Origin of the sequence: Spirillospora sp. CA-108201 (assembly GCF_050936235.1) — a bacterium.
Taxonomy (GTDB): Bacteria; Actinomycetota; Actinomycetes; order Streptosporangiales; family Streptosporangiaceae; genus Spirillospora.
Window position 1 is genome coordinate 4,427,356 of sequence record NZ_JBNJNE010000001.1, and the last position, 57,671, is coordinate 4,485,026.

Annotated in this window: 45 protein-coding genes and 1 tRNA gene (1 of these 46 running past the window's edge); 23 read left to right on the top strand and 23 right to left on the bottom strand. The window is 73.3% G+C overall.

What is annotated here, in order from left to right; translation table 11 throughout:
• Window positions 1-76: 76 nt before the first annotated feature.
• Window positions 77-1,498 (top strand): M1 family metallopeptidase, encoded by a 1,422-nt coding sequence (locus ACQEU6_RS21450; protein WP_499334337.1) that lies wholly within the window; start codon window positions 77-79, stop codon window positions 1,496-1,498.
• 41 nt (window positions 1,499-1,539) lie between these two features.
• Here ACQEU6_RS21450 and ilvA read toward each other — a convergent pair whose 3' ends face one another.
• Genes ilvA through ACQEU6_RS21465 form a run of 3 tightly spaced genes read right to left on the bottom strand, consistent with a single transcriptional unit; the run spans window position 1,540 to window position 4,921 of the window.
• Window positions 1,540-2,778 (bottom strand): threonine ammonia-lyase, encoded by a 1,239-nt coding sequence (gene ilvA / locus ACQEU6_RS21455; protein WP_499334338.1) that lies wholly within the window; start codon window positions 2,776-2,778, stop codon window positions 1,540-1,542.
• Window positions 2,779-2,801: 23 nt separating this feature from the next.
• On the bottom strand, window positions 2,802-3,746 hold the full coding sequence (locus tag ACQEU6_RS21460; protein WP_499334340.1) for an ROK family protein: 945 nt from the start codon (window positions 3,744-3,746) through the stop codon (window positions 2,802-2,804).
• Entirely contained in the window at window positions 3,743-4,921 is a 1,179-nt protein-coding gene (locus ACQEU6_RS21465) for an FIST signal transduction protein (protein ID WP_499334341.1), read from the bottom strand. Before ACQEU6_RS21465 ends, ACQEU6_RS21460 begins: the two co-directional genes overlap by 4 nt.
• A gap of 155 nt (window positions 4,922-5,076) precedes the next feature.
• Between ACQEU6_RS21465 and ACQEU6_RS21470 the strand changes: the two genes are divergently transcribed.
• Both ACQEU6_RS21470 and ACQEU6_RS21475 read left to right on the top strand, forming a co-directional pair.
• On the top strand, window positions 5,077-6,528 hold the full coding sequence (locus tag ACQEU6_RS21470; protein ID WP_499334343.1) for a sigma 54-interacting transcriptional regulator: 1,452 nt from the start codon (window positions 5,077-5,079) through the stop codon (window positions 6,526-6,528).
• A 37-nt stretch (window positions 6,529-6,565) separates the two neighbouring features.
• A complete protein-coding gene (locus ACQEU6_RS21475) occupies window positions 6,566-8,626 on the top strand; it encodes a vWA domain-containing protein (RefSeq protein ID WP_499334345.1) in 2,061 nt (686 codons plus the stop codon).
• A gap of 15 nt (window positions 8,627-8,641) precedes the next feature.
• On the opposite strand, the gene ACQEU6_RS21480 is transcribed toward ACQEU6_RS21475, so the two are convergent.
• The 3 genes from ACQEU6_RS21480 to ACQEU6_RS21490 form a co-directional block, all read right to left on the bottom strand.
• Window positions 8,642-9,196, bottom strand: coding sequence for a hypothetical protein (locus ACQEU6_RS21480; RefSeq protein ID WP_499334346.1), 555 nt, complete (start codon window positions 9,194-9,196; stop codon window positions 8,642-8,644).
• 205 nt (window positions 9,197-9,401) lie between these two features.
• A complete protein-coding gene (locus ACQEU6_RS21485; RefSeq protein WP_499334348.1) occupies window positions 9,402-10,448 on the bottom strand; it encodes an alpha/beta hydrolase in 1,047 nt (348 codons plus the stop codon).
• Between the two features lie 134 nt (window positions 10,449-10,582).
• Window positions 10,583-11,731, bottom strand: coding sequence for a cystathionine gamma-synthase (locus ACQEU6_RS21490; RefSeq protein ID WP_499334350.1), 1,149 nt, complete (start codon window positions 11,729-11,731; stop codon window positions 10,583-10,585).
• A gap of 155 nt (window positions 11,732-11,886) precedes the next feature.
• On the opposite strand from ACQEU6_RS21490, the gene ACQEU6_RS21495 reads away from it, so the two are divergent.
• Window positions 11,887-14,046 (top strand): MMPL family transporter, encoded by a 2,160-nt coding sequence (locus tag ACQEU6_RS21495; RefSeq protein WP_499334352.1) that lies wholly within the window; start codon window positions 11,887-11,889, stop codon window positions 14,044-14,046.
• A gap of 151 nt (window positions 14,047-14,197) precedes the next feature.
• Here the strand turns inward: ACQEU6_RS21495 and ACQEU6_RS21500 are convergent, their stop codons facing one another.
• Window positions 14,198-15,586 (bottom strand): cystathionine beta-synthase, encoded by a 1,389-nt coding sequence (locus ACQEU6_RS21500; protein ID WP_499334354.1) that lies wholly within the window; start codon window positions 15,584-15,586, stop codon window positions 14,198-14,200.
• Window positions 15,587-15,772: 186 nt separating this feature from the next.
• On the opposite strand from ACQEU6_RS21500, the gene ACQEU6_RS21505 reads away from it, so the two are divergent.
• The 3 genes from ACQEU6_RS21505 to ACQEU6_RS21515 all read left to right on the top strand — a co-directional run bounded on the left by ACQEU6_RS21505 (window position 15,773) and on the right by ACQEU6_RS21515 (window position 18,780).
• Window positions 15,773-16,978, top strand: a complete 1,206-nt coding sequence (locus tag ACQEU6_RS21505; RefSeq protein WP_499334355.1) for an SGNH/GDSL hydrolase family protein — start codon at window positions 15,773-15,775, stop codon at window positions 16,976-16,978.
• Window positions 16,979-17,104: 126 nt separating this feature from the next.
• The gene (locus tag ACQEU6_RS21510; protein ID WP_499334357.1) at window positions 17,105-18,325 is read left to right on the top strand and encodes an acetyl-CoA C-acetyltransferase; all 1,221 of its coding nucleotides are present in this window, start codon (window positions 17,105-17,107) and stop codon (window positions 18,323-18,325) included.
• 227 nt (window positions 18,326-18,552) lie between these two features.
• Window positions 18,553-18,780 carry a DUF4287 domain-containing protein gene (locus tag ACQEU6_RS21515; protein WP_179843986.1) on the top strand — a complete coding sequence of 76 codons (228 nt, stop codon included), beginning with the start codon at window positions 18,553-18,555 and terminating at the stop codon, window positions 18,778-18,780.
• Window positions 18,781-18,948: 168 nt separating this feature from the next.
• On the opposite strand, the gene ACQEU6_RS21520 is transcribed toward ACQEU6_RS21515, so the two are convergent.
• The 3 genes from ACQEU6_RS21520 to ACQEU6_RS21530 form a co-directional block, all read right to left on the bottom strand.
• Window positions 18,949-19,740, bottom strand: coding sequence for a Bax inhibitor-1/YccA family protein (locus ACQEU6_RS21520; protein WP_499334359.1), 792 nt, complete (start codon window positions 19,738-19,740; stop codon window positions 18,949-18,951).
• A gap of 397 nt (window positions 19,741-20,137) precedes the next feature.
• A tRNA-Leu gene (locus ACQEU6_RS21525) sits at window positions 20,138-20,210 on the bottom strand.
• A 113-nt stretch (window positions 20,211-20,323) separates the two neighbouring features.
• Window positions 20,324-21,673, bottom strand: a complete 1,350-nt coding sequence (locus tag ACQEU6_RS21530; protein WP_499334361.1) for an NAD(P)/FAD-dependent oxidoreductase — start codon at window positions 21,671-21,673, stop codon at window positions 20,324-20,326.
• A 249-nt stretch (window positions 21,674-21,922) separates the two neighbouring features.
• On the opposite strand from ACQEU6_RS21530, the gene ACQEU6_RS21535 reads away from it, so the two are divergent.
• Complete coding sequence (locus ACQEU6_RS21535) at window positions 21,923-22,552, top strand: DUF4232 domain-containing protein (RefSeq protein WP_499334362.1); 630 nt, start codon at window positions 21,923-21,925, stop codon at window positions 22,550-22,552.
• Here ACQEU6_RS21535 and ACQEU6_RS21540 read toward each other — a convergent pair.
• On the bottom strand, window positions 22,549-23,370 hold the full coding sequence (locus ACQEU6_RS21540) for a uracil-DNA glycosylase (RefSeq protein WP_499334364.1): 822 nt from the start codon (window positions 23,368-23,370) through the stop codon (window positions 22,549-22,551). The two genes, ACQEU6_RS21535 and ACQEU6_RS21540, sit on opposite strands and share 4 nt — an antisense overlap.
• A gap of 140 nt (window positions 23,371-23,510) precedes the next feature.
• Between ACQEU6_RS21540 and ACQEU6_RS21545 the strand changes: the two genes are divergently transcribed.
• Entirely contained in the window at window positions 23,511-24,257 is a 747-nt protein-coding gene (locus tag ACQEU6_RS21545; protein ID WP_499334366.1) for a DUF2510 domain-containing protein, read from the top strand.
• 236 nt (window positions 24,258-24,493) lie between these two features.
• Here ACQEU6_RS21545 and ACQEU6_RS21550 read toward each other — a convergent pair whose 3' ends face one another.
• From ACQEU6_RS21550 to eno, 4 genes are all read right to left on the bottom strand, one after another.
• On the bottom strand, window positions 24,494-25,447 hold the full coding sequence (locus ACQEU6_RS21550) for a Ppx/GppA phosphatase family protein (RefSeq protein WP_499334367.1): 954 nt from the start codon (window positions 25,445-25,447) through the stop codon (window positions 24,494-24,496).
• Complete coding sequence (locus ACQEU6_RS21555; protein WP_499334368.1) at window positions 25,444-25,989, bottom strand: DUF501 domain-containing protein; 546 nt, start codon at window positions 25,987-25,989, stop codon at window positions 25,444-25,446. Before ACQEU6_RS21555 ends, ACQEU6_RS21550 begins: the two co-directional genes overlap by 4 nt.
• Before the next feature lie 51 nt (window positions 25,990-26,040).
• Window positions 26,041-26,505, bottom strand: a complete 465-nt coding sequence (locus ACQEU6_RS21560; RefSeq protein ID WP_499334369.1) for an FtsB family cell division protein — start codon at window positions 26,503-26,505, stop codon at window positions 26,041-26,043.
• A gap of 78 nt (window positions 26,506-26,583) precedes the next feature.
• Complete coding sequence (gene eno / locus ACQEU6_RS21565) at window positions 26,584-27,867, bottom strand: phosphopyruvate hydratase (RefSeq protein WP_499340291.1); 1,284 nt, start codon at window positions 27,865-27,867, stop codon at window positions 26,584-26,586.
• A 268-nt stretch (window positions 27,868-28,135) separates the two neighbouring features.
• Between eno and ACQEU6_RS21570 the strand changes: the two genes are divergently transcribed.
• The 4 genes from ACQEU6_RS21570 to ACQEU6_RS21585 all read left to right on the top strand — a co-directional run bounded on the left by ACQEU6_RS21570 (window position 28,136) and on the right by ACQEU6_RS21585 (window position 32,292).
• Window positions 28,136-29,149 carry an ABC transporter substrate-binding protein gene (locus ACQEU6_RS21570; protein WP_499334371.1) on the top strand — a complete coding sequence of 338 codons (1,014 nt, stop codon included), beginning with the start codon at window positions 28,136-28,138 and terminating at the stop codon, window positions 29,147-29,149.
• Window positions 29,146-29,922, top strand: coding sequence for an ABC transporter ATP-binding protein (locus ACQEU6_RS21575; protein WP_499334373.1), 777 nt, complete (start codon window positions 29,146-29,148; stop codon window positions 29,920-29,922). Before ACQEU6_RS21570 ends, ACQEU6_RS21575 begins: the two co-directional genes overlap by 4 nt.
• A complete protein-coding gene (locus ACQEU6_RS21580) occupies window positions 29,912-30,790 on the top strand; it encodes an ABC transporter permease (protein ID WP_499334375.1) in 879 nt (292 codons plus the stop codon). The genes ACQEU6_RS21575 and ACQEU6_RS21580 overlap by 11 nt, the downstream gene beginning before the upstream one ends.
• A 68-nt stretch (window positions 30,791-30,858) precedes the next feature.
• The gene (locus ACQEU6_RS21585; RefSeq protein WP_499334376.1) at window positions 30,859-32,292 is read left to right on the top strand and encodes a sensor histidine kinase; all 1,434 of its coding nucleotides are present in this window, start codon (window positions 30,859-30,861) and stop codon (window positions 32,290-32,292) included.
• Window positions 32,293-32,331: 39 nt separating this feature from the next.
• Here the strand turns inward: ACQEU6_RS21585 and ACQEU6_RS21590 are convergent, their stop codons facing one another.
• The 7 genes from ACQEU6_RS21590 to mfd all read right to left on the bottom strand — a co-directional run bounded on the left by ACQEU6_RS21590 (window position 32,332) and on the right by mfd (window position 41,854).
• On the bottom strand, window positions 32,332-32,688 hold the full coding sequence (locus ACQEU6_RS21590; RefSeq protein ID WP_499334378.1) for a tetratricopeptide repeat protein: 357 nt from the start codon (window positions 32,686-32,688) through the stop codon (window positions 32,332-32,334).
• Window positions 32,689-32,737: 49 nt separating this feature from the next.
• Window positions 32,738-32,956 carry a hypothetical protein gene (locus tag ACQEU6_RS21595; protein WP_499334380.1) on the bottom strand — a complete coding sequence of 73 codons (219 nt, stop codon included), beginning with the start codon at window positions 32,954-32,956 and terminating at the stop codon, window positions 32,738-32,740.
• Window positions 32,957-33,016: 60 nt separating this feature from the next.
• Window positions 33,017-33,961 carry an NADP-dependent oxidoreductase gene (locus ACQEU6_RS21600; protein ID WP_499334382.1) on the bottom strand — a complete coding sequence of 315 codons (945 nt, stop codon included), beginning with the start codon at window positions 33,959-33,961 and terminating at the stop codon, window positions 33,017-33,019.
• 104 nt (window positions 33,962-34,065) lie between these two features.
• Complete coding sequence (locus ACQEU6_RS21605; RefSeq protein WP_499334384.1) at window positions 34,066-36,531, bottom strand: penicillin-binding protein; 2,466 nt, start codon at window positions 36,529-36,531, stop codon at window positions 34,066-34,068.
• Between the two features lie 70 nt (window positions 36,532-36,601).
• Window positions 36,602-37,573 carry a nucleoside triphosphate pyrophosphohydrolase gene (gene mazG, locus ACQEU6_RS21610; protein ID WP_499334386.1) on the bottom strand — a complete coding sequence of 324 codons (972 nt, stop codon included), beginning with the start codon at window positions 37,571-37,573 and terminating at the stop codon, window positions 36,602-36,604.
• A gap of 5 nt (window positions 37,574-37,578) precedes the next feature.
• On the bottom strand, window positions 37,579-38,235 hold the full coding sequence (locus ACQEU6_RS21615) for a hypothetical protein (RefSeq protein WP_499334387.1): 657 nt from the start codon (window positions 38,233-38,235) through the stop codon (window positions 37,579-37,581).
• Between the two features lie 40 nt (window positions 38,236-38,275).
• Window positions 38,276-41,854, bottom strand: coding sequence for a transcription-repair coupling factor (gene mfd / locus ACQEU6_RS21620; protein ID WP_499334389.1), 3,579 nt, complete (start codon window positions 41,852-41,854; stop codon window positions 38,276-38,278).
• A 261-nt stretch (window positions 41,855-42,115) separates the two neighbouring features.
• Here mfd and ACQEU6_RS21625 point away from each other — a divergent pair, with 261 nt between their 5' ends.
• The 6 genes from ACQEU6_RS21625 to ACQEU6_RS21650 all read left to right on the top strand — a co-directional run bounded on the left by ACQEU6_RS21625 (window position 42,116) and on the right by ACQEU6_RS21650 (window position 49,502).
• Entirely contained in the window at window positions 42,116-43,018 is a 903-nt protein-coding gene (locus ACQEU6_RS21625; RefSeq protein WP_499334391.1) for a class I SAM-dependent methyltransferase, read from the top strand.
• 129 nt (window positions 43,019-43,147) lie between these two features.
• Window positions 43,148-44,617, top strand: a complete 1,470-nt coding sequence (gene cysC / locus ACQEU6_RS21630) for an adenylyl-sulfate kinase (RefSeq protein ID WP_499334393.1) — start codon at window positions 43,148-43,150, stop codon at window positions 44,615-44,617.
• Between the two features lie 102 nt (window positions 44,618-44,719).
• Window positions 44,720-45,685, top strand: coding sequence for a sulfite exporter TauE/SafE family protein (locus ACQEU6_RS21635; protein WP_499334394.1), 966 nt, complete (start codon window positions 44,720-44,722; stop codon window positions 45,683-45,685).
• On the top strand, window positions 45,663-46,454 hold the full coding sequence (locus ACQEU6_RS21640) for a WecB/TagA/CpsF family glycosyltransferase (RefSeq protein WP_499334396.1): 792 nt from the start codon (window positions 45,663-45,665) through the stop codon (window positions 46,452-46,454). Before ACQEU6_RS21635 ends, ACQEU6_RS21640 begins: the two co-directional genes overlap by 23 nt.
• Before the next feature lie 105 nt (window positions 46,455-46,559).
• Window positions 46,560-47,831, top strand: a complete 1,272-nt coding sequence (locus tag ACQEU6_RS21645) for a hypothetical protein (RefSeq protein WP_499334398.1) — start codon at window positions 46,560-46,562, stop codon at window positions 47,829-47,831.
• Window positions 47,832-47,849: 18 nt separating this feature from the next.
• Entirely contained in the window at window positions 47,850-49,502 is a 1,653-nt protein-coding gene (locus tag ACQEU6_RS21650) for a CBM96 family carbohydrate-binding protein (RefSeq protein ID WP_499334399.1), read from the top strand.
• 89 nt (window positions 49,503-49,591) lie between these two features.
• On the opposite strand, the gene ACQEU6_RS21655 is transcribed toward ACQEU6_RS21650, so the two are convergent.
• Entirely contained in the window at window positions 49,592-52,432 is a 2,841-nt protein-coding gene (locus ACQEU6_RS21655; protein ID WP_499334400.1) for a PKD domain-containing protein, read from the bottom strand.
• 398 nt (window positions 52,433-52,830) lie between these two features.
• Between ACQEU6_RS21655 and ACQEU6_RS21660 the strand changes: the two genes are divergently transcribed.
• The 4 genes in view from ACQEU6_RS21660 to ACQEU6_RS21675 are tightly spaced (at most 7 nt apart) and all read left to right on the top strand, a layout consistent with a single transcriptional unit that may run on beyond the window.
• Complete coding sequence (locus tag ACQEU6_RS21660) at window positions 52,831-54,231, top strand: hypothetical protein (RefSeq protein WP_499340293.1); 1,401 nt, start codon at window positions 52,831-52,833, stop codon at window positions 54,229-54,231.
• Window positions 54,228-55,454 (top strand): hypothetical protein, encoded by a 1,227-nt coding sequence (locus ACQEU6_RS21665; RefSeq protein ID WP_499334402.1) that lies wholly within the window; start codon window positions 54,228-54,230, stop codon window positions 55,452-55,454. Before ACQEU6_RS21660 ends, ACQEU6_RS21665 begins: the two co-directional genes overlap by 4 nt.
• The gene (locus ACQEU6_RS21670) at window positions 55,451-56,314 is read left to right on the top strand and encodes a sulfotransferase domain-containing protein (RefSeq protein ID WP_499334403.1); all 864 of its coding nucleotides are present in this window, start codon (window positions 55,451-55,453) and stop codon (window positions 56,312-56,314) included. The genes ACQEU6_RS21665 and ACQEU6_RS21670 overlap by 4 nt, the downstream gene beginning before the upstream one ends.
• A gap of 7 nt (window positions 56,315-56,321) precedes the next feature.
• On the top strand, window positions 56,322-57,671 hold the 5' portion of the coding sequence (locus ACQEU6_RS21675; protein WP_499334405.1) for a hypothetical protein. Its footprint extends 126 nt past the window's final position; only the first 1,350 of its 1,476 coding nucleotides appear in the window; its start codon is at window positions 56,322-56,324; the stop codon falls past the right edge of the window.

The window sequence follows — 57,671 nt, forward strand, 5'->3', positions numbered from 1 at the left end:
CTTGTGCGGGCCCGGTGCACGAGAAAGTCTTGAGCGCGGTCAGGACGGTCCACCGAGGCTACCGAGGACGAGGTCGATGAGCAGAACCCCCAGAGCGCTGGCCGCCGTGACGCTGGGCGTCGCGGCGAGCCTCGCGGTGACCGCGGCGCCCGCCGGCGCCGCCGAGCGGTTCACCCCCGGGGCGCCCGGCGCGGGCGACCCCTACTTCCCCGACATGGGCAACGGCGGCTACGACGTCGCCCACTACGACATCGGCCTGAAGTACGACCCCGCGACCAAGGGGATCCAGGCGGTGACCCGCGTGACGGCGCGGGCGACGCAGAACCTGTCCCGGTTCGACCTGGACTTCCTCGGCCCGCTGAAGATCTCCTCGCTGCAGGTCGACGGCCGCGCCGCGTCCTACACGCGGACGGGCGCGCAGGAGCTGGTCATCACCCCGCGCGAGGGGATCCGGAACCGCCGCGCCTTCACCGTGACCGTGGCGTACTCCGGGGTCCCGCAGACGGTCGACGACGACGCGCTGGGCGTGTCCGGCTGGGTGCCGACGCCCGACGGCGCGGTGATGCTCAACCAGCCCTTCGGCGCGGCCACCGTCTACCCGGTGAACGACCACCCGACGGACAAGGCGACCTACACCTACACGCTGACGGCCCCGAGCGGCCTCACCGCGCTCGCCAACGGCGACCGGCGCGGCAGCCGGACCAGCGGCGGCTGGACGACCACGCGCTGGGACGTCCGCAACCCGATGGCCAGCGAGCTCGCCATGATCGCGATCGGCCGGTACGACGTGGCCACCGGACGGACGAAGGCGGGCATCCCCAACCTGACCGCCACCGACCGGGCCATGGCCATCAAGCCGGAGGACGCGAAGAGGTTCCACGACCAGACCGCCGAGGTCACCGACTTCCAGAACCGGCTCTACGGCCGCTACCCGTTCGCCTCGACGGGCGGGATCGTCGTGAAGGCCGGCGTCGGCTACGCCCTGGAGACGCAGGGCCGCCCGGTGTACGACCTCGGGCGCCGTCCGGGGAGCATTCCGAGCACCGGCCTGCTCGCGCACGAGCTGGGGCACCAGTGGTTCGGCGACTCGGTGTCCCCGGCGAGGTGGGCCGACATCTGGCTGAACGAGGGCTTCGCGTCGTACTCCGAGTGGCTGTACGCGGCGGCGCACGGCGGCACGTCCGTCCAGAAGCAGTTCGACGAGACCTACGCGACGCCCGCGAGCGACGGCCTGTGGACGGGGAAGGTCGCCGACCCGGGCCGCGACCACATCTTCGACGGGCTCGTCTACGACCGCGGCGCGATGGCCGTCCACGTGCTGCGCACGAAGATCGGTGAGCGGGACTTCTCCCGGCTGCTGAAGGCCTGGCCGGCGGCCCACCGGTACGGGAACGCCTCCACGAAGGACTTCGTCCGCTTCGCCGAGCGCCTGTCCCGCAAGGACCTGGACGCCTGGGCGAAGGCCTGGCTCTACTCCGAGGGCAAGCCCTCCCTGTAGCGCCTGCCCGCCGCACCCTCACGCCGAGCCGCCGCGCACGACTAGCTCAGCGTGAGGGTGTAGCCCTTCTCGCGGAGACGGCCGATCACGTCCTCGGAGTGGTCGGCTCCGCGGGTCTCCAGGTGCATGAGCACCTCGGCCTCCTCGACGTGGAGGCGGGCCGCCATGCGCTCGTGCATGACGTCCAGGACGTTGACGCCCATCTCGGCCAGCTCGCTCAGCAGGGTCACCAGCGCGCCCGGGCGGTCCTTCAGGCGGCAGCGCACCACCAGGTACCGCCCCGCGCCCGCGAGGCCGTGCCGCAGCACCTTCGACAGCAGCAGCGGGTCGATGTTGCCGCCCGACAGCAGCACCACGACGGGCGGCTCGACGGCGTAGGCGTGCTCCAGCAGCGCCGCGACGCCCGCCGCCCCCGCGGGCTCGACGACCTGCTTGGCGCGTTCGAGGCAGAGCAGCAGGGCCTGGGAGATCGACTCCTCGGTCACGGTGACCACGGCGTCGACCAGCTCGGTGAACATGGCGTAGGTCAGCTCGCCGGGGCGGCCCACCGCGATGCCGTCCGCCATCGTGCGCTCGATCCCGATCTGCGTCGGCCGGCCCGCCGCGAGCGAGGGCGGGAAAGCCGCGGCCCGCTTGGCCTGCGCGCCGACGAGCTTGACGTCCCCGCCGCCGGTCTCCTTCGCCAGGCCCTTCACCGCCGCCGCGACCCCGGCCAGCAGCCCGCCGCCGCCCACCGGCGACACGATCGTCCGGGCCCGCGGGCACTGCTCCATGACCTCCAGGCCGATCGTGGCCTGCCCCGCGACGACGTCGGGGTGGTCGAACGGGTGGATGAGCACCGCGCCGCACTCGTCCGCGTACTCCTGCGCGGCGACGAGGCAGTCGTCGACGGTCGGCCCCGGGAAGACGACCTCGGCGCCGTAGCCGCGGGTCGCGGCGATCTTCGGCAGCGGGGCGCCGACCGGCATGAACACGGTGGCCTTGCAGCCGAGCATCGAGGCGGCGAGCGCGACGCCCTGCGCGTGGTTGCCCGCGCTCGCCGCGACCACGCCGCCCGCCCGCTCCCGCTCGCTCAGCCGCGCGATCCGCACGTACGCGCCCCGGATCTTGAAGGAGCCGGTGCGCTGGAGGTTCTCGCACTTCAGCAGGACGGGCCCGCCGATCTGCTCCGACAGCACCCGGGAGGGGATCAGCGGCGTCGGCACGGCCACCGCGCCCAGCAGCTCCCGGGCGGCGCGGACGTCGTCGACACCGACGGAGGCCGGACCAGCGTCACTCATTCGGCCATCCTTCCATGTCGGGCTTATCCGGCACTCCAGTAACGATCCTGGGCGTAGACCAGGGCGGCGGCGCCGACCAGGCCCGCGGTCTGCCCGAGCTCGGCCGGGACGATCCGCAGCCGCCGCGCGAACTCCATCCGCGCGTGCTCGCCGAACGCCTCCTCCAGCGGGCCGAACAGCAGCGGCCCCGCCTGCGACAGCCCGCCGCCGATCGCCGCGACCTCCAGATCGCACAGGTGCGTCGCGGACGCGATCGCGATGCCGAGGGCGCGGCCCGCCCGGCGCATCGCCGCGCCCGCCACCGGGTCCCCGCGGCGCGCGTCCTCGGTCAGCTCCACGCCCGTGGCGTCCGCGCTCCCGGGCCGCCAGCCCTGCCCCCGCGCCCATGCGACGAGGCCCGGGCCGCGCGCGACCGCCTCCAGGCAGCCGCGCCCCCCGCACCCGCAGGGCGGCCCGCCGGGCTCGACGATGACGTGCCCGATGTGCCCGGCGTTGCCGCTGGCGCCGTTCACCAGCCGCCCGCCGAGCATGAGCCCGCCGCCGACGCCCGTGGACACCACCATGCCGAGGACGTTGTCGTGCCCGCGCCCCGCGCCGAGCCAGTGCTCGCCGATCGCGACGCACACCGCGTCGTTGTGGATGCGGACGGGCAGGCCCGGGTACCGGGCCCGCAGCCGCTCGCGCAGCGGGAAGCCCCGCCACGCCGGGATGTTCAGCGGGGACACCTCGGCCGCGGGCCAGGTCATCGGCCCTCCGCAGCCGACCCCGACGCCCGCGAGGGGCGGCTCCCCGGCCTCGGCGGCGAGCTTGGCGAGCAGCGCCTCCAGCGCCCGCCACAGCTCCTCGCCGTCCACGCCCGGCGCGTTCGGGGTGGGGGCCCGATCGTGGGCGGTGACGCGGCCGTCGGGCTCGACCAGCGCGGCGGCGAGCTTCGTCCCGCCGATGTCCACCGCGAGAACGGCGCTCAAACGCCCTCCTCGCTCCGGCCGAACGCGAGGATCGAGGCGGTGAAGCCGTGCACGTGGTTGCGTCCCGCGACCGGGCCGATCTCCCCCGCCGCGAAGAAGCCGCCCACCCCGGCGGGGCCGAAGGCCCGGTCCAGCACCTTGGCGTCGTGGTCGGAGTCGGGGAACATCGCCTGCCCGCGGCCGTTGCAGGAGATCAGCAGCGCGCCCTCGACCGGCGCGAGGTCGAACCGCTCCAGCAGGGCGGAGAGGTCCTCCTCGGCGGCGCCCGCGTCCCGGACCTGGAACCGGACGGTGCGCCCCACGTCCACCACGTCGCCGATCGCGATCGCGCCGGTGTCGGTGTCGGCGCCCACGACGCCGCGGACGAGGAAGTCGCCGTGCTCGTGCTCGTCGGCGTACTCGTCCATCGCGACGCCGATCAGCAGCCCGCGCCCGGCGAGCTCCTGCTCCTCCTCCGGAAGCCCGATGACGATCTGCTCCAGCTTCTCCAGCGCCGGCACCCCCGCCAGCTCGTACAGCACGTTCTCCTCGGCCCTCGTCACGACCATGTCCGGGCCGATCGGGCGGGCGCCCTGGCTGACCACCGTGGCGGCGGCGACGGACCCGCCGATCACCACGCCGACCGCGCCGTCCCGGTACACCTCGCCGCCGACGAACAGCCGCGCCTCGCCGTGCCCCGTCTCGCCGAGCCCGCTGCCCTCGGCCAGCCCGCCGACCAGCGGCAGACCCGGCAGCGCCTCGTCCGAGCGCTCCACGAACGCGTCCACCGGGAAGCTGTACGGGTCGGCCAGCAGCACGCCGACGACGTCGTCCTCCTGGCCCTCCGGCATGCCCACCACGATGAGCCGGTCGTCGCCCTTCAGCGTCTCCAGCCGGAACGCGTCGAGCCGCGCGCCGGGCAGCACCGCCGCCCACGCGCTCACCGCGCCCCGCTCCTCCACGCCGCGCCCGGCCCCGATCACACCCGACGCGCTGCACCCCAGCAGCAGCGCGGGCCCGGCCGCCTGCTGCGCCGCCTGCGCGGCCTCCTCGATCTGGTCCGGGTCGTCGCCGGTGACGAACACGCACACCAGGTCGGGCGCCGCGCTGAGCGGCGCGAGCGCCTGCTCGACCGCCGTCGCCGCGGCGCTGGACAGATCGGGTCCGAGGGCCAGGCCATCACCGAATCGCGCCATCGGCGCCGCCTCCCTCACTCCGTTCGCCGGGTCGCTTCACACCTCCAGTCTCCCCCTCCGCGACCGTTCCACCCAAACGCCGGCGGGACCGGACGGGACGGACGAATCCCCGGCGGGGGTGCGATCGCGCGGACCGGCGACGTAATGTCGGTCGCGTGCGTTCCTCCACACCACCCGAGTCCATCTCCGGCGAATCCGCACCCCGTGAATCGACGCTGGGCGCCCTGCGCGCCGGCGGCCACGCGCGGCTTCCCGTCAAGGCCGAGATCCGGCGCAACCTGCTCGACCGGCTGAGATCCGGCGCGCCGCGCTTCCCCGGCATCCTCGGGTTCGACGAGACCGTCCTGCCCCATCTGGAGCGCGCCCTGCTGGCCGGGCACGACCTGGTGCTGCTGGGCGAGCGCGGGCAGGGCAAGACGCGGCTGATCCGCACCCTGGTCGGGCTGCTGGACGAGTGGACGCCCGTGGTGGCGGGCTGCGAGATCAACGACCACCCGTACGCGCCGGTCTGCGTGCGGTGCCGCCGCCTCGCCGGCGAGCTGGGCGACGAGCTGCCGGTCGAGTGGAGGCACCGCGACGACCGCTACGGGGAGAAGCTCGCCACGCCCGACACCAGCGTCGGCGACCTCATCGGCGACGTCGACCCGATCAAGGTGGCGGAGGGCCGCACGCTCGGCGACCCGGAGACCGTGCACTTCGGCCTCGTCCCGCGCACCAACCGCGGGATCTTCTCCATCAACGAGCTGCCCGACCTCGCCGAGCGGATCCAGGTGGCGCTGCTGAACGTGCTGGAGGAGCGCGACGTCCAGATCCGCGGCTACGCGCTGCGGCTGCCGCTGGACGTGCTGCTCGTCGCGTCCGCCAACCCCGAGGACTACACCAACCGGGGCCGGATCATCACCCCGCTGAAGGACCGCTTCGGCGCCGAGATCCGCACCCACTACCCGCTCGAACTGGACGCCGAGCTCGCGCTGATCCGCCAGGAGACCGACTTCGCCGACCTCGCGGGCCTGCCCGCCGAGGTGCCCGACCACCTGGTCGAGGTGATCGGGCGGTTCACCCGGCTCGTGCGCGAGTCGACGTCGGTGGACGCGCGGTCGGGCGTGTCGGCGCGGTTCGCGCTCGCGGGCGCCGAGACCGTCGCGGCGGGCGCGGTGCGCCGCGCGGCGCTCACCGGGGAGGGGCACGCCGTCGCGCGGGTCTGCGACCTGCCGGCCGTCGTGCCGTCCCTGATGGGCAAGGTCGAGTTCGAGGTCAGCGAGGAGGGCCGCGAGCAGGAGGTGCTGGAGCACCTGCTGCGCCGCGCGGTCGCCGAGACCTACCGCCGGACGCTGGGCGGCGCCGACCTCACCGGCCTGCTCGACAAGTTCGACTCCGGGGACAGCGTCGAGTCGGGCGAGCTGGTGCCGGCGCGCGAGCTGCTGCGCCGCACCGGCCAGGTGCCCGGCCTCGCCAAGATCATGGAAAGGCTCGGCATGAGCGGGGAGTCCCCCGGGCAGGCCGCGGCCGCGATCGAGTTCGCCCTGGAGGGGCTGTTCCTCAGCCGGCGGCTCTCCAAGGACGTCGCCGAGGGACGGTCCGACGGGACGGCGACGTACCGGACGTGACGCCACGTCCCGAAGCCTCCACGCGCGAGGGGATCCGATGAGCCGATACCGCTACGGCGCCTACGAGGACGGGCCCGACCCGCTCGCGCCGCCCTACGACGTCCGCGACGCGCTGGACGCCGTGGGCGACGCGGTGCTGGACGGCACCCGCCCGAGCGACGCGCTCCGCGAGCTGCTGCGGCGCGGTCTGCCCGGCGCCCAGGGCCGCCGGGGGCTCGACGACATGCTCCGCCAGGTCCGGGAGCGGCGCCGCGCCCTGCGCGACCGGGGCCGCCTCGACGGGACGCTGGAGCAGGCCCGCGCGCTGCTGGACACCGCGATCGGGCAGGAGCGGGCCGAGCTGTTCCCCGATCCGAGCGACGACGCGCGGCTGCGCGAGGCGGAGCTGGACACGCTGCCCGCCGACACCTCGCAGGCGATCCGGCGGCTGTCGGACTACGCGTGGCGCTCCGACGCCGCCCGCCGCACCTTCGAGCAGCTGAAGGACCTGCTGCGCCGCGAGGTCCTCGACGCGCAGTTCCAGGGGATGAAGCAGGCCCTGGAGAACCAGGACCCGGCCGCCATGCAGCGGGTCAAGGACATGATGGCCGAGCTCAACGCGATGCTGGAGCGGGACGCGCGCGGCGAGCACACCCAGGAGGACTTCGACCGGTTCATGGGCGAATACGGGGACATGTTCCCCGACGACCCGCAGAACCTCGACGAGCTGGTCGACGCGCTGGCCCGCCGCGCCGCCGCGATGGACCGGCTCCTCGCCTCGCTCAGCCCCGAGCAGCGCGCCGAGCTGGCCGGGCTCATGGACCAGGCCATGCAGGACGCGGGCCTCGCCATGGAGATGACCCGGCTCGGCGACGCGCTGCGGACCCGCCGCCCCGACCTCGGCTGGGGGCAGCCCGAGCAGATGACCGGCGACGACCCGCTCGGCATGGGCGACGCCACGACCGCCCTGGCGGAGCTCGCCGACCTCAGCGAGCTGGAGGCCGCGCTCGGGCAGGACTACCCGGGCGCGCGGCTCGACGACATCGACGAGGAGGCCGTCCGGCGCGCCCTCGGCCGGCAGGCCGTCGACGACCTCGCCGAGCTGCGCCGCATCGAGGCCGAACTGGAGCGGCAGGGCTACCTGCGGCGCCGGCGCGGCCGGCTGGAGCTGACGCCGAAGGCGGTGCGGCGGCTCGGCGAGACCGCGCTGCGCCGGGTGTTCGCCCAGCTGACGTCCGGGCGGCAGGGCGACCACGACCAGCGGGACGCGGGCCAGGCGGGCGAGCTCACCGGCTCCAGCCGCGAATGGCGGTTCGGCGACGAGCAGCCGCTCGACGTGGTCCGGACGGTGAGCAACGCGATCCGGCGCAGCGCCATGGAGCGCGGGAGCACCGAACGCGCGGGCCTCGTCCCCGCGCCCGCGGAGGCGGCGGTCACCGAGCCCGCGACCGCGTCCGGCGCCGTGACGGCCGGCGGCGACGGCGCGCGGCGCCCGGACGGCGTACGGCTCGGCGTGGACGACTTCGAGGTGCACGAGACCGAGCGCCGCACCGGCGCCGCCGTCTGCCTGCTCGTCGACCTGTCCTACTCGATGGTGCTGCGCGGGACGTGGGCGGCCGCCAAGCAGACCACGCTGGCCCTGCACACGCTCGTGACCAGCAAGTTCCCGCAGGACGCGATCCAGATCATCGGGTTCTCCAACTACGCGCGGGTGCTGCACCCGACGGAGATGGCCGGCCTCGACTGGGACATGGTGCAGGGCACCAACCTGCACCACGCCCTGATGATCGCCGGACGGCACCTGGACCGCCACCCCGACTTCGAGCCGATCGTCCTCGTCGTCACCGACGGCGAACCCACCGCGCACCTGCGGCCCGACGGCCGCTCCCTGTTCGACTACCCGCCGTCCACCGACACGCTCGTGCTCACCCTCGCCGAGGTCGACAAGATGACCCGGCGCGGCGCCTGCATGAACTTCTTCATGCTCGCCGAGGACCGCCGCCTCGTGTCGTTCGTGGAGGAGGTCGCGCGACGCAACGGCGGCCGCGTCTTCGCCCCCGACGCCGACCGACTCGGCGAGTACGTCGTCAGCGACTACCTCCGAGTGAGGCGTGCTTAAGGCATTCTGGCCGGCTCAGCCGTTCCAGACCATCAGGGCGAGGATCACCAGCCAGATCAGCGCGACGACGCCGGACATGGCGGCCAGCCGCCCCCGCTCCACCTGGGCGACCTCGCCGGTGCCGGCCGCCGGTCCCGCGGCGGCGGGGGCCTCGGCCTCCGTCGCGCCGCCCTCGGCCTCCCCGGGCTCCTCCGCCTCCTTGGCCGCGGCGGGACGGACCGGGACCGCCGCGGGCGCCGCCTCGGCCGCCGCGACCTCCAGCAGGTGCACCGCCTTGCGCTGGTCGCGCTCGACGATCAGCAGCAGCACCAGCGCGACGACGAACAGCGTCATCGACACCGTCAGCCACACCTCGGCGAGATCGCCCTTGGCCAGGCCGAGCCCGATCAGGAAGATCCCCAGCGTCCCGATCCCGTAGATCTGGGTGGTCCGGTGGAGATAGCGCACCACCACCACGTCGCGCTTGCGGATGTAGCGGGGCGTGGACATCGTGGCGGCGGTCAGCGGCCCCAGCGTGAAGATCGCGAACCCGATGTGGAGAAGGAGCAGGATGCGGTCCGAAGTCGACATGAGCCGACCTTAGCCCGCGCGCCCCCGCCACTCACCGCAACCACGCGACGACCTCAATGGTCGCGATCGCGTCCGAAGGCAGGTTCGAGCGCAGCGAGACCCTGATCGCGAAGCGAGCCGCCAGGCGAGCCGGAGCGATGCCAGCGATCGCCCGCGGTGCTCGACGATGGAAAGCCGCCAGGCCCGAAGGAGGAGAGCACCGCCATTACGCGCCGCCGTTCAGGCGCTTCTTGAGCCAGGCCAGGATCGTCGGGTAGACGCCCTCGTCGCCCAGCATGTCCGAGGCGTGCATGTCGCCCTCGACGGTCTTGACCGTCGCCGGGACGCCGGCGGCGCGCAGCGCGCTCGCCAGCCCGGTGCTCTGGGTGACCGGGACGAAGTCGCCGGTGGCGTGCATCAGCAGCATCGGGGCGTCGTCCGCGGAGACGTGCGTGACGGTGCTGGCGTCGTCCAGCTTCGTCCAGCAGTCGGGGACGGCGGTCACACCGGGCACGCAGTGGACGAGGTCGACCACGGCCCGCCGCAGCTTGCGCTCGGTGAACGTGGCGTCCGGCTTCGCGCCGTCCTGGAAGGCCAGGAAGGGGTTGTTCGGCGGCGACAGGGCGACCACGCCGCGGACCTGGCGGGTGCCCGTCTTGAGCGTGCCGAGCTGCGTCGCGAGGTGCCCGCCCGCCGACGAGCCCATGACCGCGATGCGGTTCGGGTCGACGCTCCACACCTTGGCGTGCTTCTTGACGAAGTCGAGGGCCGCCAGGGCGTCGTCGCGCTGGGCGGGCCACTGCGCCTTGGGCGCGAGCCGGTAGTTGGCCGACAGGACGACGAAGCCCTCGTCGGTCAGCCGGCGGGCGAAGTACTTCCAGCCGCCGCCCTTGTCGCCCTCCAGCCAGTAGCCGCCGTGCAGGAGCAGCACGGCCGGGCGCGGCGTGGCGCGCGGCCCCGGCTTGCGCCAGTAGGCGTCGATCTTCTGGGCGGGCAGCCTGCCGTAGGCGTAGGTGCGGAACCGCGGGAGCTGCGGCGTCACCATGACCGCCTGCGCGGTGACGGTGCCGTCCGGCTCCCCGTCCGCGCCGGCCGGGCCGCCCTCCGCCGGCGCCGTGGGCGGCGCCGACGGCGACCCGGTGCCGGGCGTCCCGGTCTCCGGCGCGCCGGAGGGGGTCCCCTCCGGCGACTCGGTCGGGACGGACGGGACGGACACGCTCGGCGTCGGCGTCGGCGCCGGCTCGTTCGCGTGGGCTCCCACGGGAACGGTCACGGCGGAGACACACGTCGCGGCGAACGCCGCCCCACAGACCAGTACTTTGCGCACCCCGGGCCCTTTCTTCACGAACCTGGCGCGCCGAGTATAGATGTTTTGATCAAGTTCGGTGGGGAATGGTGTTGCGATTCTCAGCCGAGCGCCTGCTCCAGATCGTGGAGCAGGTCGGCGGCGTCCTCGATGCCGACCGACAGCCGCACCAGGTCGGCAGGCACCTCCAGCGGCGATCCGGCCGCCGAGGCGTGCGTCATCCGCCCCGGGTGCTCGATCAGCGACTCCACGCCGCCGAGCGACTCGCCGAGCGTGAACAGCTTCGTCCGCTCGCACACCCGGACGGCGGCCTCCTCCGACTCCATCCGGAACGAGACCATGCCGCCGAACGCCTTCATCTGCTTGGCGGCGACCTCGTGGCCCGGGTGGTCGGGCAGCCCCGGGTAGAGGACCTGCCGGACGGACGGGTGCCGGGTCAGCAGGTCCACGACCCGCTCCGCGTTCGCGCAGTGCCGGTCCATCCGCACGCCGAGCGTCTTGATCCCGCGCAGGGTGAGCCAGGCGTCGAACGGGCCCGCGACGGCGCCCATCGCGTTCTGGTGGAACGCCAGCCGCTCCCCGAGACCGGCGTCGGCGGCGACCAGCGCGCCCCCGACCACGTCGGAGTGCCCGCCGATGTACTTGGTGGTGGAGTGGACGACGACGTCCGCGCCGAGTTCCAGCGGCCGCTGGAGGTAGGGCGAGGCGAAGGTGTTGTCGACGACCAGCAGCGCCCCCGCGTCCCGGGCGACGGCGGCCAGCGCCGCGATGTCGGCGATGCCGAGCAGCGGGTTGGTGGGCGTCTCCACCCAGATGATCTTCGTTTCGGGTTGCACCGCCGCCCGCACCGCGGCGATGTCGCCGAGCGGCACCGGGTCGAACTCGACGCCCCACGGCTGGGCGACCTTCGCGAACAACCGGTACGTCCCGCCGTAGGCGTCGTTCGGGACGATCACGTGGGAACCGGGCCTGCAGACCGTGCGCAGCAGCGCGTCCTCGGCGGCGAGCCCGGAGGCGAACGCCAGCCCGCGCGCGCCGCCCTCCGTCTCGGCGAGGCATACCTCCAGCGCGGTACGCGTCGGATTGGCCGACCGGGAGTACTCGTAGCCGCCGCGCAGCCCCCCGATGCCGTCCTGCTTGTACGTCGAGACCTGGTAGATCGGCGGGACGACCGCGCCGGTGGCGGGGTCGGGCTCCTGCCCGGCGTGGATGGCCAGGGTCTCGAACCCCCGGTGAACCTCGTTGTCCATGGGTACGAGGCTATCCGCCCCTCGCCCCTCCTAGAGGAGGAGAGGCTCCCCCGGAGGTATCACCCCGTATTTCGGCGCTGCGGGTGACCCCTGCGCGGTGTCCGGTCTCTACTGTTTTACGGGTATCCCTACGACTGTGAATTAAGGAAGCCCCCATGTTCGCTCGGCTCGCGCGCTTCGTCGTGAGACACCCGTGGTGGACGATCGTGGCCTGGCTCGTGGCCGCGGTGCTCATCATCGCCCTCTCCCCCAAGCTCACCACCGAGTCCGACCAGGGCGACTTCCTGCCCTCGAAGTACGAGTCGGTGCAGGCGCTCCAGATCGCCGAGAAGGCCTTCCCCCAGCAGGAGGACACCTCCTCGCTGATCGTGGTGAAGCGCTCCGACGGCCAGGCGCTGACGGCGCAGGACACCGCCAAGGTGAACGAGGCGGCCAAGTCCCTCAACGCCAAGAAGCCGCCGACGGTCCTCGGCTTCGCGACCGGCCCGCAGGCCGTGGCGCCCAACAAGGCCGTCCAGGTGATCATGGTGCCGATGAAGGGCACCTCGATGGCCGACAGCGAGAAGCAGGGCGACGCGGTCAAGCAGATCCGCAAGGACCTGCCGACCCTGCTGAAGGGCAGCGGGATGGAGGCCAAGGTCGGCGGTGACGTCGCCGGCTTCGTCGACAACGAGGACTCCTTCAACCAGTCCTTCGAGATCGTCGGCATCGCCACCTTCGTGCTGATCATCGGCCTGATCCTGCTGATCTTCCGGGCCCCGCTGGCGGCGATCCTGCCGATCGTCGTCATCACCGTGACCATGCAGGTCGCGATGGGCCTGATCGGCACCGCCTCGAAGATCTTCGGGTTCTCCGGCGACGACAGCCTCAGCACCATCATCCTGATCGTGCTCTTCGGCATCGGCGCCGACTACTACCTGTTCCTGATGTTCCGGTTCCGCGAGCGGCTGCGGGCCGGCGACGACAAGAAGACCGCGATGATCACCGCGGTGGAGCGGGTCGGCGAGGTCATCTCCTCGGCCGCCGCCGCCATCGCCGTGACGTTCCTGGTCCTGCTGCTCGCGACGTTCGGCGTCTTCAGCGCCTGGGGCCCGTCCCTGGCCATCGCCGTCGTCGTCATGGGCATCACCTCGCTGACGCTGTTCCCCGCGCTCGTCTCGCTGCTCGGCACCGCCGTCTTCTGGCCGTCCAAGGCGTGGAAGAAGCAGCCGAAGAGCCGGTTCTCCACGGCCATCGGCCGCGGCGTCGGCAAGCGCCCGGCGGTCGCCGCCGCGGCGTCCGGGCTCGTCCTGGTCGTGCTGGCGCTCGGCACCCTCGGGTTCAAGGCCGACTACGACTTCGCGGCCGGCTTCCCGCAGGACACCGAGTCCGCCCAGGCGACCAAGGACATGGAGAAGGGCTTCCCGCCCGGCCTGACCACCCCGGTCCAGGTCTTCATCAAGAGCCAGAACGGGCAGCCGGTCACCCAGCAGCAGCTCCAGGCGTTCAGCAAGGCCGCCGAGGGCGCGCCCGGCGTCGGCAAGGTCCAGGAGCCGGTCCCCGGCTCCGACAAGACCGTGGCCCGGGTCGACCTGGTGCTGAAGGTCAACCCCGCGTCCAACAAGGCGATCAGCCTGGTCAAGGACGACCTGGCGCCCGCCGTGCACCAGGCGGCGCCGGAGGGCACCCGCGCCTACGTCGGCGGACCGACGGCGATCTTCTCCGACATCAACACGGTCAACAACCGCGACCTGTCGGTGATCCTTCCGGTCGCCGCGGTGCTGATCGCGCTGATCCTGGCGCTGCTGCTGAGGTCGGTGGTCGCGCCGCTGTACCTGGTGGTGGCCGTCCTGCTCGGCTTCGCCGCGACGCTCGGCTCCGCCGTGTACGTCTTCCAGGGCGCGATGGGCGAGGCGGGCGTCACCTTCCAGCTGCCGATCGTCCTCTACCTGTTCGTGCTGGCCATCGGGACCGACTACAACATCCTGATGACGGCGCGGCTGCGCGAGGAGGCCAAGGAGGGCCACGAGCCGAAGCAGGCGGCGGCCCTGGCCGTCCAGCACGGCGGCCCGACGGTCGCCGCGGCGGGCCTCATCCTGGCCGGCACGTTCTCGGTGATGATGCTCGCGCCGGTGTCGATGCTCCAGCAGATGGGCTTCTCGGTGGCGATCGGCATCGCGCTGTCGGCCTTCGTGATGTCCACCTTCCTGGTGCCGGGCCTCACCGCGATGCTGGGCCACAAGGCCTGGTGGCCGGGCCACGGCGACGAGCCGAAGAAGCAGCTCCGGCCGAACGACACGCGGGAGGACTTCGCCCCGTCCGGGCACCGCGGCTAGCCGCGGCGCCCCCGAGACGTCGGGTTGCGGGGGCCGGCCCATAACGCCGCCCACCGGCCGGGCCCCGCAACCCGACACCTGAACGGACGAGCGCCTGGAGATCATCGATCTCCAGGCGCTCGTCCGTTCTCCGCGCGTCTCCCGCCCCGGGTCAGCCGGTGGCGTCGGACAGGAAGGCCAGCAGGTCCTGCCGGGTGATGAGGCCCTTGGGCTTGCCGTCCACGAGCACGACGGCGGCGCCGGACTTCTCCAGGACGCCGACGGCCTTGCTGACCGGCTCGCCGGAGCCGAGCGTCGGCAGCGGCGCCGCCATGTGCGCCTCGACCGGCTCGGTCATCTTGGCCTGGCCCTTCACCATGATGTCGAGCAGGTCGGTCTCCCCGACCGAGCCGACCACCTCGGCCGCCATGACCGGCGGCTCCTCCTTCATCACCGGCAGCTGCGACACCTCGTACTCGCGCATGATGGCGATCGCGGTCTGCACGGTCTCGTGCGGGTGGACGTGGACGAACTCCGGCAGCGTGCCGCCCTTGCGGGTGAGCACCTCACCGACCCGCGCCTCCTCGGTGGAGGGGGTGAGGAAGCCGTAGTCCGCCATCCAGCTGTCGTTGAAGATCTTTCCGAGGTAGCCCCGGCCGCCGTCGGGCAGCAGCACCACGATCACCGCGTCCGGGTCGGCGCGCTCGGCCACGCGCAGCGCGGCGACGACGGCCATCCCGCAGGACCCGCCCACGAGCAGCGCCTCCTCGCGGGCGAGGCGGCGGGTCATGGTGAAGGAGTCCTTGTCGGACACCGCGATGACCTCGTCGCAGATGTCGCGGTCGTAGGTCTCGGGCCAGATGTCCTCGCCGACGCCCTCGGTGAGGTAGGGGCGGCCGCTGCCGCCGGAGTAGACCGAGCCCTCCGGGTCGGCCCCGACGATCCGGACCCGCCCGCCGGAGGCCTCCTTGAGGTACCGGCCGACGCCGCTGATCGTGCCGCCGGTGCCGATGCCCGCGACGAAGTGCGTGATGCGGCCCTCCGTCTGCTCCCACAGCTCCGGCCCCGTCGTCTCGTAGTGCGACCGGGGGTTCTGCGGGTTGGTGTACTGGTCCGGCTTCCACGCGTCCGGGATCTCGGTGACGAGGCGGTCCGACACCGAGTAGTAGGAGTCGGGGTGCTCGGGGTTCACCGCGGTCGGGCAGACGACGACCTCGGCGCCGTAGGCGCGCAGCACGTCGATCTTGTCCTTGCCGACCTTGTCGGGGCAGACGAAGACGCAGCGGTAGCCGCGCTCCTGCGCGACGATGGCGAGCCCGACCCCGGTGTTGCCGGACGTCGGCTCGACGATCGTCCCGCCGGGGCGCAGCGCGCCGGACTTCTCGGCGGCGTCGATCATGCGGACCGCGATGCGGTCCTTCACCGACCCCCCGGGGTTGAAGTACTCCACCTTGGCGAACACCTGCGGCCCGCGGCCGCCGCCCACGCCGGCGGTCACCTTGCGCAGTCGGACGAGCGGGGTGTTGCCCATCAGTTCGACGAGCGAGTCGTGTACGTGCACCGCGACATCCTTGTCGTTCAGTGTGTTGATCTTAATGTTGCGTCCCTGTTCCGCCGCCGGTCACGTGCGGAAACCGGCGCGGGGACCGGAAGGTTTCCCGCTCCCGACGGTAGCCGAGATCGGCCACCGCAGGTATCGCGACCCTTTCGCGCGGGTAGGAAGTTATTCACGGAGGGTCAGCGCAGCATGTGGAGAGCATTCACCGCGCGGCGCATCGCGGCCGCCGCGGCCTACGGCGGTGGAGGCATCACCGCGCTCGGCGGCATCACGTTCGGCCTGCTGCTGATGCAGGCCAGGCTCGCCCGCAGGACCATCCTCGCACGCCCGAACGGCGATCCGCCGGTCGCCGACGGGCTGTACGGCGCGACGCGCGGCGGCGAACCGCTCTCACTGGTCATGCTGGGAGACTCCACCGCCGCCGGGCTCGGCGTGCGCACCTCGCCGGAGACACCCGCCGCGCTGCTGGCGACCGGGCTGTCAGCGATCGCGGAACGCCCCGTCCGGCTGACGAACGTGGCCCGCTCGGGCTCCCGCTCGCAGGCGCTCGGCGGCCAGGTCGACCAGGCCCTGCAAGCCCGTCCCGACGTCGCCGTCATCATGATCGGCGCCAACGACGTGACGGGGCGGGTCCCGGCCGCCGAGTCCGTCCGCCACCTCGCCGGCGCGGTGGAGCGGCTGCGCGCCGCCGGCGGCGAGGTCGTCGTCGGCACCTGCCCCGACCTCGGCTCCGTCAAGTCGCTGATGCCGCCGCTGCGCTGGTTCGCGCGCCGGGCGAGCCGGCAGCTCGCCGCCGCCCAGACGATCGCCGTCGTGGAGCGCGGCGGCCGGTCGGTGTCGCTCGGCGATCTGATCGGCCACGAGTTCGCCGCCGACCCGCTCGCGATGTTCAGCGAGGACCGCTACCACCCGTCCGCCCGCGGCTACGCCTCCGCGTCGGCCGCCGTGCTGCCGTCGATGGCGTCCGCGCTGGGCCTCGGCCACGACCTGTCCGGCCACCTGACCGCGGACGTCCTGCCCGTCTACCTCGCCGCCGCCGAGGCCGCCGAGCGGGCCGGCACGGAGGTCAGCGGCGCGACGGTCGCCGGTCGCGACCGCGGCCCCCGGGGCCGCTGGGCCACCCTGCGGTACCCGCTGCGCCGCCCGGCGCTGCGCCTGCCGCGGCGCCACGCGGCCGGCCGTCTCCAGCGCGAGGACGTCGCCGCCGCCGCGGAACCGGGGCCCGCCCGGTCACCGGTGGCGGGCCCCGGCCGTCCGGGGCACCGGCCGGGCCTCCTCCCGCGCTGGCGGTGGCCTGACCGGTGGCGGCGGTCCCACTCTCCGGTGCCCGGCGTCCCGGGCACATGGGGCGGCGGTCACCAGGACGCCGGGACCGCGCCCAGATGGGCGCGGTGAGCCCGCACTTATTGGACGCGTCGTCCATCAAGCCCGGGGGGCGGCGTGTACGCCGCCGGGGACCAGCGGCTAGATTGCTGGTGACCGGTGAGTAACACCGTTGGCCGCTGAGAAGGAGACCCGCACATGCCCGAGGCAGTCATCGTCGCAACCGCGCGCTCGCCGATCGGGCGCGCCTTCAAGGGGTCGCTCAAGGACATCCGGCCCGACGACCTCACCGCCCAGATGGTCACGGCCGCGATGGCGAAGGTGCCGCAGCTGGACCCGAGCCAGATCGACGACCTGCTCCTCGGCTGCGGCCTGCCCGGCGGCGAGCAGGGCTACAACATGGGGCGCGTGGTGTCGGTCCTGCTGGGCTGGGACAACGTGCCCGGCGCCACCATCACCCGGTACTGCTCCTCCTCGCTCCAGACGACGCGGATGGCGCTGCACGCGATCCGCGCCGGCGAGGCCGACGTCATCGTCTCGGCGGGCGTCGAGACCGTCAGCCGGTTCGCCAAGGGCAGCAGCGACGGCCTGCCCGACACGCAGAACCCGCTGTTCGCCGACGCCCAGGGCCGCACCGCCAAGGCCGGCGAGGGCGGTGCCTCCGTGTGGCACGACCCCCGCGAGGACGGCGCGCTGCCCGACGTCTACATCGCGATGGGCCAGACCGCCGAGAACGTCGCCGCCCTGCGCGGCGTGTCCCGCCGGGCGCAGGACGAGTTCGGCGTCCGCTCGCAGAACCTCGCCGAGAAGGCCCTCGCCAACGGGTTCTGGGAGAAGGACATCACGCCGGTGACGCTGCCGGACGGCTCCGTCGCGGCCAAGGACGACGGCCCCCGTCCCGGCACCACCTACGAGAAGGTGTCGCAACTCCAGCCGGTGTTCCGCCCGGACGGGACGGTCACCGCCGGCAACTGCTGCCCGCTGAACGACGGCGCCGCCGCGGTCGTGGTCATGAGCGACACCAAGGCCGCCGAACTCGGCATCACCCCGCTGGCCCGCATCGTGTCGACCGGCGTCACCGGCCTGTCCCCCGAGATCATGGGCCTCGGCCCGGTGGAGGCGTCCCGCAGGGCCCTCGCCAAGGCGGGGATGACGATCGACGACATCGACCTCGTCGAGATCAACGAGGCGTTCGCGGCGCAGGTGCTGCCGTCCGCCGAGGAACTCGGCATCGACATCGACAAGCTGAACGTCAACGGCGGCGCGATCGCGGTCGGCCACCCCTTCGGCATGACCGGCGCCCGCATCACCTCCACGCTCCTCAACGGCCTCCGGTTCCACGACAAGCAGTTCGGTCTGGAGACGATGTGCGTGGGCGGCGGCCAGGGCATGGCCATGGTCCTGGAGCGCCTCTCCTAAAGGTAAGCCCGGTCTTACCTGAGGAAACGGAACCCAGACCGGCGCATGGTGGCCCGCACGGAACCGCCCGCAGGCGGCTTCATGCGGGCCACCTGCGCGTTTCCGGGGATCATCCCCGTTACAGATGATCTACGTAACGCAAAAGATAGGTCCCCGTTAGGGGGTTGTCACATGCGGAGAGGTGTTGCAGAGTCGGCAGGAAGAGCCCCGCGACCTGGAGGTGCCAATTGTCACTGAACCACTCGCCGGAGACCCACAGCAAGCTGATAGCCCGCATCCCGCAAGTCACCGGACGTGATATCCCCGAGTGGTTCACCACCATCGAGAACGGGCCCTCGTTCACGCGCTGCGAGGAACGCAGCACCTGGCTGGCCGAGGAGCACAACCTCTCCCACGGCTACGCCGCGGCCCTGGTCCGCGAGCACGAGCGCACGCGCCGCGCCCGCCACTACTGAGCACGCGCCTCCTCCGGGAGGGCGCGCCGATCGAACTTCACAACGTTGCGGGTTCCCGCCAGAGGATGCCCCCGCCGTCGTGCCGCTGCGCGCCACGACCCTGGCGCAGAGATCCCGCACAGATCAGCCCCACGCCGTCCGGCGCGGGGCTGATCATCGCGTGGGCCGCTAGTCGCGCCCGGAGAAGTAGCTGAGCAGCCGCAGGATCTCCAGGTAGATCCACACCAGGCTCAGCACGAGCCCGAACGCGCAGTACCAGGCGAACTTCTCGGGCGCGCCCGTCCGGACGCCGGTCTCGACGGCGTCGAAGTCGAGCAGCAGGAAGAAGCAGCCGACGAGGATCGCGGCGACGCTGAAGACGTAGGCGAGCGGGCTGCCGGGGTCGCGGATCCCGATGCCGTGGTCGCCGCCGAACAGGTTCACCACCAGGTTGACGATCATCAACCCGATCAGCGCGAGCCCGGCGGCCATGACGAACCGGGCGAACTTGGGCGTGACCCGGACGATGCGCAGCGCGTAGACGGCGAGGGTGGCGCCGAACGCCAGCGCCGTCCCGACGACCGCCTGGAAGACCACCCCGTGGTAGATGTCGTTGTAGGAGTGGCTGACGAGGCCGACGACGACGCCGTAGACGGCGGCGAACGCCAGCACCGTCGCCGCGTTCGCCTTGCGGCCGAACGCGATGAACGCCCAGATGCCGATCTCGGCGATGAGCGCCACGACCAGGACGGGCGCGGCGAGCGAGGTGGGCACGAGCACCCACGCCAGCGCCGCCGTGACCATCAGCGTCACGAGCGTCAGGAACCCGCGGACGACGACGTCGTCCATGGTCATCGGCCTGGTGGCGGCCGGCGCGTACCCGGGTGCGGCGTAGGCGGCCCCTCCGTAGGGCTGAGCGCCGTACCCACCGGCCCGCTGGTCGAAGGCGTTCCCCCGGAACGCGGGGTTTCTGCTCTCCATCAGGTCTCCACTTCGGCCGACGTGACCCACCAGTGTAAGCCGCGCTCCCCCCACTTGATCAGCCCAGAACCCACCCCTTTACCCACCACCCCCAAGGCGAAGACGAAGCCGAGCCCCACGGGAACGCCCCGGCCCCGCCTTGGAACGACGGCGAAGCCGAGCCCCGCGGGAACGCCCCGTCGCTCCCCGAACAAGGGAAGCCGGGTCCGCGTGTCCGCTCGGAGCGGCTGCCGGGCGACGGCGAAGCCGGACGCCGGAGAGGGCGCCCGGCCTCAGCCGTCGGAAAGGCGAGGGCGAAGCCCGAGCATCGGGGTTTCCAGGGGGTCGCCCCCCTGGGCAGACACGGCGAGCCCCCGGCGAAGCCGATCAAAGATCGGCGAGCAGGGTCGATCGCACGTGCCCCTGGTCGGACTCGAACCGACACACCGGCTCTTTTAGGGAGCCTGCCTCTGCCGTTGGGCTACAGGGGCGGCGTCATCATATCGAGTCAGTGGTTGTCACCGCCGCTCTCAGGGGCCGTGATTGGGGAGCTCCTGCGGCCGGAGTCGGCCAGTGGAACGGTCCGGCCAGTCAAGCGCACCTGTCAGATGTCGTGCTGGCGGCCGGCGGCGAGCTCGAACTCCTGGCGGGGCCATTCGAGTTCCCCCAGCGAAACGATCTCGCGGCGGAAGAACGCGGAGAGCGTCCAGTCCATGGTGATGCGGAACTTGCGGTTGACGGTCGGCATGCGCGACAGATGGTAGGTGCGGTGCATGAACCACGCGGGGAGGCCGCGGAGCTTGAGCCCGTAGACGTTGGCGACGCCCTTGTGCAGGCCGAGGCCGGCGACCGAGCCGACGTAGGCGTGCACGTACGGTTTGCGGGGTTTGCCGTGCAGGTCCGCCACGACGTTGTCGGCGAGTCGCCTGGCCTGCCGGACGGCGTGCTGGGCGTTGGGCGCGGTGAAGTCCCCGGTGTCGGTGAGGTCGGGGACGGCGGCGTTGTCGCCGGCGGCGTAGACGCCGTCGACCCCCTCGACGGTGAGTTCGGCGGTGGTCCTGATGCGGCTCTTGTCGTCCAGGGGGAGGTCGCTCTCCCTGACGACGGGGTGGGGTTTCACACCGGCCGTCCAGACGAGGGTGCCGGCCTCGAAGTCCTCGCCGTCGCTCAGCACGACGCGCCGCCTCTCGGCCGACTTCAGCAGCGTGTTCATCTTGATCTCGATGCCGCGGCGGCGCAGGGCCTCGGCGGTCCAGCGGCCCATCTCGGGGCCCACCTCGGGGAGGATGCGGTCGGTGGCCTCGACCATCATCCAGCGCATCTCCTTCGGGTCGATGTTCGGGTACCACTTGCAGGCGTCGCGGGCCATGTCCTCCAGCTCGGCCATGGCCTCGACGCCGGCGAACCCGGCGCCGACGAACACGAAGGTGAGGGCGCGCCTGCGGACGGTCTCGTTGTCCGGGTTCGACGCGGCGATGTCGAGCTGGTGCAGCACGTGGTTGCGAAGGAAGATCGCCTCTTCGACGGTCTTGAAACCGATCCCGCTCTCGGCGAGGCCCGGGATGGGCAGGGTCCGCGAGATGGAGCCGAGGCTGACCACGAGCATGTCGTACTCCACGTCCCGCTCCGGCACGCCGGCGGTGTGCGCCCCGGCGGGCCGGATGGTGACCCGCCGGGAGGCGTTGTCGATCCGCGTCACGAAGCCGTTCACGATGCGGCAGCGGTTCAGGACCTTGCGCAGCGGCGCGACGACGTGGCGGGGCTCCAGGTTCCCCGCGGCCGCCTCCGGCAGGAAGGGCTGGTAGGTCATGTAGGACTGCGGGTCGATGACGGTGACGGCGACCTCGCCGCGACGCAGTTCGCCGCGCAGCCTCTTCTGCAGGCGCAGGGCCGTGTACATGCCGACATATCCGCCGCCGACGATCACGATCTGTTTCGTGCGCTGGATGGGCATATCCGGAGCGATACCCGGTTCTGCCGCGGGCTCACGTCTCGGCAGGAGTCGCGAACTTCCTCGGCGCGTCCGACATCTCATCCGATGTACCGCCAGAAGGGAGACTGCGAGGTCAGGGCCTGACGGGGGCGCCAAGCGGTCGCGGGCGGCGGATCGGTGCAGGGGCCGGTCCGCCGCGCCACGGCCGCTTGGCCACGGCCCTGCCTCGCAGTCGAACTCTTTGTGGAGACGGCTCTCATGGGGGAAGCGATGCCGCGAATCATCTGGGGCACCATCGCCGTCGCGGCCTTCACCGCTCTCGCGGGTTGCGGCGGGGGCACGTCGAACGCCGGACGGGCATCGTCCGAAGGGGACGGCCCGGCGTCCACGCCGTCCATGGGGACGAGCTCCGACGCGCCGGGCCGGGCGTCCGACGGCGGGGGGACGCCCACCGTCGGGCACGGGAACGGGAGCGGCGTGCAGGAGCCGCGCTGCACCACGGGGATGCTCACCGCGGCTCTCAGCGGTCCGGACGCGGGCGCGGGCAACCGCTACCTGACGCTCACGCTGACCAACAAGTCCGGGAAGCACTGCTGGACCGGCGGCTGGACCGGGCTCCAGCTCGCCGGCGCCGCCGGGAGCGTCCCCACCGAGGTCTTCCGCGAGGGGACGCCGAAGACGATCGTGATCCCCAACGGCGGCCGCGCCTACGAGCGGCTGCACTGGGCGGTCGTCCCCGCCGACGACGAGACGGGCGGGACCTGCGAGCCCGTGGCGACGGCCCTGAGGGTGATCCCGCCGAACCAGACCGGGGCCCTGACCGCCGGGTGGAGCTACGGGCCGGTCTGCCGGCAGGGCAGGATCCGGCTGACGCCCCTCGCGACGGCCCCTCCCGCCTAGTGGAAGTCGCGGGCGCGGACGAAGACCGCGTCCAGCATGTCCTCGGTGACCCGGCCGGTGAAGGTGTTCTGCTGGCTCGGGTGGTAGCACCCCAGCAGCAGGACGGGGTCGCGCCGGGCCGCCGAGGGCGGTGGCGACAGCTCGACCTCGGCGCCGTGGCCGAACTTGGGCCGGGGGCGCGGCACCGCGTACCCGGCCTGCTTCAGCGCGGGCCACACGCCCTGCCAGGCGAACCCGCCGAGGCACACCACGCAGCGGACGGTCGCGGCGACCTGCTCGACCTCGCGCGCGAGCCACGGCAGGCATGTCGTCCGCTCCAGCGGCGTCGGCTTGTTGTCGGGCGGGGCGCACCGGACGGTCGCCGCCATCCGCGCGCCGATCAGCCGCTGCCCGTCGCCCGCGCGGACGCTGGTCGGCCGGGCCGCGAGCCCGACCCGGTGCAGGGACGCGAACAGCCAGTCGCCCGAGCGGTCGCCGGTGAAGATCCGGCCGGTGCGGTTGCCGCCGTGCGCGGCCGGGGCCAGCCCGACGATCAGGATGCGCGGCCGCTCGTCGCCCCATCCGGCGACGGGGCGGCCCCAGTACCGCTCGTCCGCGAACGCCCGGCGGCGCTGGACGGCGACCTGCTCCCGCCATTCCACGAGCCGGTCGCAGGCGCGGCACACCGACTGGCGGGCGCACAGCTCGCGCAGGTCCGGGGCTTCCGCGGCCAGCTCGGCGACGTCGCCGGCGCCGCGCGCGACGGGGGTCGCGGGGGCGGCGGGGTCTTCCGGCCACCCTGACCCGGGCGGCACGAACGGAGGGTTGGCGGGCGGCATACCACCGATCGTCCCACGCCACGGCCGTTGGCCGGGTTCCGCCCATGGCCGGTGGGAGACGGGTCCGGTCGGTACGATGCGTTCGCCGGTCGGGGAGGCGGGTGTCTCGGCACGCGCGTTGTGCGAAGCGGGAGGCAGGAGTGTCGCAACCGGGCTGGTACCCCGACCCCTACGGCACGGGCAGCCTGCGCTGGTGGGACGGGCAGAACTGGAGCGAGCGGCTGAACCCCGAGCCCGACCGGCCGCCCCGGCTCCCGCGCCCGCAGCAGAAGCGGGACACCGCGGCCCCGGGCGGGACGCACCACCCGGCTCCGCACGCGCCGACCTGGGACCCCGTCCCGTCCGTCCCGTCCCTGGACGTGAACCTTCGCGGCCTGCGCCTGCACGCCGGCGACCAGGGTGTCGCCTACGGGGACGCCTCGCTCGCCTGGGCTCATGTGGAGTGGGTGGCGTACTGGGCGGCGGAGCACCCGGCCGACCGCGGCCGGGGGACCCAGTGGGTCTTCCAGGTGGGGCGGTACCCGTTCCGCGGCGGCCCCCGCGTGGAGGTGGTGATCGAGCCGGGGCCGGACGGCGAGCCCGAGCGCGTCTGGGGGCGGCTGATCCAGCTGTGCCAGGAGCACGCGGAGCCGCGGCTCGTCGAGGAGCTGGCCGTCCGCGTCCGCGCGGGCGAGTCGGTCGACGTGGCGCAGGGGCTGACCGTCCATCCGGGCGGCGTGCGCGGCGACCGGGTGTCGCTGAGCTGGTCGTCGATCTCCGCCGCGACCGTCGACCGGGGCCGGGTCTGGATCCAGCAGGCCGGCGGCACCGCGCCGATCCTCTACGTCCCGCAGCAGAACCCGAACGCGGTACTGATCCCCGCACTGCTGACCCGGCTCAGGTACTGAGGCCGAGCCTGTCTCGGGTCACGACCAAGGCCGCAGCAGCCGACACCCATCCTTGCCAGCCAGAGACTCACAGCCTGTCTCGAAGTGGCATCGGCCACGCGCGCGAACGCGTGACCTGCCCGGTGGAGCGAAGCCGGAGGCGAGCGGAACCGGGCAGATCGCGAAGCGATGCCGCGTTCGCCCCAGGCCCGGTCACGTAGCGAGCCGCAAGGCGAGCTACGTGGGCCGGGACTCATTCAACACAGCGACCAGGCGATGCCGTCGAGGATGTCGTGCTCGCTGACGACGACGGCCCCGAACCCGTACTCGCGCATGATCCGGTCGAGGATGAGCGCGCCCGCGCCGATCACGTCGACGCGGCCGGGGTGCATGACGCCGAACTCGGCGCGCTCGGCGCGGGTGGCGTGCAGCAGCCGCCGCGTCACCTCGTGCACCTGCCCGGCGGTGATCCGCGCCAGGTGGATGCGGTCCGCCTGGTAGCGGGGCAGGTCGAGCGCGATGCCGGCCACCGTGGTGACGGACCCGGCGAGCCCCACGAGGGTGCGCGCCTCGTCCACCGGGACGGTCTCCCGGACGGCGGCGAGCGCGGCGTCGATGTCGGCGGCGGCGTTGGAGATCTGCTCGGGCGAGGGCGGGTCGTCCTTGAGGTGCCGCTCGGTCATCCGCACGCAGCCGATGTCGATGGAGCGGGCCGCGTCCGCCGAGGAGCTGCCGAGCACGATCTCGGTGGACCCGCCGCCGATGTCGACGACCAGGTAGGGGCGGGCGGGGCGCAGCTTCGCCAGCTCGCGGGTGGCGCCGGTGAACGACAGCCCGGCCTCCTCGTCCCCGCTGATCACCTCGGGGACGACGCCGAAGATGTCGACGACGCCGCTGACGAAGTCGGCCCGGTTGGCGGCGTCGCGGGTCGCGCTGGTCGCCACCACCCGGGTCTTGACCGGCCCGTGCCCGTCGCCGTGCCGATCGATCAGCTCGGCGTACCCGCGCATCGCGGCGAAGGTGCGCTCCAGCGCGGCGGACGACAGCCGCCCGGTCTGGTCGACGCCCTCCCCCAGCCGGACGATCTCCATCCGGCGCTCGACGTCGGTCAGCGTGGCGCCGCCCTCGCCGTCGCCGCCTCCGGCCGCGATGTCGGCGATCAGCAGGCGGACCGAGTTGGTCCCGCAGTCGACGGCCGCGACGCGCGTCACCGCGCCTCCCCCGGTTCAGGTTCCGATTCGACAGATTCCACAGGTTCGGCCTGGACGCAGGGCCCCGAGCGCCACCAGTCGGGCAGCGCGTCCAGGGCCTCGCGGCCGAACGGGTTGACGCCCGGCACCGCCAGCTCGTGCGCGACGAGGGCGTGCAGGCACTTGACGCGCTCCGGCATCCCGCCGGCGCTCTGCATCCCCTCCGGAAGCGGTTCGACGCCGTCCTCGCGAGCGGCCTCGTCGCGGCGGCGCAGGTAGTCCTCGTGGGCGGCGGCGTACCTCGCCGCCAGGGACGGGTCGCCCGCGAGCCTGGCCTGCATGTCGCGCATGACGCCGCTCCCCTCCAGCGTCCCGATGGCCGAGGCGGCCTTCGGGCAGGTCAGGTAGAACAGCGTCGGGAAGGGCGTCCCGTCCGGGAGCCGCGGCGCCGTCTCGATCACGTCGGGCCGCCCGCAGGGGCAGCGCCCCGCCACGCGGCGGACGCCGCGCGGCTCACGCCCGAGCTGGGCCGCGACCGCGGCCGTGTCATCTGCATCGATCATGTATCCACCCGCGGATCCGGGGATCCGTTCTCCTCCGCGCCTCAAGGAACGTCAGCGGGGCCTGTCGGCGGCCTCCACCGACCGCCACAGCGTCTCGTACCAGGGCGGCCTGCTCTCCGTGCCGCGCCCGCGGGACTGCTGCCCGTCACCTTCGCCGCCGTCCAGGACGATGTAGCACTTCACGTCAGGACGACAGTAATGGAGCCGCCGCGTCGCCTCACGCTCAATGTACGACTTGTCGCCCAGCTGTTGCTTGCGTTGGGCGAGTGTCTCGACCTGGCGGCGGGACAGCGCCTCCTGGCGGCGCAGGTCGGCGATCTCCTTGCGCTGGGCGATGTACTCGCGGACAGGGTAGGCGAGGCTCAGCGCGATCGCGCACATGACGACCGCGAGGATGGCGGCGCGGCTCGTCAGCGCCGGGTTCGGGCGGCGGTTCCGGCCGCCGCGCGCCCCGTGCCCGCCCGCTCCGCGGTCGGCGTCGCCGCGCCCGGTCTCGTGGTCCTCGCCCTGCGCCATCGTGTCCCCTGCCTGTGGCTCGGCTGCCGGAACCCGGTGCCCGGCGGGACGGGACGCCGCCCCGCCGGGTCATGCGGCTCAGCCCTGCGCGTCGAAGCGCGGGAACGCGGCGGCGCCGGCGTAGCGCGCGGCGTCGTCCAGCAGCTCCTCGATGCGCAGCAGCTGGTTGTACTTGGCGACCCGGTCGCTGCGGGCGGGGGCGCCGGTCTTGATCTGGCCGCAGTTGGTCGCGACGGCGAGGTCGGCGATCGTGGTGTCCTCGGTCTCGCCGGACCGGTGGCTCATCATGCAGCGGTAGCCGCTGGTCTGCGCGAGCGAGACGGCGTCGAGGGTCTCGCTGAGCGTGCCGATCTGGTTGACCTTGACCAGCAGCGCGTTGGCGGCGCCGGACTTGATGCCGCGCCCGAGGCGCTCGGGGTTGGTGACGAACAGGTCGTCGCCGACGAGCTGGACGCGGTCGCCGACGGCGGCGGTGAGGCCCTCCCAGCCGGACCAGTCCTCCTCGTCGAGCGGGTCCTCGATGGAGACGAGCGGGTAGTCGCCGAGCAGCTCGCCGTAGTAGGCGGCCATGTCGTCGGCGGACCGCTTGGTGCCCTCGAAGGCGTACTGGCCGTCGGCGTGGAACTCGGTGGCGGCGACGTCGAGCGCGAGGGCGATGTCGCGGCCGGGGGTGAAGCCGGCCTTGCGGATCGCCTCCAGGATGAGGTCGAGGGCGTCGCGGTTGCTCGGCAGTTCGGGGGCGAAGCCGCCCTCGTCGCCGAGGCCGGTGTTCAGGCCCTTGGACTTCAGCACCGACTTCAGCGCGTGGTAGGTCTCGGCGCCCCAGCGCACCGCCTCGGCGAAGGTGGCCGCGCCGATCGGCGCGATCATGAACTCCTGGATGTCGACGTTGGTGTCGGCGTGCGCGCCGCCGTTCAGGATGTTCATCATCGGGACCGGCAGCAGGTGCGCGTTCGGGCCGCCCACGTACCGGAACAGCGGAAGGCCGGCGGAGTCGGCCGCGGCCTTGGCGACGGCGAGGCTGACGCCGAGGATGGCGTTGGCGCCGAGCGCGGACTTGGCGGGGGTCCCGTCGAGGTCGATCAGCAGCTGGTCGATCAGGCGCTGGTCGGAGGCGGGGTAGCCGACGAGCTTCTCGTCGATGGTCTCGTTGACGGCCTTGACGGCGTTGCGGACGCCCTTGCCGCCGTAGCGCTCGCCTCCGTCGCGCAGCTCGACCGCCTCGAACTGGCCGGTGGAGGCGCCGCTCGGGACCGCCGCGTGCGCCTCGGTCCCATCGGCGAGCAGCACCTCGACCTCGACGGTGGGGTTGCCGCGGGAGTCAAGGATCTCCCGGGCGAGTACGGCCTCGATCGACGACACGGGGAACCCCCTGATGGTGCGGATGGTCGGTGCGGTCACCGAGCCTATCCGCGCGGCCCCGCCGCCGCCCAACCGCCTCGCCGATGCCCGCCGGGCGACGTACATAAGGGACGTAGACAGCTAAACCATCTCATCCCAGCGACCGCATCGTGCCAGGAAGGCGACTTGACGCGAAGAACGCCCGCCTTATCTACTAAGCAGGTCAAACAGACTTGATTGATAGGGAAACATCACAATGCATCGTGGACTCCGCGGGCGCATCGCCGCCGTGGCACTGACCGTTCTGGTCGCAGCGGGCACGCTCGGCGCCTGCGGCGGCGACGATGGGGAGTCCGGCGGGGACGCGGCCCCGCTCCGGCTCGGCTACTTCCCGAACCTCACCCACGCGACCGCCCTCGTCGGCGTCGAGAAGGGCATCTTCGCCAAGCACCTCGGCGCCGCGCCGAAGACCGCGACGTTCAACGCCGGCCCGGCCGCCGTCGAGGCGCTGTTCTCCGGCGCGATCGACGCGACGTTCGTCGGGCCCAACCCGTCCATCAACGCCTGGTCCAAATCGCACGGCAAGGCGGTCCACATCGTCTCCGGCGCGGCCTCGGGCGGCGTCTCGCTGGTGGTCAAGCCCGGGATCAAGAACGTCCAGGGCCTGCGCGGCAAGAAGATCGCGACCCCGCAGCTCGGCAACACCCAGGACGTCGCGCTGCGGTACTGGCTGAAGAAGAACGGCCTCACCGCGAACAAGGACGGCAGCGGGGACGTCAAGGTCGTCCCGCAGGAGAACGCCCAGACGCTGCAGACGTTCGCGCAGGGCGACATCGACGGCGCCTGGGTCCCCGAGCCGTACGCCTCGCGGCTGATCCTGGAGAACAAGGGCGAGCGGCTCCTGGACGAGAAGTCGCTGTGGCCCGGCGGCAAGTTCGTCATCACCAACCTGCTCGTCAGCCAGGAGTACGAGAAGAAGCACCCCGACCAGGTCAAGAAGCTGCTCCAGGGCGTCGTCGAGGCGACCGACTACATCAACCAGAACAAGGCGGACGCCGAGAAGGTCACCAACGACGCCCTCGGCAAGCTGAGCGGCAAGCCGCTGAAGCAGGACGTGCTCACCGCCGCCTTCAAGGAGATCGACTTCACCACCGACCCGGTCGCGTCCTCGCTGGTCGCCGGCGCGGCGCACGCCGAGGAGATCGGCCTGCTGGAGAAGACGGACCTGGCCGGGATCTACAACCTGGCCCCGCTCAACGACGTCCTCAAGGCGGGCGGGAAATCACAGGTCAGCGACCGATGACCGCGGACACGGCGGTCCGCCTCAGCGAGGTCTCCAAGGCGTTCGGGACGGGCGGATCCGCGCTCCTCGCGCTCGACAAGGTGTCCCTGGACGCGGCGCCGGGCGAGTTCGTGTGCCTGGTCGGCGCCTCGGGGTGCGGCAAGAGCACGCTGCTCAACCTGGTCGCCGACCTCGACCGCCCGAGCGCCGGGACGATCGACAAGAACGGCGCGCGGGTCGCGCTGATGTTCCAGGAGCCCGCGCTGTTCCCGTGGCTCACCGTGACCGGCAACCTCGAACTCGCCCTGAAGATGCGCGGCGTCCCCCGGGCCGAGCGGCGCGGCCGGGCGGCCCGGCTGCTCGACTCGGTGCACCTCGGCGGGTTCGCGGCCCGGCGCCCGCACCAGCTGTCGGGCGGCATGCGGCAGCGGGTCGCGCTGGCCCGCGCCCTGGCCCTCACCGAGGACGACGCCGGCGAGGGGCAGGGGACCGTCCTGCTGATGGACGAGCCGTTCGGCGCCCTCGACGCGATGACCCGCGACCTGCTGCACGACGAGATCGAGCGGATCTGGCGGGAGCGCGCCCTGACCGTGCTGTTCGTCACCCACAACGTCCGGGAGGCGGTGCGCCTCGGCGACCGGGTGGTGCTGCTCAGCAGCCGTCCGGGCCGGGTCGTGGAGGAGTTCCCCGTCCCGATGGAGCGGCCGCGGCGGATCGACTCCCCCGAGGTCGCCTCCCTGGCCGGGACCATCACCGACCGGCTGCGCGAGGAGGTCGTCCGGCATGGCGCATGACACGGTGAAGGGGGAGGCGCGGCTCGACCGCGAGCTGGCGGGGCTGGACGCCCTGGAGCTCGGCGGCACGACGCGCGCACGGCTCGCCCAGCGGGCGTGGTCGGCGGCGTGGCCGATGGTCGCGGCCGTGCTGATCGCGCTCGCGGCGTGGCAGCTGGTGGTGTGGAGCGGCTGGAAGGAGCCGTGGGTGCTCCCCGGCCCCCGCGACACGCTCCCGGTGTTCTGGGACCAGCTCACCTCGGCGCGGTTCTGGGACGCCGTCGCGCTGACGATGTGGCGGGCCGTCGTCGGGTTCGCCCTCGCCGTGGCCGTCGGCGTGGCGGTCGGCGGGCTGGTGGCGCAGTTCCGGGTGCTGCGCCGGGCGTTCGGGTCGCTGATCACGGGCCTGCAGACGATGCCCTCGATCGCCTGGTTCCCGCTCGCCATCCTGCTGTTCCGGCTGAGCGAGAGCGCGATCCTGTTCGTGGTGATCCTCGGCGCGGCCCCGTCGATCGCCAACGGGCTGATCGCGGGCGTCGACTACACGCCGCCGATCCTGCTGCGCGCGGGCAAGGTGATGGGGCTGCGCGGCCTCGCGCTGTACCGGCACCTGATCATGCCGGCGTCGCTGCCCTCGTTCGTGGCGGGGCTGAAGCAGGGCTGGGCGTTCGCGTGGCGCAGCCTGATGGCGGGCGAGCTGCTGGTCATCATCGGCGACACGACCTCGCTCGGCGTGCTGCTGTCGCAGGCCCGGGAGCTGAACAACACCGCCGACATGATCTCCTACATGCTGGTGATCCTGATCCTCGGCATCGTGATCGACCAGCTGTTCGGCCTGGTGGACAGGGCGATCCGGCGCCGCTGGGGCCTCGACGACGGGTCGGCCTAGAATCTTTTACCCTGCGACCCGGATGGGGTCGGCCCTGCCCAGGTAAGAACTCCCGGTACCCACTTGACGTGCAGCGCAACCGGGAGGTCGTCATAGGCGTCCGGCTCCGCCGGCCGTCCCCGGGCGGCTGGATCTGGCGGACCGTGCTGCGTCACCCGGAGATCCGGTTCCGGGTGACGCTGGCCGCCTCGCTGATCGCCTTCGTGCTGTCGTCGGCGCTGTGCACGGTCCTGCTCATCCAGGTCAGGCAGAGCGCCTACGTCGACCTCCTGAGGGTGATGGCACGCGACAACCGGCGGACGGCGACGGCGATCGAGACCGGTCGGCTGACCCTGGACATCTCCCCCACCACCGACATCCTCCAGCAGGTGGTGAACCAGCGGGGCGAGGTGGTCGCGGCCACGCCGCGCATGCAGGGCCGCGCCAGGGTCCGCTTCCCCCCGCCGGACCCCTTCGATGAGCGCCGGATCGGCCGGGTCTGCGGCATCGACGCGCCGGGCGACTCCTGCTTCGTGATCTTCGAGCGCCGGGTGGGGGTCGGGCCGGGCGCGCTGTACATCATCTCGCTGGCTCCCGTGCAGGGGCCGCTGCCGCGCCCCGGGCTCGGCGCGCTGATCCTGCTCGGCGTCCCGTTCCTGACCTTCCTCTCCGGCTACGGGGTGTGGTTGTCGGTGAGCCGGGCGCTGAACCCGGTCGACCGGATCCGCCGGGAGCTGGACGAGATCACCGCCACGGACCTGGAGCGCCGCGTCCCGGAGCCGCCCGGCCGCGACGAGGTCGGGCGGCTCGCCGAGAGCGTGAACGCCACCCTGGACCGCCTGGAGGAGGCGGTCGCGCGGCAGCGCGCGTTCGTCTCCGACGTCTCGCACGAGCTGCGCAGCCCGCTCACCGCGCTGCGCATGGAGCTGGAGCTGGCGATGTCGGGCCCGGACGACACCGACGTCCCCGCCGCGCTGCGCGCCATCCTGGTCAACACCGAGCGGCTGTCGGCGGTGGTGGACGACCTGCTGGCGCTCGCCCGGCTCGACGCCGAGCGCACCTTCCCCCGCGAGCTGGTGGACCTGACGGAGATCACCGACCAGGAGGTGCTGCGCCATCCGCGCCGCGTCCAGGTGACGGTGCTGTCGGAGGGCCCGGTGGTGGTGCGGGGCGGCCGCGGCGACCTGGCGCGGCTGCTGACGAACCTGGTCGACAACGCCGACCGGCACGCCGCCGAGGAGGTGACGGTGATCCTGCGCACCGAGGCGCCCGCCACCGCGGTGGTCGAGGTGATCGACGACGGCACCGGCGTCGCGCCGGAGGACCGCGAGCGGGTGTTCGAGCGGTTCGCGCGGCTGGCCGAGGGCCGGCACCGCGACGCCGGCGGCACCGGCCTCGGCCTGGCGATCTCCCGTGACATCGCCGAGGCGCACGGCGGCTCGCTGATCCTCACCGACCGCATCGACGGCGTCCCCGGCGCCCGGTTCGTCCTGCGCCTGCCCCGCGACGAGCCACCGGGATAGTCGTCCCCGCGGGGACGACCACCCCGGTGGGCGCGGGCGTCAGGCCAGGTCGGCGGCGGTCACGGAGACCTCGATCTCCTCGGTGGGCTCGACGCCCATGGCGCGGGCGAGCCTGCGGAAGGCGCGGGCCTCGTCCGGGCGGCTCCGCCGCTCCAGGGTGCGGGCCAGGGCCTCGTGGGCCCAGCCGTTGCACGGGTCCAGCTCGATCAGCCGGCGGAACGTCTCCTCGGCGCGGCCCAGCTGGGCGCTGTGGAAGTAGGCGCGGCCGAGCAGCTCGACCGCGGCGCGGTTGCCCGGGTCGCCGGCGGCGATCGGGGCCAGCATGCGCGCCGCGCCCGCGTAGTCCCGGGCGTCGAAGAACGACGTCGCGCGCTCGAACTCCTCGTAGGTGGTCATGCCTGCGGAACCGGGGGCGGCCCCTGTTTGTTCCCGGCCGCCCCGGCGCTCAGGCGATGCCGAGATCGCCGCGGAGGCGCTCGCGCTCGGCCTCCAGCAGCTCGATCTGGCCCTGCAGCTCCTCGCGCTGGGCGAGGTACTGGCCGGAGTCCACCATGTCCGCCGGGTCGCCGGTCGGTGCGGGAAGGTCCGCGCGCAGCCGCTCCAGCGAGTCCTCGATGTCGCGGAGACGGGCGCGCCGGTCGTCCTCGGTCTCACCCTGGTTCATGTGCCTCCTCCTCCGGCTCTGCATGCCCGCGCCGCCCCGGTCCTCACCTCCGCGGCGGCGTCAGATGCGCAGCACGGTCTTGCCGCGGGCGCCGCCCAGCCGGTTGCCGGCGAGCGCCTCGGCCGCCTCCTCCAGCGGGACCTCCCGCTCGACCCGGACGCGCAGCGCGCCCGCGTCGATCAGGTCGGAGAGGCGGTCCAGCAGCTCGGCGGACGGCTGCCCCTGGAGGTTGACGCCGCGCAGCCCCTTGGCCTCCATGGAGTCGGGGTTCACCGACCAGGTGGTGGAGATGTAGGTGCCGCCGGGCCGCAGCAGCTGCACGAGATGCTCGGCCGACCGGTTGTCGCCGGCCATGTCGAGGACGGCGTCGATGCCGTCGGAGTGGACGGCGAGCACCTGCCGGTTGAGGTCTCCCGCGGAGTGGTCGACGGTCTCGTCCGCGCCGAGGCGGCGCATCGTGCCCGCCATGTCGTCGCGGGCGGTCGCGATGACCTTGGCGCCCGCGCGGGAGGCGAGCTGCACCACGCCCTGCCCGACGCCGCCGGTCGCGCCCACCACCAGGACGGTCTGACCGGTGTCGATCCGCGCCTGGTCGACCATCCCGAGCGCGGTCGAGCCCGCGGTCGGCACCGCCGCCGCCTGCGTGTAGATCATCCCTTCCGGCATCTTCGCGACCGGGCCGTCCTCGCGGACGAGGGCGTACTCGGCGTAGCTGCCGAGCCCGCGTTCCACCATGCCGAAGGCCCCGTAGACCTGCTCGCCTTGCCGGAGCCGGGTCACGCCCTCGCCCGCCTCCTCCACGACGCCCGCGCCGTCCCGGCCGAGGATCAGCGGGAACGGCACGTCGACGGAGTCCTTGAGCATGCCCTCGGCGATCTTCCAGTCCAGCGGGTTCAGCCCGGCGGCGATCACCCGCACCAGGATCTCGCCGGGGCCCGGCTCCGGGCGCGGCAGGTTCATGAGCGCCGGCGTGGCGCCGTACTCCGACACGGCGATGGCTCGCATGACGATCGTCCCCCGAAACGGATCAGTGCGGGTGTCGCCCCCCGCTGTCGATCTCCCCGGGTGTCGCTCTACCCCGTGACCGGACGATCACACGTCGGCGCAGCTCAGGCGGGGGCCTGCCGCGCGGGTCCGCCGGGTTCGGGGGTGGGCGTGACGGGCGGGACGGTCGGCGGAACGGTGGGCGGGACGCCGCCGCGGCGCTGCCCGCCGTGCGCGCGCCCGGCGCCCTTGCTGACGTGCAGCGTGATGGTGTCGCCGGGCTCTGCCGACGCGGGCGACATGCCGGCGACGGTCCCCTTCGGGAACCGGCGGGACCCCACCGGCGCGCCGATCCGGGCCTTGAACCCGGCGGCGCGGAGCCTGGCGACGGCCTCGCCCGGGCTCATGCCGCGCACGTCGGGCACCCTGGCCCGGTCCTCGCCGGAGCCCCTGCTGAAGTAGCGCGACGGCGGCCGGTGGAACGAGCCCGGATCGGTGTGCGACAGCGCCCCGAGCATGCTCTGCCGCCAGATCGGCGCCGGGATCGTCGCCCCGAACACCGAGCCGTAGCACCGGCCGTCCATGCACAGGTTCTCCATCGGGTGCTTGTAGCCCCCGCGAGGATCGCCGACCCACACGGCCGCCGCGAGGTCCGGGGTGTACCCGGCGAACCAGGCGGCGGAGAAGCCGTCGACGGTCCCGGTCTTGCCCGCGGCGTCGCGCCCGAGGCCCATGCCGCGCGCGGTGCCCTTCGTCAGCACGCCGCGCAGGACGTAGTTGACGGCGTCCGCGACGCCCTCGTCCATCGCCCGCTCGCAGTGGCGCCCCGGCACCTTCAGCCGGTGGCCGGACACGTCGCGGATCTCCCGGATCGCGACCGGCTCGCAGTAGCGGCCGCGGGCGCCGAACGCCGCGTAGGCCGCCGCGAGCCGCAGCGGGGAGACGGGGTTGAAGCCGAGCGTGAACGAGGGGTACTCCTCCAGCGCCTTGCCGTTCGCCTGCTTCATCCCGAGCCGTTCGGCCATCTTGACGGTGTCGCAGAGGCCGACCTTCTTCTCCAGGGCGAGGAAGAACGTGTTGACCGAGTGGTGCGTCCCGGTGACGAGGCTGAACTGCCGGCCGCCCTCGCCGTCGGCGGAGTTGTGCAGGGAGGCGGACGGGTCGCCGACGCGGTCTCCGTCGCAGTTGCGGTAGCCGACGGGCGTGTACGCGCGCGGCGCCATCATCCGCGTCCCGAACGGCATGCCCTCGTCCAGCGCCGCGGCCAGCGTGAAGGCCTTGAACGTCGACCCGGCCTGCATGCCGATGCTGGAGCCGTGGCTGGCGTCGGCGGCGAAGTTGATCCACGTCCGGCCGCGGTCCCGGTCCGGGCCGAGCTCGCGGTCCACGACCATCGCCCTGATCTCGCCGGTGCCCGGCTGCACCATCGCCTCGGCGGCGGCCTTGTGCGCGGAGTTCTTCGGCGGGACGTGCCGGTCGACGGCGCGCTGCGCCGCCTTCTGCGCCCGCCGGTCCAGGGTGGTGCGGATCATCAGCCCGCCGCGCTTGAGCAGCTTCTCCCGGTCCTCGGCCGTCGTGCCGAACACCGGGTCGGTGAGGATCTCGCGCTGGACGTAGTCGCAGAAGAACGGGGCGTCGCTGGTGACGCAGCCGCTGTGCACGTTGGCGACGTCCAGCTTGACGGGAGCCCGCTTGGCCGCGGCGGCCCTGTCCGGGGCGAGCCAGCCGAGCTCGGCCATGCGGGTCAGGACGGTGTCGCGGCGCTGCCGGGCCGCGCCGGGATGGCGGATCGGGTCGTAGGCGTAGGGGTAGCGGACGACGCCGGCGAGCAGCGCCGCCTCGGGCAGCGTCAGCTCGGAGGCGTGCTTGGAGAAGTAGTGCCGGGACGCCGCCTCGACGCCGTAGGCGCCGTCGCCGTAGTAGGCGATGTTGAGGTAGCGGCGCAGGATCTCGTCCTTGCTGAACCTCTTCTCCAGCGCCACCGCGTACTTCAGCTCGCGGATCTTGCGGGCGGCCGAGACCTCCCGGGCCTGCAGCCGCTCGGCGTCGGAGTCGGCCTGGGTGAGCAGCAGGTTCTTCACGTACTGCTGGGTGATGCCGGAGCCGCCCTGGGTCACCTGGCCGCTGCTGAGGTTGCTGGCGAGCGCCCGCAGGGTGCCCTGCGCGTCGATGGCGCCGTGCTCGTAGAACCGGCTGTCCTCGATCGCCAGCACCGCCTGGCGCAGCACCGGGGCGATCTTCTGGAACGGGACGTCGACGCGGTTCTGGTAGAAGAACGTGGCGAGGGTGGAGCCGTCCGCGGCGAGGATCTTCGAACGCTGCGGGACGCCCGAGGTCGACAGCCCGTCCGGCTCGGCCTCGAACCAGCCGGCGGCGTCGCGGGCGCCGACGCCCGCCGTGCAGGCGGTCGGCAGCAGCATGAGCGCGACGAGCAGGCCGGCCAGGCCGCCTAAGGCGCCGAGGCCGCGCACCGCGCGGGCCTTCTCGGCCCTGGTCGTCGACGGGGTGAGCAGGCGGCGCGGGCGGCGGCGCCGCGCGGAGGGGGCTCCCGTCCCGGGATCCCCCGCGTCACTTCCGGCCTCGGTCGGCACGGGCTCAGAGTAGACGCGCCTTCCCGAGCGGACCACCCCATCGGCGAGGTTCCGCCCGTTATCACCCGATTCAGGTGTCCCGCCGCTCCCACGCTCGGACACGATCCCGAAATACCCGGGAAACGGCCCGCAACTCGGACTCGGCGTCCACGCCCCGCTCACCCGCCTCCCGGACCAGCGCGAACAGCCGCCCGCCGAGCTCGGCCCCGGCCTCCTCCGCCACCCCGTCGGCGAGGCCGGACGGGGCGCCCATGCGCGCGGCGCGGCGCTGGAGCTGCGCGGCGAGCGACAGCGCGGGCTGGCCCATCGGCACGCCGTCGAGCGCCGAGGCCTCCGCCCCGCTCTTCTCCGCCCGCTCGGCCGCCTTGATCTGCTCCCAGTTGGCGTTGACCTCGTCGGCGCCCGAGACGGTGACGTCCCCGAACACGTGCGGGTGCCGCCGGACGAGCTTGTCGACGATCGCGCCGGCCACGTCGTCGATCGTGAACCCCGTCCCGTCGTCGCGCTCGGCGGCCACCACCGAGTGGAACGCCACCTGCATCAGCACGTCGCCGAGCTCCTCGCGGAGCGCGCCGTAGTCGCCCGCCTGGACGGTGTCGAGGACCTCGTACGACTCCTCCAGCAGGTAGGGGACGAGCGTGGCGTGGGTCTGCTTGCGGTCCCACGGGCACTCGCGGCGCAGCGTGTCCATGACCGACACCAGGTCGAGCAGCCGCGCGCCGGGCAGGTCGTAGGAGCCGTGGAGCACCTCGACGTCCAGCGGGTCGTCGACGACCAGGGCACCGATCCCGCGCATCAGCGCCTCGCCGCCCTCGGGCGCGGCCACCCACAGCACGTCCGCGCGCCGGGCGTCGGCGACCAGGACGGCGGGGTCGGGCTCCTCCACGAGGTCCGGGACGACGCCGGCGTCGAGCAGCGCGGGCAGCAGCGGATGCCCGTCCTGGAGGCGGACGGCGTCCGCCGACCGCAGCGCGTCCCAGGCCCGCCAGGTCAGCAGGCCCGGCGCGACCCGGTGCGTGGTCGCCAGCAGGGTCAGGCTCATGGGCGTCAGATACCCGAATCGGGGCTGGACAGCCGGTAGACGATCGGGGCGACCTCGAACTTGGCGGGGTCGTAGTGCCCGTAGCGCGGGTTGACCTCGATGTGCATGCCGGCGGCGGTGCGCTGGAACAGCTCGTTCCACTGCCGTCCGGCCTGCTGGGTCGCCGGGTTCAGCCGGTTGTCCAGGTCGGCGCCGAACCGCTGCATGACCGCGAGCTGCGTCGCCACCAGCCGCGCCAGGTCGCGGGCGTGCGCGCCGGGCAGCCCGCTCGCCAGCGTGATCGAGCGAGCCCCGCCCTGGTGGTCCAGGGCCTGGAGCGCGCCGTCGACCTGCCCCCCGGTGACCTCGACGCCCGCACGCCGCGCCACCCGGTCGGCGACCCTGAAGTTGATCAGCAGGGTGAGCGCGCCCTGCAGGTCGGACTCGGAGTCGCCCGCGATCTGCGACGCCGGGTTGCCGGGGTTCGCGCGCAGCTCGTTGGCGGCCGGGTCCGAGCGGAACTGCGCGCGCCAGTCGCGGACGGTATGGCTGAGGGTGGTGACGGTGATGCGGTCGCCGCCGACGAGTGCGGCGGTGCCGACCTTCGGGGAGCCGCCGCAGCCGGCGAGCGCGGCGGCCGCCAGCACGGCCGCCAACGCCGCCTTCACGGACTTACCAGGCACGGATTCCTCGTCTCGTCGCTGGATGGGGGGCGGCGCCAGCCTAGCGCCGCGCCGCGGACTCCAGGAACAGCGCGTCCACCAGGTCGGTCGCCCACTTCAGCAGCTCCTGGTCGCGCAGCGGGCGGCCGCCGAGCGGCGCCGTCTTCGGCCCGGGCACGAGCAGGGTGTCGGTCGCCGGCTTCAGGATGCTCTTCGGGTACAGCCGCTGCAGCCTGACCTGCTTGGAGTCGGGCAGGTCCACGGGCATGAACTTGACGAAGTTCCCCTGCAGGGTGACGTCGCTCAGCCCCGCCCTGCGGGCCTTGGCCCGGAAGCGGGCGACCTCCAGCAGGTTCAGCACCGGGACCGGCAGCGGGCCGAACCGGTCCTTCAGCTCCTCGTGCACGGCCCCGATCTCGTCCTCGGAGGTGATCGCGGCGATCCGCCGGTAGGCGTCCAGCCGGAGCCGCTCGCCCGGCACGTACTCGTGCGGCAGGTGCGCGTCGACCGGCAGCTCGACCTTGGTCTCGACGGCCTCGGGCTCGCCGCCGCCCTCCTTCAGGTCCCGCACCGCCTCACCGACCATCCGGACGTACAGGTCGAACCCGACGCCGGCGACGTGCCCGGACTGCTCGGCGCCGAGGATGTTGCCCGCGCCGCGGATCTCCAGGTCCTTCATCGCGACGTACATGCCGGCGCCCACCTCGGTGTGCTGCGCCAGCGTAGCGAGCCGCTCGTGCGCGGTCTCGGTGAGCGGCTGCTCCGGCTGGTAGAGGAAGTAGGCGTAGGCCCGCTCCCGGCCGCGCCCGACGCGCCCGCGCAGCTGGTGGAGCTGCGACAGCCCGTACATGTCCGCGCGGTCGACGATGAGGGTGTTGGCGTTCGGCACGTCCAGCCCGGACTCCACGATCGTGGTCGCGACGAGGACGTCGTAGTTCTTCTCCCAGAAGTCGACCATGACCTTCTCGAGCTCGTGCTCGTTCATCTGGCCGTGCGCGACCGCGATGCGCGCCTCCGGGACGAGCCGCGCCAGGTTCGCCGCCACCTTGTTGATGGAGCGGACGCGGTTGTGCACGAAGAAGACCTGGCCCTCCCGCAGCAGCTCGCGCCGGACGGCCGCGGCGATCTGCTTCTCCTCGTAGGGCCCGACGAACGTCAGGACGGGGTGGCGCTCCTCCGGCGGGGTGAGGATCGTCGACATCTCGCGGATGCCGGTGAGGCCCATCTCCAGCGTCCGCGGGATCGGCGTCGCCGACATGGCGAGCACGTCCACCTGCGTCCGCAGCCGCTTCAGCTCCTCCTTGTGCTCGACGCCGAACCGCTGCTCCTCGTCGATGATCACCAGGCCGAGGTTCTTGAAGCGGGTCTGCGACGACAGGATCCGGTGCGTGCCGACCACGACGTCCACCGAGCCCTCCGACAGCCCGCGCAGCGTCTCCTCGATCTCCTTGTCGGACTGGAACCGGCTGATCGGCTTCACCACGACCGGGAACGCCGCGAACCGCTCGCTGAACGTCGACAGGTGCTGCTGCACCAGCAGCGTCGTCGGCACGAGCACCGCCGTCTGCCGCCCGTCCTGGACGGCCTTGAACGCCGCCCGCACGGCGATCTCGGTCTTGCCGTAGCCGACGTCGCCGCAGATCAGCCGGTCCATCGGGACGGGCCGCTCCATGTCGCCCTTGACCTCGTCGATGGCGGCGAGCTGGTCCGGCGTCTCGTTGTAGGGGAAGGCGTCCTCCAGCTCCCGCTGCCACGGGGTGTCGGGCGCGAAGCCGTGGCCGGGGCTCGCCATCCGCGCCGAGTAGAGCCGGATCAGCTCCCCGGCGATCTGCTTGACCGCCTTGCGGGCGCGGGACTTGGCCTTCTGCCAGTCGGCGCCGCCGAGCCGGTGCAGGCTGGGCGCCTCGCCGCCGACGTAGCGGGTGAGCTCCTCCAGCTGGTCGGTCGGGACGAACAGCCGGTCGCTCTTGGCGTACTCCAGGATCAGGTACTCGCGGGTGGCGCCCTGCACCGTCCGGCTGACCATCTCCACGTACCGCCCGACGCCGTGCTGCTCGTGCACCACGTAGTCGCCCGGCTTGAGCTGGAGCGGGTCGATGCCGCCGCGCCGCCGCGACGGCATGCGCCGCGCGTCCCGCGTGGACGACTTCTGCCCCGACAGGTCGGTCTCGGTCAGCACCGCGAGCTTGACCGGCTCCCAGGCGAACCCGTTGTCCAGCAGCCCGGTCGTGACCGTGACCACCGACGGCTCGGGCTCCCCGGCCAGATCGGCGAGCCGCGCGCCGAGGCCCTCCTCCCGGGCGAGCTGGACGAGCCGCTCGGCGGGCCCGTGCCCGGCGGTGACCAGCACGACGCGCCAGCCGCCGTCCGTCCAGGCCTTGAGGTCGCCGACGACGCGGGAGGTGTCGCCCCGGTACGCCTCCGCCGGCTGCACCCCGAGGCTCAGCGTCTCCGCGCCGCCGCCGAGGGACTCGCCGTCCGGGATCTCACCGGCCGCGCCGCCCGCCGCCAGCGGGCTCAGCGCCGTCACGCTCCACCGCGGCAGCCCCAGCTCCGTGCTGTGCTCGCGGACCTCCTCCAGCGAGCGGAACGCCGCGGCGCCGAGGTCGATCGGCGCCTCTCCCCCGGCGGCGGCGTTGACCCAGCTCGCCTCCAGGAACTCCTGGCTCGTGCGGACCAGCTCCACCGACCGGGTGCGGATCCGCTCCGGCTCGCAGACCAGCAGCGCCGACCCGTCCGGCAGCAGGTCGGTCAGCAGCTCCATGCTCTCGGCGAGGACGGGCGAGAACGCCTCCATGCCCTCGACGGTGTCGCCGTCGGCGATCCGGCCGAGGATCTCCTCCAGCGCGGGGTGCTCCTGGGCGAGCAGCTTCGCGCGCTCGCGCACCTTCTCCGTCAGCGGCAGCTCGCGGCACGGCGGCGCCCACACCCCGCCCTGCGCGACCTCCAGGGACCGCTGGTCGGCGGCCTTGAAGTAGCGGATCTCCTCGACGGTGTCGCCCCAGAACTCCACCCGGAGCGGGTGCTCCTCGGTCGGCGGGAACACGTCGAGGATCCCGCCGCGCACCGCGATCTCGCCGCGCTTCTCCACCAGGTCGACGCGGTGGTACCCGGCCTCGACGAGGCGCCGGACGGCGTCGTCCATGTCGGCGTCCTCGCCGGAGGCGAGCCGCACCGGCTCCAGGTCGGCGAGCCCGGACACGATCGGCTGGAGCACCGCGCGGATCGGCGTCACCACGACGTCCAGCGCGCCGCCCTTCGCGGCGCCGTCCCCGCCGGGCGGGCCGCCCGCGCCCGGATGGACGAGGCGGCGCAGCACCGCCAGCCGCTGCCCGACCGTGTCCGAGCGCGGCGACAGCTTCTCGTGCGGCAGCGTCTCCCACGCCGGGAAGTGCGCGACGCGCTCGGGGTCGAGCAGGCTCGACAGGGCGGCGGTCAGGTCCTCGGCCTCGCGGCCGGTCGCGGTCACCGCGAGCACGACGCCCCCGCCGTCGCCGCCCAGGCGGCGGCTCAGCGCGGCGGCCAGGATCGGCCACAGCGCGGCGGGCGCGACGATCTCCCGGTCCGTGCGCGGCCGCGCGAGCGCGTTCCGCAGACCGGGATCGGTGCACGCAAGGTCAACAAGTCCAGAAAGCGTCATTATTCGCCCGATATTCGCCCGCAATGTGGCCGATCGCCCCGAGTCAGGGCAGCCCGAAAAGCCGGAATCCTGAGGGACCCCGGTACCGCGTACCAGCGTACGCGCCCCCCGGCGGCGCTCGTTCCGCCGCCGCCGAAGCGCGCGTCCCTGCGCAGCGGGGCTCACGCTCCGCGACCCGGCCGGCACGGAAGGCGACACGGCCGTCGCCAAGAAAAAGCAAATAGCGGACGGAGCGCATCCGGGCGATTACGCTGCGAGACTGTGACCGATCTGCGTACGTCGCCGGTCAACGGCGGTGATCTCTTCTCAGAACGCGCCCGCCAGTACGCCCTGGAGAAGCCCCTGCAGCGCATCCAGGTCCTCGAAGCGGGCTGCGGCTGGGGCACGGGCCTGGATCTCGGCGACCACGAGCACGAGGTCACGGGAGTCGACCGGGAGTCGCCCGAGCTGCGCGCCTACACCTGCGAGCGGCCCGACCTCGACACCTGGCACCTCGGCGACCTGCGCACCGTCCCGCTGCCGCCGCGCGCCTTCGACATCGTCCACGCCTCGTACCTGATCGAGCGCATCCCGCACGCCGAGCTGGTGCTCGACCGGTTCGTCGCCGCGCTGAAGCCCGGCGGGCTGCTGCTGGTCCACCTGCGCGACCGCGACACCGCGTTCGGGTTCCTGGACCGCACGCTCCCCCGCTGGCTGCGCGCGTCCGGGCGGCGCCGCCTGCGCCCGGGGCGCGCGGCGCCCGCCGACCGCCCGCGGCGCGCCCGCGGCGCCCACGCCCGCGTCCCGCGACCGGCGGGCGAGGGCGGGGCCGGTCCGGGCGGCATCGTGCCGGCCCCGGCGGGAGAGGTCCTGACGGCGCCCGCGGGCCAGGAGCGGGCCGCGTCCCGGCCCGTGCCGGTCGTCCGGACGAGCCCGCCCGCGGCGATCTACGACCGGGTCGCGTCCCGGTCGGGCCTGCGCTGGTACTGCGTCATGCGCGGGCTGGTCGTCGCCGAGGAGTACTCGTCGCGGCAGGCGCTCGACGCCCTCGGGGCCGGAACCGGCCCCGCCGACCTGCTGTGCCGGCTGGTGTCGGCGGTCACCCGGGGGCGCCTCACCGCGGACCACAGCGAGGTCACGTTCGTCATCCGCAAACCCGAGAACCGCTTCGCGCGGGTCATCTGATCGGGGCGGCCGGCCGTCCCGGCCGGGGCGGGCGTGCGCACGGCCGGGGCGGGGCAGTATTTTTCCTGCGAAACCCCTGCTCGTCATGGATGAGCCCGGCCGCCTCGCCGGGCGGGATCGGAGATCGCGGTGACCGCCGAAGCCGGCCTTCCCGACACGCTGCGCGACCTGCCCGCCTGGACCCCGGACCCGGTCGAGCTCGCCGACCTCGAACTCGTCCTCGCGGGGGTGTACCGCCCGCTGCCGGGCTTCCTCGGCTCGTTCGACGCCGCCATGGTGATCGCCGGAGGGCGGCTCGCGGACGGCACGCCGTGGCCGGTGCCGGTCACGCTCGCGGTCCCCGAGGAGCTGACCGGCCACGAGCGGGTCGTCCTCCAGGACCCCGAGGGCGTGCCGCTCGCGGTGCTGAAGGTCGGCGAGGAGTGGCAGGACCCGACGACCCGGGAGTGGCGGCTCGCCGGGCCGCTGGAGGCCCTCCGCGCCCCGGCGCACGGACCGTTCCACCGCCTGCGCCGCCGCCCGGACGAGCTCGACGCGTTCGAGGGCGCCGTGCTCGCGGTGGCCACCCGCGAGCCGCTGCACCGCAAGCAGCTCGGCCAGCTCCGCCAGGTCGCCGAGCGGCTCGCCGCTAAGGTCCTCGTCCTGCCGCTGCTCGGCGGCGGGCACGACGAGTCCCTCGTCCGGGCGCTGCTCGGCGTCCGCAAGGAGCTGCCGGACGGCGCCCAGATCATCCCCGTGCCGCTGCCGGCGCGCGGCGACCGGGAACGCGACGTCCTGCTCCGCGCGCACGTCGCCGCCGCCTACGGCGCCACCCACCTGCTCGCCGACCGGGAGGCGGAGGGCGCCGCCGTCCCGCTCGTCGTCCCGGAGCCGTGGGCCTACGACGCCGACGTGGAGGTCTGGCGGCCCGTCGCGCGGATCGAGCCCGACCACGTCCAGGCGGAGCTCACCCCCGAGCGGCTGAACGAGCTGCTGGACGCGGGCGAGCCCGTCCCCGACTGGTTCACCCCGCCCGCCGTCGCCGCCGAGCTGGCGCTGGCGCGGCCCCCGAAGCGCTCGCGCGGCATCACGGTGCTCTTCACCGGCCTGTCCGGCTCCGGGAAGTCCACGGTCGCGCGCGGCCTGGCGGACGCGCTGGTGGAGCGCGGCGGCCGGACGGTCACGCTGCTGGACGGCGACGTCGTCCGGCGGATGCTGTCGGCGGGCCTGACGTTCTCCCGCGCCGACCGCGACCTCAACATCCGCCGCATCGGCTTCGTCGCCGCCGAGATCACCCGGCACGGCGGCACCGCGATCTGCGCGCCGATCGCCCCCTACGCGGCCACCCGCGCCGAGGTGCGGCGGATGGTGTCCGCCGTGGGCGACTTCATCCTCGTGCACGTGGCGACGCCGCTGGAGGAGTGCGAGCGCCGCGACCGCAAGGGGCTCTACGCCAAGGCCCGCGCCGGGCAGATCCCCGAGTTCACCGGCATCTCCGACCCCTACGAGGAGCCGGAGGACGCCGACCTGACGCTCGACACCTCGCGGCTGACGCCCGACGAGGCGGTCGCCCAGGTCCTCGACCTGCTGGTCGGCGGCGGCTGGGTGCGGGCAGAATAGCCCCTCCCGCCCCATTTGTCCCCTCCGCCCGGTATTTCCCCATCCGGGAGCCGTCGCCTATCGTGTTGACTATATTTCCTACATGGCAGGTAGGTCATGCCGATGGACTTCGATTGGACGATGGCGCTCGGCTCGTTCCTCGTCGCCATCATCGTGGGACTGACCGGCATGGGCGGCGGCGCCCTGATGACGCCGATGCTCGTGACCTTCTTCGGGGTGAGCCCGCTCGCCGCCGTGTCCAGCGACCTGGTCGCCGCCGCCGTGATGAAACCGGTGGGCAGCGCCGTCCACTACCGGCAGGGCACGATCAACATGCGGCTGGTGGGCTGGCTGTGCGCGGGCTCGGTGCCCGCCGCGTTCTCCGGCGTCCTGCTGGCCCGCGCGCTCGGCCACGGCGACTCCGTGGAGAACGTCATCGGCAAGGCGATGGGCGCCGCGCTGATGATCGCCGCCATGGGCCTGGTGCTGCGCGCCTACCTCGCCCACCGGGGACGCGCCGGAGCGGCCGGCGAGGGCGAGTCCCCCGAGATCACGGTCCGCCCCGTCCCGACCGTGCTGATCGGCGTCGTCGGCGGCCTCGTCGTCGGCATCACCTCGGTCGGCTCCGGCTCCCTCATCATCGTCGCGCTGCTCGCCCTGTACCCGACGCTCAAGGCGAACCAGCTCGTCGGCACCGACCTGCTCCAGGCCGTCCCGCTGGTCTTCGCGGCCGCCATCGGCCACCTGCTGTTCGGCGACTTCCGCATGGAGGTCACCGCCGCCCTGCTCGCCGGCTCGGTCCCCGGCGTCTACCTCGGCTCCAAGATCTCCTCCCGGGCCCCGAGCGCCCTGATCCGGCGGGTGCTGGCCCTCGTCCTGGCCGCCTCCTCGCTGAAGATGTTCGGCGTCGCGCCCGTCCCGCTGGCCTGGACCATGGTCGTCCTCACCTCCGCCACGGTCGCCGCCTGGCTCGTCCTTCGCCACCGGGCCGCGCCGAACCGGGATACGCTGCCCTCCCCGGCCGTTTCCCCCGGCGGCGCCGGCGGGTCAGGAGAGCAGAGCGAACGTGGACCCACGATGGCCGCATGACACCGTCGACGTCCTCGGCGTACGGGTCAGCCGCGTGGACGTCGCGCGGTTCCGCTCCTTCGTGGCGGCGGCCGTCAAGGAGCGGTCCAGCCTGACGGTCACCTTCGCCAACCCCGACTACGTGCTCAGGGCGCAGAAGGACCCCGAACTGCGCGACCTGATGAACGGCTTCGACCTCAACCTCCCGGACGGCTGGGGCGTCGTGCTCGCCGCGAAGGTCTTCGGGCGCCCCGTCCCCGGCCGGATGGCCAACGACGACCTGACCGACGACCTGTTCGGCCAGCCCGCCGACGAGGGCTGGCGCGTCTTCCTGTTCGGCAACGCGCCCGGCGTCGCCGAGGCCGCCGCCGCGAACGTCCGCGGGTGGTACCCGGGCCTGGAGATCGCGGGCACGCAGCACGGCCACTGGGCGGACGAGCGGGGCCGCATTCCCGCCGCGACCGCCGAGCGCCTCGTCGCCGAGATCAACGACGCGGCCCCGGACATCCTGCACGTCGGCCTCGGAACGCCGCTGCAGCAGCGGTTCGTCGCCGAGTACCGCGACCGCCTCACCGCGCCGGTCATCGTCACGTGCGGCGCGTACTTCGAGCACCTCGCCGAACGGCGCGAGTACTACCCCGCCTGGGTCCTGAAGCTGCGCGTCGGCTTCCTCTACCGCCTGGCGCGCGAGCCCCGCCGCCTCTGGCGCCGCTACACCGTCGAACTCGGCGCCTATCTGGCCCGGGTCCTCTACCATCGCCTGCGGCACGGCAGGGCGCCCGCCGACTGAGCCGGATGCCCCCTATGCCGCAGTTGACCGGAACCCCTTCCCGCTAACTAGCCATGTGGTAGGACAATGCCATCAGCGTCCCCGGCCGCATCCCGGAGCACCTTCATGCGCCCCACCATCGCCCGCCTCACGGCCGCCGCGCTCGCGGCGCTCGCCGTCCCCGCCGCCGCGGGCACGGCCTCCGCCGACATCTCCCAGCCGGCGGTCGTCTCCGCCAACCCGGTGAACATCACCCCGCACGTGCTGGACGGCACCGTCCGCGCCATCACCGTCGTGGGGAACTGGGTCGTCGTCGGCGGGAACTTCGAGGAGGTCCGCGAGGCCGGCACCGGCAAGAAGACGCTCAAGCGGCACAACCTGTTCGCCTACGACATGCGGAACGGGAAGATCAGCACGGCCTTCGTCCCGAAGGTCAACGGGACCGTCCACGCGCTGCAGCCCGGGTCCGGCGACTGGATCTACGCCGCCGGCACGTTCACCGCCGTCAACGGCACCAACACCGGCACGGTGACCGCGCTCAGGGTCTCGACCAACAAGGTCCACACCGGCTTCAAGCCGAACGTGAACTACCGGGTCTACACCATGGTGGTGCGCGGCGCCCGGCTCTACCTCGGCGGCATGTTCACCAAGGCGGGCGGCAAGACGCGCACCGGCCTCGCGCGGGTCGACAGGCTCACCGGCGTCGCCGACAACGCGTTCAACTTCACCGTCGCCCAGCCCCGGTCGGGCGACCTCAAGGTGTACCGGATGGCGGTCGACCCCACCGACACCCGCATGGTCATCAACGGGACGTTCACCCGGGTCAACGACGAGAGCCGGCCCCAGATCGCGATGATCAACCTGGGCAAGGGCACCGCGAAGCTGTCGACCTGGTCGACCCAGCGGTACTCCACCCCCTGCAACCTCGCCGCGTTCGACACCTACATGCGGGGCATGGACTTCTCCCCCGACGGCAAGTACTTCGTGGTCGTCACCACGGGCGGCCCCTACGGCCAGTCCCAGTTGTGCGACTCGGCCGCCCGCTGGGAGTCGTCCGCCACCGGGGCCGGGCAGAAGCCGACCTGGGTCAACTGGACCGGCGGCGACACGCTGCTGTCCACCTCCGTGACCGGCTCCGCCGTCTACGTCGGCGGGCACCAGCGCTGGCTGGACAACCCCAACGGGCACGACTCCGCGGGCCCCGGCGCCGTGTCGCGCCCCGGCATCGGCGCGCTCGACCCGAAGACCGGCAAGGCGCTGCCGTGGAACCCCACGCGGACGCTCGGCCACGGCGTCGAGACACTGGTCGCCCACCCGAAGGGGATGCTCGTCGGCAGCGACACCGACCAGCTCGGGCACGAGTACCACGGCCGCCTCGGGATGTTCCCCGCGGGGTGAGCCGGCGGCTCGCATGAGATGAAGAGCGGGGACGTTCTGCGGGAGGGGACGGGGGCCGTGGTCCATCACGAACGGCGCGAGGTGGTCACCGGCGGCCACCACCGCCCCGACGCGCGCCGCTCGCTGCCCGTCCCGCCGGACGGGCAGCGGCGGCGGCGCGACCGCCGCCGCCGGCCCCGCCCGTTCTTCTACGTCACCTCCGCGAGCGCCCTGCTGGTCCTCGGCGGCTCCGCGGGCGCGGTGGCCCTGTCGGGGGCGGGCCCGATCCACCACGCCCGCACGGCCGCCGGCCGCGCGAACGCGGTCGTGTCCGCGACGGCGGACACCTACGTCGTGCGCGAGATGCCGGGCACGACGTTCGGCGACGCGCAGAAGATCACCGCCTCGGCGTGGCCCGACTGGCACACCGAGGCCTATGTCGCGTTCGAGGTGCCGCGCGGCACCCCCGCGGTCACCCGGGCCCGCGTGGAGATGACGTTCGACCGGCTGGAGAACCGGCCGCGCCAGGTCGAGCTGCGCACGCTGCCCGGCGCGTGGACCGAGGACGCCACGTCCTGGGGCAACCGCCCGGCCGCCGGCCCCGTCGTGGCGACCGCCCCCACCGGGCCCGGCGGCACGGTGTCCTTCGACGTCGGCGACCTGGTCACCGGCCCCGGCCTCTACGCGTTCGCCATCACCGGCCAGGGCCCCCGGACGGCGGTCTCGCTGCGCTCGCGGGAGACGGGCCAGGGCCCGCGGCTCGTCCTGCGGACCCGGCCGGGCGCACGGCCGCCGTCGCCGAGCCGGTCGCCGCTGACGTCCGGCACGGCGCTTCCCGCGCCCGGACCGGAACCCACCTGGGAGACCCCCCGGCCGGTGAAGACCCCCGAGGCCTCCCCGGCGGGCGGCCGGACGCTCTGCGGCCTCTCCCTCGAACTCAGGCAGGGCGAGACCTTCCAGAAGGCCCTCACCCGCCTGGACGCCGCCTACGGCGGCCTGGAGACGGTCCGGCTGTTCTACCAGGGCGTCCCGCCGGCGTGGCCGGGCAAGCCCGACACCGGGAAGCGCCCGCCGATCATCTCGTTCAAGCTGGCGCCCAAGGACGTCCTCGCCGGCAAGTACGACCGGGCGATGACCCGCTGGTTCGCCACCGCGCCCCGCGACCGCGACCTCTACTGGGTCTACTACCACGAGCCCGAGGACAACATCGCCTCCGGCGAGTTCACCGCCGCCGACTACCGCGCCGCGTGGCGGCGGCTGCGGTCCCTCGCCGACAAGGCGGACAACCCGCGCGTCCACGCCACCCTGGTCCTGATGGGCTGGAGCCTCGACCCGCTGTCCAAGCGCGACTGGCGCGACTACTACCCGGGCCGCGACGTCATCCAGGTCCTCGGCTGGGACGTGTACAACCTCGGCTGGAAGAAGGGCCGCTACGACGACCCGGCCGCCATGTACGACCGCGTCGTCGCCACCAGCAGGGGCGAGAACCTCCCGTTCGGCATCGCCGAGACCGGCAGCTACCTCGTCTCGGGCGACAACGGCGACAGGCGCGCCGCCTGGCTGAACGCCACCAACGCCTATCTCGCCAAGAACCGCGCCCTGTGGGTCTCCTACTTCGACCTCGACTGGAGCACCGGAGACTTCCGCCTCCTCGACGCCCAGAGCCGCAAGGCCTGGAGCGACTTCTGCTGAAGGCCCCCTTCAGCGGCCCTGACCCCTGACGTGCCACGCCCCCCCGCCGGAGATCCGGCGGGGGGCGTGGCACGTGCGGTGACGCGTCCCTACTTGCGGGCCAGGATGATGGTCCACAGGGCGGCGCGGCTGGCGGCGTCGGTCGTCGCCGTCCTGCCCCCGTACGTGCCGGTGGCGACCGTGCCGTCGCTGTCGGCGACCAGGGCCGTGATGCGGCCGCTGCCCGAGCCGATGCCGGTGCCGCGGGTCTCCACGCCGGCCGGGGCCGTCCAGGACGTGGTGCTGGACGACTTGTCCGCCCAGTACGTCACCGCCCAGGACCCGGCGGCGTCCACCTGCGCGGACGGGCTGGTGTGGTCGGTGACGGAGCCGGCGTCGCTGCCCTTGGCGACCGCCGCGACCGGGTCGGTGGCGTTGGTGCCCTCGTAGGCGAGCAGCCGGACGTCGGCCTTGGTGTAGCCGCTGAACCCGATGCCGACCTGCGTGCCGGCGTCACCCGCCTGGGCGACGCGCTTCCAGACGACCGACGTCGCGGTGCCCGCCGCCTGCGTGCCGACCTGCGTCCAGCCGGACGGCGGGGTCGCCAGCGTCGCCTCGCTGCTGTTGAACGTCAGCATCAGCAGCATGCCGTCGCCGGGCTGGACCGCCGGCGGGACCTGCGCCGTGGCGGTCTGGACGTTGCCGTTGCCGCCCGCCCCGCCGCGGTAGCCGATGTTCACCTGGTTCGACGCGACCGTCACGTCCTGGGACCTGGTGCCCTCGCCGCCGCGGTCGTCGGTCACCGTCAGCTTGACCGTGAAGGTGCCCGCCGCGGCGAACGCGTGCTGCGGCGCGGCGCCCGTGCCGGTCTCCCCGTCGCCGAAGTCCCACGCGTAGGAGGCGATCGAACCGTCGGGGTCGGACGAGCCCGCGGCGTTGAACGTGCAGGTGAGCCCGTCGCAGTTGCCGGTGAACGCGGCGCTCGGCGGCTGGTTCGGAACCCCCGCGTACAGGAACACCGTCCGGCCGCGCCAGTCGGCGGAGCCGACCTCGGTCGACGAGCCGGACGGGACTCCCGCCGCGGAGAACGCGACCCGGTAGAGCCGCCCGTTGCCGTTGTTGACGTAGTAGAGGTTCGCTCCGTCGACGAACATGCCGCCGACCGAGCCCCAGCTCATGCCGGGCAGGTTGTTCACCGCGACGAACTCCTGCGCGCCGACGACGTTGCTCTCCGGGTTGAACGTCCGGTAGTAGAGCGAGGACTGCCCGCGCGTGTAGTAGACCCGGCCCTTGGCGTAGAACATGCCGGTGATGTTCTGCACCTGCGAGTGCCAGGTCGTCATGTTCGTGAGCTGGTCGGCGGTGTCGATGGCGGTGGCCGTGCCGAGCGCGGCGCCGTCGAAGGAGCGGCGCCGGAACAGGCCGTCCGACGAGCCGTAGAAGAGCTCGCCGTTCACCATGAAGGCGCCGCGCGCGGTCCGCCAGTCGACGCCCAGGGTGCCGTCGTCGACGGCGGCGCCGGCGGCGGCGCCGTCGAACGAGCGGTGCCTCAGGTAGTTGGCGGCCCCGAGGCCGATGCCGCCGCCGGAGTAGACGTTCCCGGGCAGCTCGCCGGTGCTGTGGGCGGGGACGGCCGCGCCGCCGGCGAGGGGGAACAGGGCGAGCTTCTGGTGGAACTCTCCGCCGACGTTGTCGGTGTCGCTGCCGATCCACAGGCCCTCGTCGGTGGCCAGCATGTCGAAGACGCCGACGCCCTTGTCGCGGCCGGGGTTCCAGCTGAACGGCAGGCCGTTGACCGGGTCGAGCGCGACGATGCCCTCGCGGCCGACCGCGCCCTGGCCGGGGTTGTCGCCGGCGAACGGGTTGTTCGCCCACCGGAAGTGGCCGCCGGTGTAGACGGCCGTGTCGGTGATCTCCACGGCGTAGGTGGTGTCGCCCCCGGTGTAGTTCACCCAGGTCGGCTGCTGGCCGCCGCCGGTGGCGGCGCTCTCCCAGCGGGCCTGGGTGTCGCACAGTTTCGCGGAGCCGCCGTAGGCGCCGGTGGTCGTCACCACGAAGAAGGCGCCGTCCGGCGAGAACTCGACGTCGCGCATGTAGGTGTCGAACGACTGCGAGCACTGGTCGGCGTAGCGGGCGGTGTCCCAGTTCGCGAGCTGGGCGGACGCGCCGGTGAGGTCCACCATGACGATCTGGCGCCGGGTGCTGCCCGCGACCGAGCTGAAGTTGCCGACGCCGACGAGCCTGGAGCCGTCCGGGGTGACGTCCATCTTGTAGATCTGCGTGACGCCGTCGCCGGTCTGCGTGCCGGTGACGTTCAGGTCCACGAAGTCGTCGCGGGCGCCCGTCTGGGGGTCGAGGGCGGCGAGGGCCGCCCGCGGGGCGCCGCCGACGGTCGCGAAGGTGCCGCCGACGTACAGCCGGCCCCCCGCCAGCCGCAGGTCGCGGACCTTGGCGTCGAGCTGCGGGTCGAACGAGGCGACGGGGGCGCCGGTCTGGGCGCTGATCCTGGCGAGCACGAAGTGCCGGACGCCGTTGATCTCGCTGAAGCTTCCGCCGACGTAGATCGACTGGCCGTCGGGGGCGGGCAGCAGCGCGCTGGCCTCGCCCTTGTCGAGGTCGGGCGCGAAGCCGGGGTCGATGGCGCCGGTGGCGGCGTCGAAGGCGAACAGCCGGTTGCGGGTCAGCGTCGGCTTGTTGGCACCGGGCTCCTTCACCTGGGTGAACGAGCCGCCGACGTAGATCTTGCCGCCGATCTTGATGATCGACTTGACCTCGCCGTCCAGTACGTTCGGCGTGTGGTTCGCCGGGTCGGCGTTGACGACCTTGCCGTGCCCGGGCTCGGATCCCCTCTGGTCCGCGCGCGCCGGGGCGCCTGCCGCGAGGCTCCCCGTAAGCGTCCCCAGTGCGAGCGCGGCCCCCACGGCCAGAGGCCCCCACCTGCGTCTGCCCATCGACCCCTCCGTGCAAGATAGAAGTAAGCCGCCGTGTTCCCCGTGAAGGCACACAGCGCCGCGCAATCGTAGCCAGCGGGTCATCGGCACCGCCGTTTGATCACTAACTATTCGGTCTCGGCCGCCGAACAGCACGGCGATCCGCTTGCCGCAGGACCCTTCGGCATGCCTCGGCGGGCACGCCCATCGCGTCTCGCGAGGTACGCTGCGCACCTCGAAAGGACGCCTGCCGGGTCTCACCGGACGACCGGTTCCGATGGCCGAATCCGGCCATCGCCCGCTGTCGCCCCTGGTAAGAGACAGGACGTCCTTCCATGGGCGGCGTGCGTCCGGGCCGGACGGCACGGTCCGCGCGCCCGAAGGCGCGTCCCACGGAAACGGAGCGGTGATTGGCCGGGATGCGAGGGATCGCGGGGAGCACTCTCGCGACGCCGCGGCTGCTGCCCTGGCGGCTGAGGCCGGGCTGGCCGCTCGCCGTCGCGCTGCTCGGCTTCCCGCTGTGGTGGATCCTCGGCCTGGCGAACATCGTGCTGCTCGTCATCAGCGTGCCCATGGCCATGACGCTGTGGCGGCGGCGCGGCACCCTGGTCGCGCCCGGCGGGTTCGGGGCGTGGCTGTTCTTCCTGCTCTGGGTCGTGCTCGGCGTGCTCGTGCTGTGGGCCGACGCGCCCCTGGCCGAACCGGGCGGCGGGTTCAGCCGGGTCCTGGTGTACGGCTACCGGCTCGCCTGGTACCTGTCCTCCACCATCGTGCTGCTCTACGTCGGCAACATGAGCGAGCGCGAGCTGCCGTCGGGCAAGATCGGCCGGCTGCTCGGCTACATGTTCATCGTGACGACCGTCGGCGGGGTGATCGGGTCCTTCTTCCCCTCGATCCAGCTCACCTCCCCGGTGGAGATGGTGCTGCCGCACGGGCTGACCTCCAACTCCTTCGTCCGCGACATCGTCCACCCGAGGGTCTCCGAGGTGGAGTCGATCCTCGGGTTCGAGCAGTCGCGGCCCATGGCGCCGTTCGCCTACGCCAACACCTGGGGCGCCGCCTACGCCTTCTTCCTCCCGTACTTCCTGCTGACCTGGATCGTCCGCGCCGACATGCGGCGCCGCGCGTTCGGGCTCGCGGTCCTCGCCGCGTCCCTGTGGCCGGTCGTGTACTCGCTGAACCGGGGGCTGTGGGGGGCGCTCGGCGCGATCGGCCTGTTCGGCGTCGCGAAGCTGCTCCAGGTCGGCGGGCCCCGCGTGATCGCCTGGACGGCCGGGATGGCCGCGGCGGGCGCGATCGTCGTGGCGCTGTCGCCGCTGCCCGGCCTCGTCCAGGACCGCCTCGACAACCCGCACAGCAACAACCGCCGCACGATGCTGGCCGAGGAGACCACCCGCAGCGCCCTCACCGGCTCCCCGCTGGTCGGCTTCGGGTCCACCCGCAACGTCCAGGGCGACCTCGGCCAGGTCTCCGGCGGAGACAAGATCGGCTGCAAGGCGTGCGGCTCGCCGCCGCTCGGCACCCAGGGCCACCTGTGGCTCCTGCTGTTCGCCAACGGCGTCGTCGGGACGATCGCGTTCTGCGTGTTCTTCGCCGTCCGGTTCCTGCGGCACTGGCGGGAGCGCGGCGCGTACTCGCTGGCGGGCTGCGCCGTCCTGATCGCCTGCGGCCTGTTCATGATCACTTACGACATGGTGGAGGTACCGCTGTACACGGTGATGATCGCTGTGGGCCTGATGTGGCGGGCGAGCCGGGACGCCCGCGCCGAGGCCCGGCCGCGCGCCCGTGCCCGGGTCCCCGCCGAGGAGGCGGCGCTGTGAGCGCCCCGGAGGAGACGCGGGCCGCCTGGATCGCGGCGGTGCGGGACCTGTGGCCGGACGCGCGGGTGGAGGCCGTCGGGCCGGGGCGGTCCGAGGGGGCGCGCCGTGAACTGGCGTTCCTGCCGGACGCGGAGCGGCCGCGGCTGCTCGTCCCGGCGGGGATGCCGCGCGCCACCGCGGCCGCGCTGCGCCGCTACAGCCACGACCTCGGTCCGAGGCAGCGCGCCTCCCGCGGCCTGACGGCGGCGGCGGTGCGCACCGGGCTGCCGGAGCGGACGCTGCGCGACCGGCTCCGCGTCACCGGCGGCGGGCCCTCCGTCGAGGACCGGCTGTCGGACCTGCTCGGCCGGCCGGTGGTGGTCAGCGTGGGGCTCGGGAGCGCCCGCGCCAACCGCAAGCCGATCCTGCACGTGCTGTCGCCGCGCGGTGAGCCCGCGGCGTTCGTCAAGATCGGTGACACCGGCACGGCCCGCGCCCTCCTCGAAGGCGAGGCCGCCGCGCTCACCTACCTGAACGCCCACCTGCCCGCGGCGGGGTCCCGCGGGGGCCTGCACGTCCCGCGGCTGATCCACCACGGCACGTGGCAGGGTCTGGACCTGCTCGTCCTGGAGCCGCTCCCGACCGGCGCGCTCGGCTGGCGCCCGCGGAGCCGGGCCCCCGTCGCCCAGATGCGGGCGCTGTTCGAGGTCGGCGGCGTCGAACGCGCGCCGCTGCGCGGCAGCGCCTACTGGGAGGAGATGGCCGCGAGCCCCGGCCGGATCGTCGACGAGCGGCAGCGCGCCGCCTTCGGCGAGGTCGTCGAGGGCGTCGGCAAGGCGTACGGCGATCTGGTCCTGGACTTCGGCGCCTGGCACGGCGACTGGACGCCGTGGAACATGGCCTGGCACCGCGGCGTGCTGCGCCTGTGGGACTGGGAGCGGTTCTCGCGCGGCGTCCCGAACGGGTTCGACCTGCTGCACTACCGGCTCCAGGAGGCCATGCGCACGGCCTCCGGGCCGCCCTACGCCACCTGGCCGAGCGGCGCCGCCGCCCTCCTGGAGCCGCTCGGGCCGGCGGGCCCCGTCGCGGAGGCGACCGTCCGGCTCTACCTCCTGGAGCTGTGCCGCCGCTACCTGCTGGCCGCCCAGGAACCGATCGGCGCGCCGCTGCGCGCCGACACCGAGCGGCTGCTGGCGCTCCTGCACACCAACGCACCGGACACGGTTTCGGGAGGAACCCCGTGATCTCACGTCGTGACGCCCCGCCGTGGGTCAAGGAGGCGGGCCGGGCCGCGACCCGCGCCGGAGGCCGGCTGACCTCGGGCGCCCGGATGCTGCCGGACTTCCTCATGGTCGGCACCCAGCGCGGCGGCACCACCTCGCTGTTCCGGGCCCTGGCCGCCCACCCGGCGACCGTCCAGCCCAACTTCCACAAGGGCGTGCACTACTTCGACGTCAACTACCCGCGCGGTCTCGCCTGGTACCGGGGGCACTTCCCGGTCCGCGCGCTCGCCGAGCGCCGCGCGCGCGACGCCGCCCCGCAGGCGTTCGAGTCGGCCGGCTACTACATGCACCACCCGCTGGCGCCGGAGCGGATCGCCCGCGACCTGCCCGGGGTGAAGCTCGTCGTGCTGCTGCGCGACCCGGTGGTGCGGGCCTACTCCGCCCACAAGCACGAGCTCGCGCGGGGGTTCGAGACCGAGCCGTTCGAGCGGGCCCTGGACCTGGAGCCCGAACGGCTGGCCGGGGAGATCGAGAAGATCAGGGCCGACCCCGCCTACGTGAGCCACGGCCACCGGCACCACTCCTACCTGGACCGCGGCCGCTACGCCGACCAGATCGAGCGGCTGTTCGCCCTCTTCGGACGGGACCGGGTGCTCGTGCTGTTCGCGGAGGACTTCTTCACCGAACCGGAAGCCTGCTACGACTCGGCCCTGGAGTTCCTGGGGCTCCCGGCGTGGCGGCCCGCGTCGTTCGAGCGGCACAACGCCCGGCCGGGCTCCCCCCTCCCGGACCGTCTCCAGCGCCGCCTCGCCGACTACTACACCCCCTGGGACGACAAGCTCGCCGCGCTGCTCGGCGCCGAGCCCGCCTGGCGGCGATGAGGCGGCGATGAGCAAACGCACCCTCGGCCCGGCCAGCGTGCAGGCGGAACCGCCGCTCGCGCCGGACTCGATCCCGGTGACCCGGTACGCGGGCGTGGTCCGCCGCCACCTGGTCGTGCTGCTGATCGCGCTGCTGGCCGGGTGCGCGATCGGGGTCGTGAAGATCGTGCTGACGCCGACGACCTACACCGCGCAGATCTACGTGCTGGCGCCGCCGGTCGCGCTGCGCCCCTCCATCGACATCGGCTCGGCCATCGACACCGACACCCGCGCGCCCCGCGAGACGACGATGGACACCGAGGCCCAGCTCGTCTGGTCCCACCCGGTGCTGTCCAGGCTGGCCGAGCGGCCCGGCTTCGACGTCTCCCACGCCGACCTGCGCGACCGCATCGGCCTGACGGTGCCGTCCAACACCCACGTGCTCACGATCTCGGTGCGGGCCGGCACGCCCCGGACCGCGCAGGACGGCGCCCGCGTCGTCGCCGACTCCTACCTGGTTCTGCGCAACCGGATCCTGGGCCAGGTGCTGGAGCACAACCGCCAGGCGCTGGAGCACAACGCCGAGCTGCTGAAGAAGCAGCTCGCGGCGCTGCCCGGCGACGAGGACGAGCTGCGCCGGCTCACCACCCGCACGCGCCGCCAGGCGCTCGTGAAGCAGATCCGCGACGTGGAGAAGCAGGTCGCGACCATCAAGGCCAAGCAGGAGCAGCCCGGCGAGGTGCTGCGCGGGGCCCCGCTCCCCCGGCGGGGCGACGACCCGGGCCGCGACGTCGCCGTCGCGAGCGGGATCGGCGTCGGCCTGCTCTGCTGGATCGGCTACGTGATGGTCCGCGAGACGCGGCCGCGCCGCATCCGGCGCCCCGCCGACCTGCGGCTGCACAGCCGTCTTCCGATCATGGTGGAGGGGGCGGCGTTCGGCGGCCGGCACCGCGAGGTCGCGCGGCGGCTGCGCAACCTGGTCTTCGACGCCGACGCCACCACCGTGCTCGTCACCGGCGTGCCGGGATCGGCCGGCACCGAGGTCGCCTACGAGCTGGCCGAACTGTGCACCGAGGGCGGCTCGGCGACGACGGTGCTGCGCATCGTGGCCGACGGCGAGCCCTTCCAGGAGCCGCCGGCCCCGGCCGGGACCGGCCACTCCTTCAACGTCCGGCTGGTGCGCGGCGACGACGACCGGCAGCTCACCCGGGCCGTCGACAAGGCGGGCCGCGTGTCCCGCATCGTCGTCATCACCACACCCGACATCAACGGCGCGGACACCATCGCCGCGGCCGCCGCCAGCGACGTGGCCCTGGTCGTCGTCGAACGCGGACGGGCCCTGGACCGCGAGGTCGCGAGCGGGGTGCTGGCCCTCGAC

Bases quoted from the DNA above. Each gene is read 5' to 3' on its own strand.
- ACQEU6_RS21450 (WP_499334337.1), top strand. From the start codon at position 77: ATGAGCAGAACCCCCAGAGCGCTGGCCGCCGTGACGCTGGGCGTCGCG.
- ilvA (WP_499334338.1), bottom strand. From the start codon at position 2,778: ATGAGTGACGCTGGTCCGGCCTCCGTCGGTGTCGACGACGTCCGCGCC.
- ACQEU6_RS21465 (WP_499334341.1), bottom strand. From the start codon at position 4,921: ATGGCGCGATTCGGTGATGGCCTGGCCCTCGGACCCGATCTGTCCAGC.
- ACQEU6_RS21475 (WP_499334345.1), top strand. From the start codon at position 6,566: ATGAGCCGATACCGCTACGGCGCCTACGAGGACGGGCCCGACCCGCTC.
- ACQEU6_RS21480 (WP_499334346.1), bottom strand. From the start codon at position 9,196: ATGTCGACTTCGGACCGCATCCTGCTCCTTCTCCACATCGGGTTCGCG.
- ACQEU6_RS21490 (WP_499334350.1), bottom strand. From the start codon at position 11,731: ATGGACAACGAGGTTCACCGGGGGTTCGAGACCCTGGCCATCCACGCC.
- ACQEU6_RS21495 (WP_499334352.1), top strand. From the start codon at position 11,887: ATGTTCGCTCGGCTCGCGCGCTTCGTCGTGAGACACCCGTGGTGGACG.
- ACQEU6_RS21505 (WP_499334355.1), top strand. From the start codon at position 15,773: ATGTGGAGAGCATTCACCGCGCGGCGCATCGCGGCCGCCGCGGCCTAC.
- ACQEU6_RS21510 (WP_499334357.1), top strand. From the start codon at position 17,105: ATGCCCGAGGCAGTCATCGTCGCAACCGCGCGCTCGCCGATCGGGCGC.
- ACQEU6_RS21520 (WP_499334359.1), bottom strand. From the start codon at position 19,740: ATGGAGAGCAGAAACCCCGCGTTCCGGGGGAACGCCTTCGACCAGCGG.
- ACQEU6_RS21530 (WP_499334361.1), bottom strand. From the start codon at position 21,673: ATGCCCATCCAGCGCACGAAACAGATCGTGATCGTCGGCGGCGGATAT.
- ACQEU6_RS21535 (WP_499334362.1), top strand. From the start codon at position 21,923: ATGCCGCGAATCATCTGGGGCACCATCGCCGTCGCGGCCTTCACCGCT.
- ACQEU6_RS21540 (WP_499334364.1), bottom strand. From the start codon at position 23,370: ATGCCGCCCGCCAACCCTCCGTTCGTGCCGCCCGGGTCAGGGTGGCCG.
- ACQEU6_RS21555 (WP_499334368.1), bottom strand. From the start codon at position 25,989: ATGATCGATGCAGATGACACGGCCGCGGTCGCGGCCCAGCTCGGGCGT.
- ACQEU6_RS21560 (WP_499334369.1), bottom strand. From the start codon at position 26,505: ATGGCGCAGGGCGAGGACCACGAGACCGGGCGCGGCGACGCCGACCGC.
- ACQEU6_RS21575 (WP_499334373.1), top strand. From the start codon at position 29,146: ATGACCGCGGACACGGCGGTCCGCCTCAGCGAGGTCTCCAAGGCGTTC.
- ACQEU6_RS21580 (WP_499334375.1), top strand. From the start codon at position 29,912: ATGGCGCATGACACGGTGAAGGGGGAGGCGCGGCTCGACCGCGAGCTG.
- ACQEU6_RS21590 (WP_499334378.1), bottom strand. From the start codon at position 32,688: ATGACCACCTACGAGGAGTTCGAGCGCGCGACGTCGTTCTTCGACGCC.
- ACQEU6_RS21595 (WP_499334380.1), bottom strand. From the start codon at position 32,956: ATGAACCAGGGTGAGACCGAGGACGACCGGCGCGCCCGTCTCCGCGAC.
- ACQEU6_RS21600 (WP_499334382.1), bottom strand. From the start codon at position 33,961: ATGCGAGCCATCGCCGTGTCGGAGTACGGCGCCACGCCGGCGCTCATG.
- mazG (WP_499334386.1), bottom strand. From the start codon at position 37,573: ATGAGCCTGACCCTGCTGGCGACCACGCACCGGGTCGCGCCGGGCCTG.
- mfd (WP_499334389.1), bottom strand. From the start codon at position 41,854: ATGACGCTTTCTGGACTTGTTGACCTTGCGTGCACCGATCCCGGTCTG.
- ACQEU6_RS21635 (WP_499334394.1), top strand. From the start codon at position 44,720: ATGGACTTCGATTGGACGATGGCGCTCGGCTCGTTCCTCGTCGCCATC.
- ACQEU6_RS21645 (WP_499334398.1), top strand. From the start codon at position 46,560: ATGCGCCCCACCATCGCCCGCCTCACGGCCGCCGCGCTCGCGGCGCTC.
- ACQEU6_RS21650 (WP_499334399.1), top strand. From the start codon at position 47,850: ATGAAGAGCGGGGACGTTCTGCGGGAGGGGACGGGGGCCGTGGTCCAT.
- ACQEU6_RS21655 (WP_499334400.1), bottom strand. From the start codon at position 52,432: ATGGGCAGACGCAGGTGGGGGCCTCTGGCCGTGGGGGCCGCGCTCGCA.
- ACQEU6_RS21660 (WP_499340293.1), top strand. From the start codon at position 52,831: ATGCGAGGGATCGCGGGGAGCACTCTCGCGACGCCGCGGCTGCTGCCC.